Origin of the sequence: Arthrobacter pascens (assembly GCF_017052465.1) — a bacterium.
Lineage (GTDB): Bacteria > Actinomycetota > Actinomycetes > Actinomycetales > Micrococcaceae > Arthrobacter > Arthrobacter pascens.
Map to the genome: position 1 here is coordinate 1 of NZ_JAFHKT010000113.1, position 55175 is coordinate 55175.

Sequence of the window (55175 nt, forward strand, 5' to 3'; positions counted from 1 at the left end):
GATCAACTGCCGCCAAGCCGGTCCCGGTGACAACACCCCCCGGATCATGAACGACTGGGGGCAGAAACCATGCCGGGACCGACCTGCCAACACACCCTTATCCTGCAACAGGACTGGGGCTACGAAAAAGGTAACGGGGCATGTTCTGCGCTGCGTGTGTGTGGCGTCCGGGCTGTCGCTACCGGCCACCCTGCCGGCCCACGGTTTCCAACGCGTTCCTGATCTCCAGTTCGCGGGATTCAAGCCTGAGGTCGGCGAGGTCTGATGAAGGGCCCTAACTGGGGCCCCGGCGTTCCAGCCGTACAGCTTCTACGACATCGTCCGCGTACAGGACATGCGCTGTAGCCTGCAGAGCGCTTGAGCGGCCAAAGGCCAGGGGCTGAAATATGTGCTCCCAGGTCTGTTCGATCTCCGTCCGCAGGTCCTGGGGCCAGTCCCGAGCGCTCGCGCCGCCCACACCGGCCGCCTTCTTCCTGTCCTCGAAGGCGTCGAAGATTGCGTCAAACCGGACGTCGTACTCATTCTCGCTTTCCCCGGGCAGGTCAGGAACGTGCGGGTTCTCGTTCAGGACCGCATGCCAGTCGCCAAAATGTGAGAGAAGCACCCGTTCCCGTGGAAGCCTGCAGGTCAGCAGAACCTCCCCGCGGGCCGCCCGGCAGCAGTCCACCAGATCCCGACGGCGGATGCGGGCCCAAAACCAAAGAGCCCCTTCACCCGAGGTGGTCAACCGCGTTGCCATCTGAGCCTGCATCCACTTGTAAGCGTCCGCGAACCGCGGGTCGGTCAGGGAAGCGTTTGGGCGGAGCTGTCCGGTCGACAGAAGTTCCTCGACTGCTTCCTCCGTCTGGATCGTGTGCAGGAGCAGCCGGTCCGCAGACGGGTCGTAACCAATCCGGCCCGCTGGGAGGGCGTCGGCAGGAGCGGCATTCCGGACAGAAAAGAGTGGCGGCACAAAGAACATCATGGCGCACGGCGGAATCAGGTCGCGAGAGTGGTCGGGAAGAGCACCGAGAACACCAGGAACCACACTCCCACCAGCATGAAAGCCGCGCCGAAGATCCGGATAAAGAGCGGCCTGGTGAAGATCGACCGGGAGTAGTCAACGCCCATGGGCTTGTAGTCTTTCAACATCTTGGCGTACGCCTTCGCAGCACCGCGCATGTCGGTCAAGAGGATCAGGCCAACTCCGATACCTACGGCGCCCATTACTCCTGTCATCCAGGGCATCAGACCAATCACCATCCCCCGGGGTGCGAAAGCCATCAGGCCGACGCTGACGAACGCTATAACGAACACCACCAGATACGCCCAAAGCGCCCCTTTCAGCGGCTGCGGCAGTGCCGACATGAACCGGAAGAACTACATGGCCTGCTCCATTCCTGGTGGGCACGCTCAACCTGACCTGCAGGGCTGCCGCACACAGTACAGCCATGAAGGAAGTTACGTACAGGACCTTTCCGGGCTCTTCACAGTTTCTTCGCGTACCCGTCCAGATCGGTCAACGGCGCACCTGATAGCGCAGGTGAAGCACCCGGTTGCCCTGAATCACCACGTCGGGATCCTCCAACAGGTGCTGTGCGTGGACCGACCCGAAGTAGCGCTTGCCGGACCCGAACACGACGGGGACGACGTCCATGCGCACCTCGTCGACCAGGCCCGCGGCAAGCACCTGGCCACCGACGTCGCCAGCGGCGACCTCGACGATGCGGTCACCCGCGAGCTCCTGCGCCTTGGCCACGGCTGCCTCGACGCCGTCGACGAAGTGAAATGGCGCCTCGGGGTCCCAGCCCTCGGGCGTCGGCCGGTGCGTCACGACGACCACGTGGTCGATCCCGCTCGGAGGCTTCCCGTCCCAGCCGTCCGTCATGTCGAAGACGTGGCGGCCGGCGATTGTCGCCCCGATCTGGTCCCAGTACGGCCGGGTGTAGTCGTAGGACGTCTGCGACACCTTCAACTGGCCGCTCTCGTCCAACGGGACGTCACCGCTGGACAGCCAGTCGAACAGGGGTCCGGGCTGGTCGTTCTCATCCGCGATGAAGCCGTCCACCGACACCGAGCTGTACATGACCACCTTGCCCACGGGGTCTCCTTTGCTTTGGGGTGCGCCCATATTAGCAAGTCGTGAGTTGTCGCTCTTGTAAGAACTCAATCGGCCGGCAGCGGCCAGCTGCCCAGCGCGTGGCCGGGATGTTCGCGTAGGAACCTCCGCCGGACTTCGACGTACCGGGTGCCAGATGAGTGCTGCTGACACCGGCTGCCGCAAACGACGGCAGCTGACCCGAGACATGCCGGAATGTTCAGGTTTGTCCGGTGACGGAGAAAGGTGCGCCGGCGAATGAACCAAGAACAACATGCGGCGATCCACCGTCGAGGGTGGCCAGGCGCTAACCTCTGGTCAATCCGGTATGGCTGTATTCAAGGAGTCCGAAAACGCCTCAGTTCCGTACATGCACATCCAGCCCACCCGATCCTTGGGCGATACATTGGTCCCCACCTGAAGGGACTGAACCCCGGAGGCGTCTTCACCAAAAACGAGGAGTAGGAGCAATGACGGAATTTAGATTCAATGTCTTTACGGACTATAACCAGTTCGTAGTCTTCGACTCACACGCCGAATGGGGAAACGACGATTGGACCGATCAGGCCATCGAAGACATGTTCATGCAGGGCGAGGGGTACATTGCCGTAGGCACGAAGCGCAGGTTCCACGCTCCCGTCATAGTGCACGTTGCAGACGGCGACCTGCCGGGCATTAAAGCGGACAGAGCCCAGCACGGAATCCTGTCCATTCCCAGCGGTGTGCTTGAAGTATCAGGGGTAACGGACGGCGGACGGAGCGGCGGGTCGATTAAGGTGACGCCCGGAGACTACCGGGTAACCGTCGACTATCTGAATCTGGACTCCGTAGACCCCGATGAAATCGAGGGCGACGACAGCTACATCGTCACCCTGGAACTGATCGAAAGGTAATGTCCGGCGCCACCGCCCGGTACTGCCAAGCCAAGCACTGCTGTGCACTTACATGCAGGTGGTCAGGATGCCCGCGATCGCAGCGTGCTCGGCCTGCGTCACCCACAGCTTGTACTTGGCCTTCACCGCCGTCTGGCGGGCCACATACTCGCAGCGGAACGCCTTATTCGGCGGAAGCCAGGTGGCGGCGTCTTTATCGCCCTTGGCGCCGTTGGTCGGGCCGTCGGCGGCCATCAGGTTCAGCGGGTCGTTGGCAAGCTGCCTGCGCTTGTCGGCGCTGAGCCGCTGGGCACCCTTCTGCCACGCGTCGCTGAGAGCAATGACATGGTCAATCTGAACCGCGGCGCTCGTCTTGTTGCCGCGGACGAACCTGATCGTCTTGCCGGTGTACTTATCGGCCAGGGTCCCGGTGGCAACGACGCAGTTCTGCGTGCCTGGTTTGAAGGTCTCGCCTTCCAGGTCCCTTGCCAGGATGTCGTTGCGCGTGTCGCAGCCGTTGCGGTCGACGTCGGCCCAGGCGGGGCCAAACTCTTCGCGGGTGTAGCCGGTCTTGGGTGCCCGGCCCTTCACCGGTATGGTCTCCAGCTGTGCGAGGGCGGCAGCAGCTTCGGCGGGATTTGAAGACGGGATCGTGGTTCCGGCTTGGGCTGCAGCATCGCAGCCAGCGAGGGAACCGGCCAGAAGCAGGCTGGTAAGGACGGTCAGGGACTTGGTGGCGGCGGAGCGGTTAATCTTCATGTTCCTTCATGTGCACGGCGTTTCCGCCCACGCTACCCGCGTTAACTGCGGACCGAAGGAGGCACACTTATGGTGCCTAACACTTTCAGAAAATCCGCGGTCCGGAACGACAGGGCTCAGTAGGGTGATCACTGTTGCTAAGGCTGACGGAGCGGAGCGGCGGTCAGGGGACAGCCGTTCCCAAATAACGAGGGAGGCCCTGTGTCTTTGAGATTCCGGTACTGGGCCTGGACCGGCTTCTGGGCGGCCCTGGTCATGGCCTCAATGGCGTTCATGCTCATGGGGCTGTGGCGGAGGATATTCTTTGGATACACGCCCATACCCGAGTTCGTGGAGGACCTGCGGGTCGGCAATCAGTTCCTCCTTGCCGGCTCGGCTTTCTCAGTCGCGGCGGCTGTCCAGGCATGGGTGCAGCGGTACCCCCGGTGGGTTGCCGCCTGTGTCGCGGCTCCCGCCGTCATGATTGGCGGCGTCGCCCTGGTGACGTACCCGAACCTCGCTCCCCATCTGGCCGCTGTCTTCGCGCTGCCGGCGGCGGTCGCAGGGCTCCTGGGAGGCATCCTCCGTTGGCACCAACCGGTAGACGAATAAAAGCTAAGGTCGATCTGAGTGCCTCATTCGCGCCAGTTCAGGAAGCCCTTGCTGCCTGCGGCAGGCGCGAGCACGACGTCACGTCCGTACTTTTTCAGTGACTGCGTGCCAAAGAACGCGTCGGGCGTGATGCGGACCGCCTTCGTCACCTTGCCGTCCTTAAGGAAGATGAACAGCGCAGGTGACGCCGTGTACCGCTTCTCCCTGCTGACGGGGTCGCCGAAGGCTGCCTCGATGTCGGATGCCGGCGTACCCTCGGTGACGAATCCCGCCTGGTCCCAGTCGAAATCGGTGGCATCGGCGAGCCGGAGCTCCGCACCCTTTGTGGCGGCATCCAGGACGCGGCCGTCCAATGTCTCGTTTGCTTCGGGCATGGTGTTTCCTCCAATTGAACATCCTGCCAGGGCACAGGCAAGGACAAGGCAAAGCATGGTCAGCAAGCGCAACCGGAGGGTCGGCCGCTGCAACGTGATCATGATGTGGTCCTGGACTCGTCGTTGAACTCCGAATCCTGCCCGTTGACCGGCGGAGCATTACCGGCGTCCCCCGTCTTCTCCGCGGGAACCTCGTTGGAGGGGTGCGGGAGCAAGTCCTGGCCCACCACCACGGTGTCTCCGTCCTTAACCGCCTTCTCGATCAGGTCAGCCAGTTCCTCAGCGCTCGCATCGGGATTGGCTACCGCGATGTTCCTGCCCACCTCGTTGTTGTACAGGTCCATGGCCTCGCGGGGCCCGGGGTTTCCCGGCAGCTGTTCATGCGCGGTGGCATAGTCCTCTGCCCACTCGGCACCGTACTCCTTGACCATGAGGGCGTTCCAGTATGCGTGCCGGAACGCATCGTTCTGGTCGTCATTCCGGTCGGCGCTTTCGAAGCGGGCGTCGGCTTGCTCGAATGCGTCGTCATGGATGTCCTTGAAGGCATCCATCTCCAGTGGTCCCAGCCCGTTGAGCAGTTCCGCTTCCTTCTCAGTGACCGTCCGTTGATCGACGATCAATCGCAGCGGGTCCCAGTCAGAGGGCCATTCGGTGGTTTCGGCGTCGCTCACCTGGTACTGCTTCAGAATTTCTTCCGGCGTTGGCCCGTCCGGCTGCCCCTGGCCGGTACCCCTGGCGCCGGCGGTCTGTATTCCTACTCCCGCGGCAGCAGTAGGTGCCATCCCGCCGTTCGAGGCTGACGACTGCTCATCAGCGTTCTGGAGGGCCTTCTTGGCGGCCTCTTCAATGTCCCGGGAAGCCTTCATCATCAGCGGGCGGAGTTGGCCTTGCCACTCCGCCGTAAACTTCTTGGCGTCCTGGCCCTGCCAGTACTGGCTTTGGCCGAGGAGCGAGTCCATTTCCCGGGCCTTTCCCGAGAGCCGTGCCGACCCCGAGGCCAGGAGCTTCGAGAGCTCCTTGAGTTGTTGGACGTCAGCGCCATACAAAGCCATTCTTCCCCCCTAGAGATGTTCCCAACCATCGTGCTTTAGAGCCGGGACCCGATGCAATGGGGACAACACCCCATGTGTCCCGGTGAAGGAGGGAACACGGCGTACATCATGCCCCGCAGGCACGGTAACGCCGGGAAGGAGCCCGGCGGCGGCCTAAGCTGGTCCAGTGAATCCGACCCCATCGCCTGGCCCCGTTGACGTCGTCGTCCACTCCGGGCCGGCCGACTGGTGGGTGATCCTTACCGGCCTGGGACCCCTGGCCGTTCTGGTCGCGGCCCTGCTGGCCTTCTACATCAACTGGCGGACCCTGAAGCAGCGGACCGCCGCGGATAAGACCGCATTGGAACAGAGGCGCGATGCGGACGCCAACGCCCTGGCGCAGAAGACCGCTGCGGACAGCCGGGCGGAGTGGTGGCGACGGACTCAATGGGCGCTGGACCGTGCACTGGACGAGGACGAGGGCACCAAGGCTTTGGGACTTGCAACGCTGGAGGTGCTGGCCCACAGTGACTTGGCGCGCAAGGAGGAGCTCGAGCTGTTCGACATCGCATGGAAGTCGGTATCCCCTCCCGACGAAAACGGCGACGACGGCGACAACGGGCATCCTGAGGAGCAGGCCGTCCCAGTTGCGTCACAAAGTGAGCGAGTTGATGCCTACGCGTGGGTGTCGGCCCAGCAATTCGTAAACTCGGCCACGAATCAGGTCGGGCACTTCACGGATTGGCTCATCCGTAGGACGCAGCTGAAGGACCCGCAGGCGGGCCCAGCCGCGCCGGGCATCGTGGACTCCGATGACAACTTCGGCGACAATAAAACGACGGACGAAGACAAAACGAAGGAGGGTGGGCAATGAGCGCGAACACATCGGAGCACAAGAACGTCCATGCCCCCCGGCGCGTCCCGTCCGAGACCGCCAAGAAGACGGCCGCCGAGCACCGCGTACAAGTGGCTGCCGCAAGGCTGCGCGTAACCCTTGACGAGCGCCTCGGACGTGAGACCCCGGCCAAAACCAAGGCCCTGGCCCAGGAACCCATTTAGTTCCTCCTGCGTTGGCGGGTGTACTTTCAGCTCCCAAGCAAGTGCCCATCGACAACCCGGCCGGCCGGGCTTAACCTTTCCTCGCTGGAACCCGACAACGACGACGGAGAGGTCCCCCAAAATGGGAGCACAGGAAGATGCCGCGCTGATACGGCGCGGCTATGAAGCGTTCAGCGCGGCCGATATGGACACCCTCCGGACACTGTTCACGGAGGATGCCGTCTGGAATGTAGGGGGCAGCGGTGGGTTGTCCGGAGTCAAGCAAGGCCGAGACGCCATCTTGGCCTACTTCGGCGAACTGTTCGCGCGATCCAATGGGACGATCAAGGTGACCGTCGACGACGTCGTCGGAGGGGAGAACCATACGTTTGCGGTCCAGCGCAACCACGCGGAGCGCAACGGCACATCGTTGGATCAACGGGCCGCGCTGGTGTTCAAGCTCTCGGAGGGAAAAGTCGCGGAGGTGCACGAGTTCCTGGAGGACACTGCCAAGGCGGCGGATTTCTGGTCCTGAGCCTGGCCGGCGGCTGATCATGGGGAAAGACGGGGACTGGACCGGTCCGGCGCCGCGTGATTCAGGGGAACCCGGCTACGCCCGGCCGCCGCTGCCTGCGACGAAGTATTACTCCTCTGACGGAATAGCCATCCCGTACGGACAGCGATGGGGTGAGGACGGCCCAGCCCCCGATTCCTACAGCGTAGTGAGCCATCCTGAACGCTTCGAGGGCCTGCACGACGTCGCACGCGCCCTGATCGAACTGCAGCGGCCCGGCTGGAACTGCTGGTCCTGGGGGTGGCCGACGGCGGATACAGCGAACGTTACCCGGTGGGCGGGCGACGGCGGTGGCTCGGCTACGCGCTGGTGGCACCCGACGGTTCCGCATCTGAAAGCGGGGAGGGCGACCCCGGACCTGTCCCCGCAGACCGGCTGCGCAGCGGAAGGGCCCGGCTTAAGGAAGTTCCTGACGGCTGGGCTCCTTGGCCTTCCGGGCAGCCTTAACCTGGACGACTTCTTCAACTTACTGATCGGTAAGGGTTATCTTCGCCCCGCAACAGAAGTTAGCCTATCGAATGGCCGGGGAAGCGACCCCCGCACCCGAGGCATTCAGAGGATCATCAGCTCCATGGCAAAGACAGTGACATTTTCGGTGACGACTATGCCCAGGAAGGGCGCGCAGGGCAGTTTCCGCGACACCGTCCTGAATCTTCGGACGGATCAGCTTGAGGACTGCTTCCTGTCGGTGTTCCACATCAGCGACTCCTACGCGCTGCTCACTGGCGAAGCCTTGCCCGGCGCGCACACAGCCACGAACGCCGAGCTGCGGACGTACCTGACGCACCGGCTCGCCGGCCACGACTCACTCCTGGACTTCGATGTGAAGATCGACCGCGCCTCAGAGCCTGCCCGCTCACGCTCCTAGGCCGGAGTGACCCGTCAGGGGTGGCCGCTCCGGTGTGTATCGGCCGGTTCGCCCGGCCCGGCGTTGGTCTTCCTGGTGATCAGCCAGGTGACAAACCACAGGACGACGCCGATCGCCATCAGCCCGCCGGCAACCTGGTACTGGATGGGGTTCCGGCCCACCCACGGGCCGGCGAGAAAAGCACACAGCAGCGCCGCCACCAACGGCAGTTGCCCCGGCGAGGTGAAGAAGACCTTGCGGTTCGGGTCCCTCTTGCGGCGGAGTACGAGGCAGGCCACATTCACTACGGTGAACACGCACAACAACAGGAACGCGGTTGTCCCGGAAAGGTTGGCGACGATATTGCTTTCCGGATCGCTGCTGACATACCAGATCAGCCCCAGTGCAAGAAGCGTGGAGAACGCGATGCCGGCCCAGGGGGTACGGCGTCCCGGCAGCACTTTCCCCAGCGGCCGGGGCAGGACGTCCTGCCGCGCCATGCCGTAGATCAGGCGGCTCGCCATCAGCATGTTGATCAGCGCGGTGTTGGCCACTGCGAAGACCGCGAGGAAGGGGAAGATCCTGTCGATCGGGAAGTCCGGTGAGCCCTTGTGCACCACCTCGAGGAGCGCGGCACCTTCGGCCTCCCTGATGTTCTCAAGCTCGGTGGGCGTGAGCACGCTGACCACGGAGACGGCCACCAGCATGTAAAGGAGCACCGCGATGCCGAGGCCAGTCAGCATGGTGCGCGGGAAGATGTGCTCCGGGTTCTTGGTCTCCTCGACCATGTTTACCGAATCCTCGAAGCCGACCATCGCAAAGAAGGCGATGGAGGTGGCCGCGGTGACCGCCAGGAACAAGCCCTTGTCCTGGTAATCGTTGAAGACGAATACTTCTCCTGCGTTCCCCGTCCCCTGCGCCATCACGAAGAAGCCGACGCCGATCACGATGAACAAGGCGATCATCTCGACCAGGGTGAGGACGACGTTGAACTTCACGCTCTCCCCCACGCCGCGCAGGTTGATCGCCGCGAGCAGCAGCATGAAACCCAGGGCAACGACGGTGACTACCTCCCGTCCGGGCATGCCCATCCAGCCGTTGATCTCCAGGCCCCCGAAGAAGTTCTGAGCCAGTACGTTCGCGGATGTGGAGGCGCTGGTGATGCCGGAGCAGACCACGGCGAATGCGACGAGGAACGTTACGAAGTGGATCCCGAAGGCCTTGTGCGTGTAGAGCGCAGCACCGGCTGCCTGCGGGTACTGGGTGACCAGCTCCAGATAGGAAAAGGCGGTCAGAGTCGCGACGACGAAGGCGAGCAGGAACGGCAGCCAGACGATGCCGCCGACTTGGCCGGCCATGGTTCCGGTGACCGCGTAGACGCCTGCGCCGAGGATGTCGCCCACAATGAACAGGAGCAGGAGCTTGGGTCCCAGAACCCGCTTGAGTGCGTGTTGGTCGCCCTCGGGGGTGACGTCGTACAGTTCGTCAGAAGTCGTGCTCATAGTGACCTCCACAGCAGGTGCAGCTCCTCACGGAGCCCCGGCCGGCCTCCCGGCCTGGATGTGACTTACTTCACTGTGGACCTCCCAGGTCACTTTGGCAACAGCCGCCCCGAAGGCAGCCCACACAGTGCCCGTCGCGGTAACACGCGCCGGCGCAGGTTCCTGAAGACCCGTTCGCCGCATAGACTGCCCGTGTAAGCGACGCTGCTGCCAGCCCAAGGACGGTGCCATGACCGTGATCGATCCGGAATTGCTGACCTTTGAGTACAGGCTCCAGTATCGCGGCGTTCCAGGAATGGAGCACGTTCCCCGGGACTATCCAATGCGCTGGGAGGTCACCGTCAATGCCGCTGGCTTAAACGGCGCGGGTGGTGCGGAGGGAGAGATGGTCCAGGTGGGCCACGCCGTCGTCCGGGTTGTTCCAAAAGCCGGAATGATCAATCTCTTCATTACCACGGATAGCGCGGACGCTGAGATGGCACACATCGCTCAAATGCTGACTACAGAACGCCCGGACCTTGTCACTGAGTATCTTCAGGACAGAGGCGACCTGATGATTGTCTCCGCCCTCGAGATCCTGCCTGAGTACCGCGGCGACCGCATGGGCTACACCATCCTGCACGCCATCCTTGAAACAGTCGGCCGTTCCGTGGACCTCGTCGTCGTCCACGCCGTACCGGCAACCAGTGAAGACTCCCCCGCCGAAGGCACTCCGGAGTACGAACAGGCCACGTCCACGCTGAAGGCGTACTGGCAGGATTTCGGTTTCGATGAGGCAGCCGGGGAGTACATGGCCTTCGCCAAGAAGAGAATCCTCGAATAGCTCCACGCCGAAAGGCCCCGCGATGCGGGGCCTTTCACTTTCAGTGCCTAGACGTTTTCGCTGATCCGGTCAGGCTTTTCAGCTGCGTCCTTCTCCCACTGGGCGAGGTAGGCCCACATCCTGGATTCCTCTGCCTGCACCTGGGGCTCCGGGGCCTCATCGGGCCTCGTCTCCGGGCGGGTTTCATTGGATTCCCGGGCGCGATCTTTCCTGTAGTTCCGCCACCCCTCGCACGATGAATAGCACATCACCGACCTCCTTACTGTGGGTGTGCTTAAATCGTCCTCCCATTCGGCGGCCGCGTCGAGCCTCAGCCGTTGCGCGGCGTTAAGCCAGCCGCGAGCGGACGATGTCGCTGACGGCCTTGCCGTCGAACCGCCCGGCGACCTTGGCCGTTACGGGCTTCATCACGGCGCCCATCTGCCTCATCGACAGCTCCGCACCGCCGGACTTGAGTTCCTCAATCGCCTCATCCACGATGGCCTCCACCTCTGCGGCCGTGAGTGGCCTCGGCAGGTAGGCCTCGATGACATCGGCTTCAGCAATTTCCGCCGCAGCGTGGTCCTTCTCCCCCGCTTCCGTGTAGATCCTGGCGGTGTCGTGGCGCTTCGCCGCCTCCTTTTGCAGCAGTGCCGTGATCTGGGCGTCATCCAGTTCCACAGGCGTCTTGCCGGACTTTTCACGGGTTTCAATCTCGCCCAAAACATTGCGCACAGTGGTGAGCGCCACCTTGTTGCCGTCCTTCATGTGCGCGACAACATCGGCGTGCAGGCGTTCCTTCAACATGGTCATGACTTCCTTTTTCAGCATTGCGGTGATGTAGGGGCACTGTTAACTCCATCGTGCACCCTAAAGGCCCCGGTGAACATTTCCGCCCGGCCTCCGGCGGTAGCCTTGAATCCTATGGTTAATTTTGCTGCAGCAGTTCCGACCCTGCCCGAACAATGGTGGGACCGGGTTGCCGCCGGCTTTGCACGGTCCGAGGTTCCCACGGTGACCGTTACTGAACTGCTCGCCGTAGTCCTCGTCGCCGTCGTGCTCTCCGTCCCTGGCGCCACGTGGCGGTACTTCGGCTTGTTCGCGACGGTGACGCACGAGCTGGGACACGCTTTCGCGGCTCTTACCAGCGGCCAGCGGCTGGGCGGCATCAAACTGCGGCTCAACCATTCCGGCACCACCACCTCCTATACGCGCGGGCGTTTCGCCGCCGTGTGGTCAGGGTTCTGGGGCTACCCCGTCCCGGGCATGACTGGAGCCGGGCTGGTTTGGTCCGGGTTCAACGGCTGGGGCCCCGCCGCCATGTCGGCCGGCCTCCTGGTTCTGCTGGCATCCCTGATCTTCATCCGCAATGCGGCCGGTGTGCTGATCCTGCTCGCGGCAGTGGCAGGCACGGGAGCACTCATCATCGGCGTGCCCGCAGTCTTTACCGGGCACGTGGCCATCATCCTGGGATTGGCTCTGCTCGTAGCCTCGGTCCGGGACCTGGCCAAGCTCGCCAACGTGCACCTCCGCCGCCGGGATCAGTTGAGGACATCGGACGCCTACATCCTGTACCGGGCCACGGCCGTTCCTTCGGCGGTGTGGATAGCTCTCTTCTCCCTCGTCGTGGCCGCATCGTGGCTCGTTGCCTGGCAGCCCATGTCGCGTGTCCTGGCAGCCGGCACATAGTCTGGGTCCATGAACCAGCAGTCCAGCACCGTCAAGGAACACAGCACCAGGGGTTCCTACGTCACCGGCGGAGATTTCAACCGGGACACAAACTACATCGAGGACCGGATCACCAAGAACGGTGAAGCAGGGCTAAACGGTGAGCCGGGCTGGCCCGTGGAACGGGGCCGCTACCGGCTGGTGGCTGCCCGCGCCTGCCCGTGGGCCAACCGGACGGTGATCGTCCGCCGCCTGCTGGGACTGGAGGACGCCATCTCGCTGGGCCAGCCGGGCCCCACCCACGATGCCCGCTCCTGGACTTTCGACCTTGACCCCGGCGGGAAGGACCCGGTCCTCGGCATCAAACGCCTGCAGGAAGCGTACTTCCGGCGGTTCCCGGACTACCCGCGCGGCATTACCGTCCCCGCTCTTGTCGACATCGCCAGCGGGGCCGTAGTGACCAACAACTTCCCCCAGATAACGCTGGACTTCTCCACCGAGTGGACCGCGTTCCACCGCCCCGGCGCGCCGCAGCTGTACCCGGAACACCTTCGCGGCGAGATCGACCGCGTCAACAAGCGCGTGTTCACCGAAGTCAACAACGGCGTGTACCGGTGCGGATTCGCCGGGTCCCAGGAAGCGTACGACGCCGCCTACGCCCGCCTGTGGGCGGCCCTGGACTGGCTGGAGGACCGGCTTGCGGACCAGCGGTATCTGGTGGGCGGCTCCATTACCGAAGCCGACGTCCGCCTCTTCACAACTTTGGTGAGGTTCGACGCTGTGTATCACGGGCACTTCAAGTGCAACCGGAACAAGCTCAGTGAGATGCCTCATCTGTGGGCGTACGCCCGGGACCTGTTCCAGACTCCGGGGTTCGGGGACACCATCGACTTCGTGCAGATCAAGCAGCACTACTACATCGTTCACGAGGACATCAACCCCACGGGCATCGTCCCTGCGGGACCCGAGCTGTCAGGCTGGCTCACGCCGCACGGCCGCGAATCGCTGAACGGAAGCCCTTTCGGCGAAGGCACTCCCCCTGGACCCGTCCGTGCAGGGGAACAAGTGTCCCCCGGGCACGGAGCAGGCTGACCGCTTTTAGTCCGGCTCTTACACACGCGCCCCGGCCGCACCCTGGAGCGGGCAGCGAGGTGCGACGAGGATGCTGCGCCCGTTTATCCATTTGTCGCAGCGGGGCGGCCACCCTAGTGTTGGCCCGGTGAGCACCCTGAAGAACGAGACCTCAGCCAGCGCTCATTGGACGCGACGGCTGGGACGGGCGACAGTGACGGGCGCAAGGCGTGTTCTTGCTGCGCCCCGGCTGCAGTTGGCGGCCAAGGCCGGCCTGGCTGCCGGCCTCGCCTTCCTCATCGCCCCGTACATGCCGGGGGCCGCGGCCCAGTACCCGTACTATGCGCCGCTTGGCGCCTTGGTGGCCATGTATGAGAATGTGGCCGGTTCGATGCGCCAGGGCTTCCAGACACTCGTCGGCCTGGCCGCAGGAATCGGGCTCTCATTCCTCCTGCTCAGTTTCGGCGCCACCCCGCTGTCAGTCGGCATCGTCATGGCCCTTGGCGTGCTGCTGGCCGGACTCCCCCGCCTCGGAGCAGGCCGGGACTGGATTCCCACGGCAGCGCTGCTTGTCCTGCTGGTGGGCGGCAACAATCCGGACGATTTCTCGTTCGGCTACCTGCTCCAGATGGGTGTCGGCGTTGCCATCGGCGTCATCGTGAACCTGCTCGTTTTCCCGCCCCTGCATTTCAATGCGGCGGCGCTCAGCCTGACCGAGCTGCGCCTTGCCCTGGCCCGCCAGCTGACAGACATGGGAGCGGCGGTCCACGAAAAGTGGCCGCCTGAGCATGAGGACTGGTCCCTGCGCTCGGACGAGCTGGCACGGTCGGCCAGGTCCGTTCGCGACGCCGTCCAGAAGGCCGACGCAAGCCGGGAAGCCAACCCCCGCCGCCGCTTCCACCCCCGCGACGTGGACTTGGACTACCGCAACGTCCGCGACCTTGAACGCGTCACGTTCCACATCCAGGACATGACCGAAGTGCTCGCGGAGGTCATCTGGAACAAGGACATGCCGTTCACCATCCCGCTTCCGTACAGTGAGCCGCTCGCCAAGGCGCTCGCCGCCGTCGGAGAGGTGCTCTCCGCCGACGAGGAGGACCCTGACCGGCAGGCCGAGCTGACGGCGGCGGCACGAGGTGCGGTTGACTCCCTGAGGGCCCGGATCGTTTCCTCAGGCGCCGACGCCGATGCCCCCAGCGCCGCCGAATCCATCCTGCTCAGCCTGCACAGGATCCTGCGCGTGGCTGAAACGGACAGCCGCTAGGGTACCTGCGCCTTTGCGGGGGACGGCGGGCCGGCCCTTGCGGCCAGCGCTACAGCGACGCCACCGATCCGCTGAAGTGCTTTCGGCCGGAGCGCGCGTTCCATGCAACATAGTCCGAGCGCACCCAGCCGGCTCCCTCAGCCTGAACCGTCGAAATATCAAGGGCAACCCGCGCCGGAAGGAACACCGGCGCTTCAAAGGCAACGTCCCAACGGAATGAATCGCCTTTGGCCGCACCGACATCTGCCAGTGCCCGCGACGCCAGGTACATACCGTGCGCTATGGACCGCCTCAGGCCCAGTGCCCTGGCGGACAGGACACTGAGGTGGATGGGATTGAAATCCCCCGACACCGCGGCGTAGGCCCGCCCCGCATCGACTCCCAACTGCCAGATGGCTGTGGGGTCCGGAGCCGTGAACTGCTGCGTTGGCGTCCCGCCCGACGCTTTGTCGATGCCCGGAAGATAGGCGCCCTTGGCCAGATACGTGGACACGCCCCGCCAGCGGATACTGTCGTCCCCGGACGTGCGGATCTCGGCAACGATGTCCAGTTGTGTTCCGGCCCGGTGTGCCCGAAGTGCCTCGGCGCGGGCGCTGACATCCAGTGCCTCGGTGAACCGGACCGGGCGGAACTGCTCAACGGCGTTGCGGAGATGAATCATGCCCAGCAGCGGCAGCGGAAAGTCGTCCCGGTTCATGATGCTCATGGCGACGGGGAACGCCATGGCATGGAGGAACCCTGCGGGCAGCACATCGCTGGCAGTTTCGCCGACCAGATGCTGATAGGCGGTCAACTGTCCGACGTCGGCGCGCACGCCCCGCACTTCGTGGCCCGTCGCGGGCAGCGCCGCTGCCGGGTGGGATCCAAGGAGCCGGCGCCGCGCGGCCCCGGCGGCCGCGTTCACGTACAGTTTGGAGAGGGACGGCATCTCGCCCAGGATGATGGGCTGGCCGGGGCTCATGCACCCACCAGTTGCTGTCCGCAGACCCGCAGCACTTCGCCGGAAATGCCCCCGGCAGCGTCGCTGGCGAGGAACGCAATCGCCTCGGCAACATCCTGCGGGCGCCCGCCCTGCTGCAGCGAATTGAGCCGCCTTGCGACCTCCCGCGTGGCAAAAGGCATGCGGGCGGTCATCTCCGTTTCAATGAAGCCGGGAGCCACCGCATTGATCGAGCCGCCATGCCCGGCCAGCAGGGGTGCCGTGGCACGCACCATCCCGATCACCCCGCCCTTGGAGGCCGCGTAGTTCGTCTGGCCCCGGTTGCCGGCGATGCCTGTGGTTGAGGCCACCGACACGATCCGCGGATTGGAACGGAAATGTTCGGACGCAAGCAGGGCTTCATTGATCCGAAGCTGCGCGCTGATGTTCACCGCCAGCACCGAGCTCCAACGCCCACGATCCATGTTCACAAGAAGCTTGTCCCGGGTGATGCCCGCGTTGTGGACCACGATGTCCAGCCGCCCGTGGCGCCTGACGGCGTGGTCTATGATCCGCCCGCCGGCATCGTCCCGGCTGACATCGAGCTGCAGCGCTGTTCCCCGGATTTCGTTCGCAACGGCGGCGAGGTGGTCTCCCGCAGCCGGAATATCGACCGCCACCACCGTCGCGCCGTCCCTGTGCAGCGTCCGCGCAATGGCGGCTCCGATGCCGCGCGCGGCGCCGGTGACGACAGCGACCTTGCCGGCGAGCGGCTTGTCGGCGTCGGCGGGGAGCTCCCCCGATGCCGAACTGATCCGCACGAACTGGCCGTCCACATAGGCGGACCGGCCGGAGAGGAAGAAGCGGAGTGCTCCAAGTGCCGCCGGAGCCGTGGCCGTAACGCCGTCGGCGAGCAGGATGCCGTTGCCCGTGGCGCCGGCCCGAAGTTCCTTTGCCAGTGAGCGGAGCAGCCCATCAACCCCCTGCCGGGCAGCAGCAACCTCCGGAGGGCTGCCGTCAGCAGCTCGCGAAATAGTGACTACGCGCCCGTTCGGGGCCAGGTCACGCAAGGAGGACGCAGCCGTCAGCACCGGCTTTTCGAGGTCGTCCGGTGACTCAACATCGTCCAGGACCAGCACGATCCCGCCGAGCCTCTCCCTGGGAACGGCGTGCCGGCGAACGTCCACATCCCATCTGAGGAGCTCTGCTGCGAGCTCGTCAGCCCCCGGACTCGAACCTTCCAGCAGGACGGGGCCGTTGCTGAGGGGCTGACCGGGTTCATAGCGCCGGAGTGCGGCGGGCTGTGGGAGCCCGAGTTTCTTGGCGACGTCCCGGCCGAGGCCCTTGCTGACCAGCCGCGTGTATGTGTCTGTCATAAGAATCCCCTACTGTGCTTCCAGCAGTGCCACGACGCCCTGGCCGCCGGCGGCGCAGACGGAGATGAGTCCGAGCGCGGGGCGGCCGTTAACGGTGCCCTTCCCGTGCAGCAATTTGGCGAGGGACGCCACGATGCGTCCGCCCGTTGCTGCGAACGGGTGGCCTGCCGCTAGTGAGGAACCGTGGACGTTGAGCCTGGATCGGTCCACTTTGCCGAACGCGCCGTCCAGTCCGAGCCGCGTGCGCCCGAATTCCTCGTCCTCCCAGGCTGCCAGCGTGCTCAGGACGGTTCCGGCAAATGCCTCGTGGATCTCAAAGTAGTCGATGTCATCCAGCGTCAGGCCATTGCGCGCCAGCAGGCGCGGCACGGCAAAGGCAGGAGCCATGAGCAGCCCGTCCTTCCCGTGCACGAAGTCCACGGCGGCGGCTTCGCCGTCCAGGACAGTGGCAAGCTTGGGCAGGTCGTGCTGGTCCGCCCACTCCTCGGAGGCAAGGAGCACCGTGGAGGCGCCGTCGGTAAGCGGCGTGGAGTTGCCCGCCGTCATGGTGGCCTCCGCCCCGAGGCTCCGGCCGAAGACGGGCTTCAGGGAGGCAAGCTTCTCAAGTGTCGTGTCGGGCCGCAGATTCGAATCCCGGCTGAGCCCCCGGTACGGCGTGAGGAGGTCATCGAAGAAGCCGGCGTCATAGGCGGCTGCAAGATTGCGGTGGCTGTTGTAGGCCAGTTCATCCTGCGCCTCCCGCGTGATTTTCCACTGGGCGGTGGTCACAGCCTGGTGCTCGCCCATGGACAGCCCGGTACGTGGCTCGCCCGTGTTCGGCGCGTCGGGAGCAAGGTCCTTGGGCCGCAGGCGGGCCAGGATCTGCAGGCGCTGCGGCAGGGTCTTGGCCCGGCTGAGGTCCAGCAGGACTTCCCGGAGCCCCTCGCTGACCGCGATCGGGGCATCGGAGGCCGAGTCGACGCCACCTGCAATGGCCGATTCGATCTGCCCCAGCCTGATCTTGTTGGCCAGACCCAGCACTGTTTCCAGTCCGGTGGCGCACGCCTGCTGGAGGTCGTAGGCCGGCGTTTCGGCCGAGAGCGCAGACCCCAGCACGGCCTCACGCGTCAGGTTGAAGTCCCGCGAGTGCTTGAGGACCGCGCCCGCGGCAACTTCGCCGATCCGCTCGTCCTGCAGGCCGAAGCGGGCAATCAGTCCGTCCAGGGCGGCCGTGAGCATGTCCTGGTTTGAAGATTTGGTGTAGGCCCCGCCTGTGCGGGCGAACGGAATCCTGTTGCCGCCCACCACCACTGCCCTGTGAAGGGCAGATGCAGGAAGGCTCCGGGCAGATGAAACGGGCCGCGTTTCGGCGGGTTCCTCGTGGCCATTTACTGGCTGTCCGTCGATGGACATGCGGCATCTCCTTAGCTCCGGGACGTTATCGATACCCAGCGTACCTGATACGCTGGGTATCGTGAATATGAGCCAGTCTGACGGAGATAGCCTGTCCGGACCCGCCGCCGTCGACGGCCGCGCCTCCCGATGGCAGTCCCACCGCGAGGAGCGCCGGCGGGAGCTCATCAAGTCTGCCCGGCGGGCCGTTCACGCCCTGGGCAGCGATGCGTCCATGGAGGACATAGCGGCGGCCGCCGGAACCTCGAAGTCTGTCTTCTACCGCTACTTCGGAGATAAGGCCGGGCTTCAGCAGGCCGTGGGCGAGGTGGTTCTGGGCCAGATGCAGCGGCGGATCCAGGAGGCGGCCCAGGCGGCCCAGACTCCGAGGGAAGGCCTGCTGGCCATGGTCTCGGCATACCTCCAGATGGCCGAAACCAGCCCCAACGTCTACACCTTCGTGACCCGTTATTCAGCGGGAGATCCCGACGGCGGCCACACCGCCATTGCCACGGCCGGCGCGCTGGGCCACTTCTTCGATTCCATTGCGGACATGATCGCCCAGCCCATGCGCGCGCACCTCGGTGCAGGCAAGGAAGCGGTCATTGGATACTGGCCGAACGCTGCCATCGGACTTGTCCGCAATGCGGGAGAGCAGTGGCTGGCGAGCCCGGACTCCTCCACGAAACCTGACCAGGAAACCATGGCCCGCCAGATCACCGCCTGGCTGTGCGTGGGCATCGCACCTGAACTCACCGACGTTCCATAACCGCCCCAGAAACCCCTCCAAAAAACTGTCAGACCCAACGAAGGAATCGTTATGACCGAAGTAGCGGACCGCCGCACTGACACCACCTCGTCCCGTCCCGCAACTGCCGGCACGCAGCCCGCCGTCGACGTCGCGGCGCTGGGCGAGCAGCTGCTCGGCAAGTGGGCGGACGTCCGGCGTCAGGCCCGAGAACTGGCTGCCCGGCCAGAGCTGCACAAGGCCGAGGGCCTTACACACACCGAACACCGGCAGCGCACGTTTGGCCAGCTCCGTTACCTGGTGGACAATAACGCCGTCCACCGCGCCTTCCCGGCCGCGCTCGGAGGTTCCGACGACCACGGCGCCAACATTGCGGGCTTTGAGGAGCTGGTCACCGCCGACCCCTCCCTGCAGATCAAGGCCGGCGTGCAGTGGGGCCTTTTCGGCTCGGCCGTGCTGCACCTGGGCACCGAGGAACACCACCGGAGATGGCTTCCCGGGATCATGAACCTGGACATCCCCGGCTGCTTCGCCATGACCGAGACGGGGCACGGCTCGGATGTAGCGAGTATCGCCACCACCGCCACGTACGACGCCGGCACGCAGGAATTCGTGATTCACACGCCTTTCCGTGCGGCCTGGAAGGACTACATCGGCAATGCCGCCCTTGACGGTCTGGGGGCGGTGGTGTTTGCCCAGCTGATCACCCGCGGCATGAACCACGGGGTCCACGCCTTCTATGTGGATCTCCGCGACCCCGATACGAAGGAGTTCCTGGCCGGAATCGGCGGCGAGGACGACGGCCTCAAAGGCGGCCTGAACGGCATCGACAACGGCCGCCTGCACTTCAGCAACGTCCGGATCCCGCGGACCAATCTGCTGAACCGCTACGGAGACGTGGACGCCGAGGGGAACTACAGCTCCAGCATCGCCAGCCCCGGCCGGCGTTTCTTCACCATGCTCGGCACCCTCGTCCAAGGCAGGGTCAGTCTCGACGGCGCTGCTGTGGCCGCTTCGAAGATCGCCCTCAAGACGGCCATCACCTACGCCACCGAACGGCGCCAGTTCACTTCCTCTTCCCTCACCGAAGAAGAGGTGCTCCTTGACTACCAGAGGCACCAGCGCCGGCTCTTCACACGCCTGGCCACCACCTACGCCGCCGCATTCGCGCACGAGCAGCTGCTGCAGAAGTTCGACGACGTGTTCTCCGGCGCGCACGACACCGACGCGGACCGCCAGGACCTCGAGACCCTGGCAGCGGCCCTCAAGCCGCTCAGCACGTGGCACGCCCTGGACACCCTGCAGGAATGCCGCGAGGCGTGCGGAGGCGCCGGCTTCCTGATCGAAAATCGCTTCGCCTCGCTCCGCGCCGACCTCGACGTCTACGTCACCTTCGAAGGCGACAACACCGTGCTGCTGCAGCTCGTCGCCAAGCGGCTGCTTGCGGACTACGCCAATGAATTCCGCAACGTCAATTTCGGGGTTCTGGCCCGCTACGTGGTCAACCAGGCAGCCGGCTCCGCGGTCCACCGCACCGGCCTCCGCGGCGTAGCGCAGTTCGTGGCGGACACAGGGCTGCCACAGAAGGCCGCCATCGCCCTGCGGGACGAGGAGAGCCAGCGCGCCCTGCTCACCGACCGCGTTCAAAGCATGGTCGCAGAGGCCGGCGCCGCCCTCAGGGGAGCCAGCAAGCTACCCCAGAAGGAAGCCGCTGCCGTGTTCAACCGGCACCAGAACGAGCTGATCGATGCAGCACAGGCCCACGCCGAGCTCCTGCAATGGGAGGCCTTCACTGACGCCCTCGGCCAGTGCACGGATCCGGGAACGAAGACTGTGCTTACCTGGCTCCGGGACCTGTTCGGGCTGTCCCTGATCGAGAAGAACCTGTCCTGGTACCTGATGAACGGCCGGCTGTCCATGCAGCGTGCACGGACGGTGGGAGGCTACATCAACCGGCTGCTCGTCAAGATCCGGCCGCACGCCCCCGATCTGGTCGACTCCTTCGGGTACACCCAGGACCACCTGCGCGCGGCCATCGCCACCGGAGCCGAGAAGGTCCGGCAGGACGAAGCGCGGGACTTCTACCGTGCACAGCGGGCCAGCGGCAGTGCGCCGGTGGACGAAAAATCGGTGCTCGCCCGGAAGGCCCGGGACGCCCGGCGTTCCTGACCAGCTCTTAAGTTTGGCGAATAAGCCTGGCGGTTAAAGCCCGACGGCGGCGTTCCCCCTGTGGGGAGCGCCGCCGTCGGGCTCTTACTGCTTGGAACTACTTGAGCACCGAACGGTAGACGTCGAGGGTGGTCTCGGTGATGGACTCCCACGAGAAGTGCTCCTCGGCCCGGCGCCTGCCGGCCTGGCCCATGGCGCGGGCGCGCTCCGGATCAGAGACAACTTCGGTCAGGGCGGCGGCGAACTCACTGACGAACTTTTCCGGATCCAGCGGAGTGCCGGTGCCGTCGGTGACCTGTTCGATGTCCACGAGCAGCCCGGTTTCCCCGTGCTGTACGACTTCGGGGATTCCGCCGGTTGCGCTGGCCACGACGGCGGCGCCGCAGGCCATGGCTTCCAGGTTCACGATGCCGAGGGGCTCGTAGATGGACGGGCAGGCGAAAGCCGTGGCGTGGCTCAGGACCTGGATGAGTTCGTTGCGGGGCAGCATCCGCTCGATGAGGACCACTCCGCTGCGCTGGCTTTGAAGTTCCTCGATCAGCCGGGCCGTTTCGGCGGCGAGCTCGGGGGTGTCCGCAGCACCAAGGCACAGCACGAGCTGCACGTCGGCGGGGAGCTTTGCGGCCGCGCGCAGGAGGTACGGAACACCCTTCTGCCGGGTGTTGCGGCCGACGAACACCACGCTGGGCAGGTCCGGGTCGATGCCGAGGGCACGGACGGAGTCGTGGTTCTCATCCCGGTTCCACAGGCTGACGTCGATGCCGTTGTGGACCACCTTGACCTTGGCGGGATCCACGTTGGGGTAGCTGCGCAGGATGTCCTGCCGCATTCCCTCGGAGACGGCGATGATGGCGGCCGCGGCCTCATAGGCGGTCTTTTCCACCCAGGAGGAGAGGGCGTAGCCGCCGCCGAGCTGCTCGGCCTTCCACGGGCGCAGCGGCTCCAGGCTGTGCGCGCTCAGCACATGGGGGATGCCGTGCAGCAGCGACGCCAGGTGTCCCGCCATGTTGGCGTACCAGGTGTGCGAATGCACGAGGTCGGCGCCCCCGATGTCCGGCACGATGCGCAAATCCACGCCCAGCGTCTGGACAGCAGCGTTTGCGGAGCCGAGATCCTCCGGCACCGAGTAGGAGGTCACGTTCGCCCCGTGGTAGTCGGCGTCGCGGGGCGCGCCGAAGGCACGCACCTTCAGATCGACGTGCTGGGCCAGGACCCGGCTCAGCTCGGCTACATGGACGCCCGCGCCTCCGTAAATCTCCGGCGGGAACTCTTTAGTCACAATGTCTATTCGCACGGTACCCAAGGTAGTCGTTACGGTTGAACTGTTCTAGTGTGAAGGAGTCCGGGCGTGCCGGACTTTTGGGGAAGATACGAAGGCGTACAGGAGCGACCACATGCCGTTGAATAAGAAAGTCCTGGCTATTGTCCTCGCCGGCGGCGAGGGAAACCGTCTCATGCCATTGACGGCTGACAGGGCGAAACCCGGCGTGCCCTTCGCCGGTAGCTACCGGCTGATCGACTTTGCCTTGTCCAACCTGGTCAACTCCCGTTATCTGCAGATCGTGGTCCTGACCCAGTACAAGTCCCACAGCCTGGACCGCCACATCTCCGAAACCTGGCGGATGTCCACGCAGCTCGGCAACTACGTCGCCTCCGTTCCCGCGCAGCAGCGCGTGGGCAAGAGCTGGTTCCTGGGCAGCGCGAATGCCATCTATCAGTCCCTGAACCTGATCCATGACGCCAACCCGGACATCGTCGTCGTCGTTGGCGCGGACCACGTTTACCGCATGGACTTTGCCCAGATGGTGGAGCAGCACGTCAAGAGCGGCGCCAAGGCAACGGTCGCCGCCGTCCGCCAGCCGCTGAACATGGCGAACCAGTTCGGCGTCATCGAGGTGGACCCCGAAGACTCCCAGAAGATCGCGGCGTTCGTTGAAAAGCCGTCGTCAACCCCCGGACTGGCTGCCGACCCCACCCAGTTCCTGGCCTCCATGGGTAACTACGTCTTCGACGCCGACGCCCTGGTGGACGCCCTGCACGTCGACGCCGAACGCCTCGACACGAAGCACGACATGGGCGGCGACATCATCCCCTATTTCGTCAACCAGGGTGAGGCCGGCGTCTACGACTTCACGCTCAACGACATCCCGGGATCCACCGAACGCGACCGCACCTACTGGCGGGACGTCGGCACCATCGACTCCTTCTACGACGCCCACATGGACCTGATCTCCCCGCTCCCGGTGTTCAACCTGTACAACTCGGAATGGCCCATCTACACGCGGCAGAGCATCGCCCCGCCTGCAAAGTTTGTCCGCGGTGACAACAACACCGTCGGGACAGCACTTGACTCGATCGTCGCCAGCGGCGTGGTCATCTCGGGCGGCATCGTGGAAGGCTCGGTCCTGTCCAACGACGTCTACGTCGGTACGGCCAGCCGCGTGGTGGACTCAGTGCTGATGGACAAGGTCCAGATCGGCGAGGGCGCCGTGGTCCGCCGCGCCATCATCGACAAGAACGTCAAGGTTCCTGCCGGCGCCGCGATCGGCCTCGATGCGGAGCTGGACCGCGCCCGCGGCTTCAAGGTCACCGATTCCGGCATCACCGTGCTCTCCAAGGGCCAGGCGGTACCCGAGCCCGACGAGGCCGAGCGGAAGCTTTCGGCGGCCAACCTGCACCTGGTGCCTAACGCGGTGAAGGCCGCGACGGAAAACTACCCCGAGGTCCGCAATTCCGTGAACCACGCAGGTCAGGCCCAGGCAGCCGCCGTCACCTCCGACAGTTCCGCGAGGTAGCCGCTACTCACCCGTCGCCGGGCGTTGGTCCCGGCAACCCCTGAGGCAGGCCCGTGCCTCAACAGGCTGTAAAATCAGATCAATGAGCTCCTCCGATCTGACGCCTGATGAGATTCAGGCCTGCCTCAAGGTTTTAAACTCCATCCACGTCTACGACGAGGAGCACCCTGACTACGTCTCGGTGCGCCGCGCCACCGGCAAGATGTTCAAGGCAGTCAAGCGGCACCGCCGGGTCACCAAGCGTGACCTCATCGCCGAGGCAGACCGCGCCGTCATCTCCCAGACCGCCACGGCTGCGCCGGACCGGATCGACGACGAGACCCGGGGCAACAAGCTGGCGCCGTCGGCCACCGGCAAGGTGGCCGGCCACCTGATCAGGTCCCGCCCCTGCTACATCTGCAAGCAGCACTACACGCAGGTGGACGCTTTCTACCACCAGCTCTGCCCGGAGTGCGCAGCCTTCAGCCACACGAAGCGGGACGCCCGGACCGACCTCACCGGACGCCGCGCGCTGCTGACCGGCGGCCGGGCGAAGATCGGAATGTACATCGCGCTCCGCCTGCTCCGCGACGGCGCCCACACCACCATCACCACGCGTTTCCCGAAGGACGCAGCGCGACGTTTCGCCGCCATGGAGGACAGCGCAGACTGGCTGCACCGGCTCAAGATCGTGGGCATCGACCTGCGCGACCCCTCCCAGGTCATGGCGCTCACGGATTCCCTTAACGCCGCCGGCCCCCTGGACATCATCATCAACAACGCGGCCCAGACCGTGCGCCGCTCCGGCAACGCTTACAAGCCCCTGGTGGACGCCGAGGACGAGCCGCTGCCGGCCGCCCTGGAGGCGGCCAACGGCGGCCCGGAGCTGGTCACCTTCGGCCACGCCCACGACAAGCACCCGCTGGCCCTCGCAAGCAGCGTTACAGAGCACCCGGTCCTTGCCGGCGACGCTATCACCTCGCTTGCCCTGTCCACCGGGTCGGCGTCGCTGGAACGCATCGCCACCGGAACCGCCATCGACGCCGGCGGGCTGGTGCCGGACCTTGCCACGATCAACAGCTGGACCCAGGTGGTTGACGAGGTGGATCCACTCGAGATGCTCGAGGTGCAGCTGTGCAACGTCACCGCCCCGTTCCTGCTCGTGAGCAGGCTGCGGGACGCGATGAAGCGCTCCACCGCACGCCGCAAGTACATCGTCAATGTCTCCGCCATGGAGGGCCAGTTCTCGCGCGCCTACAAGGGCCCGGGGCATCCGCACACCAATATGGCCAAGGCCGCCCTGAACATGATGACGCGGACCAGCGCCCAGGAGATGCTGGACACCGACGGAATCCTCATGACGGCAGTCGACACGGGCTGGATCACGGACGAGCGCCCGCACTACACCAAGGTCCGGCTCATGGAAGAAGGTTTCCATGCGCCGCTTGACCTCGTGGACGGAGCGGCCCGGGTCTATGACCCCATCGTCATGGGCGAGCACGGCGAGGACCAGTACGGCGTCTTCCTCAAGGATTACAAGCCCAGCCACTGGTAGGCGCCGGAACGTACTGGCAGGCATGGTGCAGCGGGCGTAGGCTCTGCTCCATGACGAATGTGCAGCCCGCCGCAGCTTCCCACGAGTCCGTGGAACACCTGGATTCCAGCCAGTGCTGGGACCTGCTCCGACAGGTTTCGGTCGGCAGGCTGGCCGTCTGGGTGGACGACCATCCGGACATCTTCCCGCTCAACTACACGGTGGACCACGGCACCCTGGTGTTTCGAACCGGTGAGGGCACCAAACTTGGCGGTTCCCTCGGGGAATCCCCTGTGGCGCTGGAAGCCGACGGCGTGGACGCAGTGTCCGGCATGGCGTGGAGCGTGGTGGTCAAGGGCAAGGCCGCGGCACTGAAAAGCACAGACGAAATCCTGGATTCAGCGTCCCTCTACCTCTTCCCGTGGCAGGCAGGCCAGAAGGACCACTTCGTCCGCATTACTCCGGATTCCGTCACGGGCAGGCGCTTTAAGGTGACTCCGCCTCTGACGTGGTGGACGCAGCTCAGCGGAGCAGTTAAATCCGCCCCCGAATAGGCGACCCGCACTGCGGGCGCAGGCCGCCGCTCCGGGTTAAGCGAGCCTGGTGATTTCCACGCTGACGCTGAGCGCTGAACCGCCGCCGCCGGACAGGATGCCCTTGAGCGGAGGGACATCCCGGTAGTCGCGGCCGCGGGCCACGGTCACGTGGAAATCCCCGGCCGGTTTGTGGTTCGTGGGGTCCCAGCTGCGCCACTCGCCGTCCCACCATTCCAGCCACGCGTGGGACTGGCCGGCAACAGACTCGCCGATGTCCGCCGTCGAACGCGGGTGAAGGTAACCAGACACGTACCTGGCGGGAATCCCGCGGCTGCGCAGCGCGCCGATGGCCAGGTGGGCCAGGTCCTGGCAGACGCCCTGCCGCTGGTTCCAGGCTTCCTCGGCGTTGGTGGTGACGCCGGTGGTGCCCTTCATGTAGGTCATCTCACCGCGCATCCACTCGAAGATTGCCATGGCGGCCTCGTGCGGGTTCTTTCCCTCGACGACGCCGGGGATGATCCCCAGGACCTCGGCACCCGGACCGGTGAGCTGGGACTGCGGAACCCAGTCACTGAACTGGTTGAGGATCTCCGATGAGCCGAGCACGTCCCAGCCGACGATGTCCGCTTCCGACGGGACGCGGTCCACCCGGTGCACTTCGACCGTGGTGGTGGACAGCACCTCGAGGTATTCATGGGGCATCTGCATGTCGAACGCGGTGACCCGGGTGCCCCAGTAGTCGCGGTAGCTGCTCACGGCCGCCTGGGACGGGGAAACCTTCATCGAGGACTCCAGCACCACCTGCTGCGGGTCCGTGAGCGGCGTCATGCGGGCCTCGTTGTAGGAGAGGGTCACCCGCTTGTTGTACTTGTAGCCGGTCTTGTGGATGATGCTCAGCCGGGTCATGAAACTTCTCCCACCCAGGCCAGTTCGTCCGCCTGATTGAAGTACTTACGGGAAATGGCGTCCGAGGCCTGCGAGACGGCTTTCTGCACGCGCTCCATGTGTTCCGGGAGCTCCGACATGAGATCGTCGGTGCGGTGGAACTCAAGGAAGGTGCGCGCCTGGCCCACGATCCGGCGGGCGTCATTGATGAAGCCGACACGCTGGGCCGAGGGGTCCAGCTTCGCCAGGCATTCGTCGGCGTCACGCAGGGCGTAGACGATGGAGCGCGGGAAGAGCCGGTCCAGCAGCAGGAACTCGGCGGCGTGCTGGTCTCCGAACGCGGCACGGCGTGTGCGCAGGAATGACTCGTAGGCGCCGGCGCAGCGCAGCATGTTCACCCAGGACATGCCTGCGGAGAGGACGTCGCGGGTGGAGAGCATGCGGGCCGTCATGTCGGCCCGCTCCAGGGACCGGCCCAGGGCAAGGAACAGCCAGCTGTCGTCGTGGCTGACGGTGGTGTCCGCCAGGCCGCTGACCATCGCTGTGCGTTCGAGCACCCAGTGGCAGTACCGGTAGGTGCCCACGACGTCCTTGCGGTGCTGGTTCAGGCCGTAGTACGTCGTGTTGAGGCTCTCCCATAAGCCGGAGGAAACGGTCTCGCGGGCACGGCGCGCGTTCTCACGGGCGGCCCCAAGGGACCCGGCGATCGACGTGGCGCTGTGCTTGTCGTAGGCCAGGGCGTGCAGCAGTTCTTCGAGGCCGAAGTCCTCGCTCTGCGGGCGCGCCCCCATGACGGCCAGCAGTTCGCGGGCAACGCTGCGGCGCTCCTCTGTGGGCAGGTGGTTCAGCCGCTCGAGGTGGACGTCCAGGATGCGGGCCGTTCCGTCGGCCCGTTCAACGTAGCGGCCGATCCAGAAAAGCGACTCGGCGATTCGGCTAAGCATGTGCGGTTACCTCCTGCGCGAGTGTGGTGCCGGGTGTGGATGACGTGAATACGGATACGGAAGGCGGAAGTGCGTGCGGCGTCACTGCTGCTGCTCCGACTGGCGGTCCCGCCAGTTGCTCTCGACCGGCCACACAGAGACGCGTTCGCGCACCGTGATGGACTGCCTGGGCACCTGCTCCACTGGAACCTGGGGGGAATCCGCCAGCACCCAGGTGTCCTTGGAGCCGCCGCCCTGGCTGGAATTCACGATCAGTGAGCCTTCCTTCAGTGCAACGCGGGTGAGGCCGCCGGGGAGGACCCAGACGTCGTCGCCGTCGTTGACGGCGAACGGCCGCAGGTCCACGTGGCGGGGACCGAACTTGTCCCCGCTGAGCGTGGGCACCGTTGACAACTGCAGGACAGGTTGGGCGATCCAGCCGCGGGGGTCCGCGATGACGCGCTTCCGGAGGGCCTCGAGTTCCTCCTTGGACGCGTCCGGACCGATCACGAGGCCCTTTCCGCCGGAGCCGTCCACGGGTTTCACCACGAGTTCGTCCAGGCGGTCCAGGACGTGCTCGCGCGCTTCCTTTTCCTCCAAGCGGAAGGTGTCCACGTTGGCGATGACGGGCTCTTCGCCGAGGTAGTAGCGGATGAGGTCGGGAACATAGCTGTAAACCAGCTTGTCGTCGGCCACGCCGTTGCCCACGGCGTTGGCGATGGTCACGCCGCCCGCCCTGGCCGCATTGACGAGGCCCGGGCAGCCGAGCATGGAGTCGGAACGAAACTGCAGCGGGTCAAGGAAGTCGTCGTCGATCCGCTTGTAGATGACGTCCACGCGCTGTTCGCCTGCGGTGGTCCGCATGTAGACGCGGTTGCCGCGGCAGATGAGGTCGCGGCCCTCCACCAGCTCGACGCCCATCAGCCCGGCCAGGAGGGTGTGCTCGAAGTAGGCGCTGTTGAAGACGCCGGGGGTCAGGACCACCACGGTGGGGTCGTCCACGCCGGAGGGCGCGGTCTTGCGCAGGGCGGAGAGCAGACGCCGCGGGTACTCTTCCACGGGACGGATAAGCTGGGAGCCGAACGCCTCGGGAAGGCCCTTGGCCATGGCGCGCCGGTTCTCCAGCACGTAGCTGACGCCGGACGGCACACGCACGTTGTCCTCAAGGACCCGGAAGGTCCCGGCGGCGTCGCGGACGACGTCGATGCCCGAGATGTGCACGCGGACGCCGCCGGCCGGTTCGAAGCCGTGCACGGCCCGGTGGAAGTGGGCACTCGTGGTCACCAGCTGGCGCGGAATCACGCCGTCGGACACGACCGTCATCTTGTCGTAGACGTCGTTGAGGAACGCCTCCAGTGCCCGGACGCGCTGGGCCACGCCGCGTTCCAGGACGCTCCACTCGTCGGCGGGGATCACCCGGGGGACGATGTCCAGCGGGAAGGGGCGCTCCTCCCCCGCAAAGTCAAAGGTCACGCCGCGGTCCAGGAAGGTCCGCGCCATCGAGTCAGCACGGGCACTGACGTCGGCAAGGGACAGCTCACGGAGGGCACCGGCGACCTGCCCGTAGGACTTACGGGCGGTCTGCCCCGGGGCAAACATCTCGTCGTAGGCGCCGGTGCGGCCGGCAGCCTCGGAGTAATCCTGGAATAGGTCAGACATGGTCATTAGCCAACCACCTTTTTGTTGCGAATTCATTTCCGTACCCCGTCCTGGCGTGTTGACGGGTACGTCCGGTTGGTCTTTTGCCGCCGCCGTCCGGTATGGTTAGGACGTGCCAGACTTCCGATTCCCGACGCCGGCCCTGCAGCGGCTGCGCAGGGAGGCGCACCAGCACTTTACCCGGAATCTTCCCGGCCTGCTGACGGCCGTGGTTGCACTGGCCCTTGCCTTCACCGTCCACGCTGCCGTTCCGGCCCTTCCGGCCATGACCCTGGCCGTGGTCCTCGGCCTGCTGGCGGCCAATCTGCCGTTCACGGCGGCGTGGTCGGCAGGCCGCGCCAGGCCCGGCCTCGACTTCGCCGGAAAGCACCTGATGCGCGGCGGCATCGTGCTTCTCGGGCTCAAGGTTGGCATCGCGGACGTGCTGGGGCTGGGCTGGACCTCGCTGCTGCTGATTGCGGCCGTCGTCGCGGTGAGCTTTGCGGGCACCTACGGCATATCGCGCCTGTTCCGGCTGCCGCGGGACGCCTCGCTGCTGATAGCCACCGGTTTTTCCATCTGCGGCGCCTCGGCCATCGGTGCGATGGCCGCCGTGCGGCGGATCAGGCACCCGGACACGGTGCTCCCGGTGGCCCTCGTGACCCTTTGCGGCACGCTGGCCATTGGCGTCCTGCCGTTGCTGGTCCATCCCCTGGGCCTCAGCCCCGAAGTCTTCGGAGCCTGGACCGGCGCGTCGGTGCACGACGTCGGCCAGGTGGTGGCCACGGCGCAGACCGCGGGGACCGCGGCCCTGGGGATCGCCGTCGTCGTTAAGCTGACGCGGGTCATCCTGCTGGCCCCGATGGTGGCGGCGGCAGGGGTGCAGCAGCGCATGGCGTCGCTGCGCCGCAGGCGCCATGACGCGCGCCAGGAAGGTAACCCTCCCGCCGGCGCCGGGCCGGGCCAGGCGCCTCCCCTCCCGGCCATCCCCGAGGCGCTGCCGCCCGTGGTGCCGCTGTTCGTCGTCGGGTTTGTGGTGATGGTGGCGCTGCGGTCCACGGGGTGGCTCACCGACGGCTGGCTGGACGCGGCCGCCGGGCTGCAGGACATCCTGCTGGGGGCCGCCCTGTTCGGGCTGGGATCCGCGGTGCGCATCCACACCCTCCTGCGCACCGGGCTGCGTGCCGTGAGCGCCGCGCTGGCGGCCTGGCTGCTGATCGGCGTCCTCGGGCTGGCCGCCGCCCTCCTCATGATTCAATAGCGGGGTGTCGAATGAGAACCTCCAACGCAAAGAAGCGGCAGCGCGGTCGGCCCTGATCAGGACACACGCGTACGACGTCCTGCTGGACGTCCGCCACGCGCCGGATCAGGACGTGACCGCGTACACCAGCCGGAGCACCGTCACCTTTTCCGCCAGCGAGCCCGGAGCCTCGACCTTCCTGGACTTCATCGGGCAGGTGGAGAGCGTGGTCCTCAACGGCGTGCCGCTGCCGGTGGCGGAGATCGCGGACGGCGCACGGATCCGGCTCGAGAACCTGCAGGCTGAAAACTCCGTGACCGTCACCGCCACAGCGCTCTACAGCCGTTCCGGCGAGGGCATGCACCGGTTCGTCGATCCGGCGGACGGGCAGTGCTACCTCTACACGCAGTACGAGCCGGCCGACGCCCGCCGGGTGTTCGCCAACTTTGAACAGCCGGACCTCAAGGCTTCGTTCACCTTCCACGTCATCGCACCGGCCGGATGGCACGTCGCCTCCAACGGCGCGGAGGCCGGGCGCACGCCCGTGGACGGCGATCCCGCCGCGGGCCGCTGGGACTTCGTTCCCACACTGCCGATGTCCACCTACATCACGACCATCCTGGCGGGTCCCTACTTCAAGGCGCAGGATCTGTGGGAAAGGACGTTCGACGACGGCACCCGGCTTGAGGTGCCGCTGGCACTGTACTGCCGGGCGTCCATGGCGGAATCCTTCGACACGTCAGCGCTGTTCCAACTCACCAAGCAGGGACTGGAGTTCTTCAACGGGCTCTTTGACTACCCGTACCCCTGGGGAAAATACGATCAGGCCTTCGTTCCGGAATACAACCTGGGGGCCATGGAGAACCCCGGCCTGGTCACTTTCACGGAGAACTACGTCTTCACTTCCCGGGCCACCGATTCGCAGTACCAGGGCCGCGCGAACACGCTGATGCACGAAATGGCCCACATGTGGTTCGGCGACCTGGTCACGATGCGGTGGTGGGATGATCTGTGGCTGAAGGAGTCCTTCGCGGACTACATGGGTACCCTCGGGGTGGACCGGGCCACCGGCTGGGACACTGCATGGACCAACTTCGCCAACAACCGGAAGGCCTGGGCCTATGTCCAGGACCAGCTGCCCACCACCCACCCGATCGTGGCGGACATCCCGGACCTCGAGGCAGCGAAGCAGAACTTCGACGGCATCACCTACGCCAAAGGCGCCTCGGTCCTGAAGCAGCTCGTGGCCTACGTCGGCTTTGACGCCTTCGTCGCGGGATCGCGGCAGTATTTCCGGGCGCACGAATACGGCAACACCACACTGGCCGACCTTCTCGCAGCACTCAGCCGGGCCTCCGGCAGGGATCTGGCGGTGTGGGCACGGCAGTGGCTCCAGACGTCCGGCATCTCCACGCTCAGCATCGAAGTGGAAACCGCCGAAGAAACTTCAGGACAGCCGACGCTCGCCGGCGTCACGCTGCTTCAGGACGCCCCCGACCCTGCGACCGGCCGCGTGGAGCTGCGGCCGCACCGCCTGCGGATCGGCCTGTACAACTTCGATGCGGCGGGCATGCTGGTCCGTACCGATTCCGTGGAGACGGACCTGTCCGGGGCTGGGAAACCGGTCCCCGAGCTGGCGGGCAGGGCCCGGCCGGCCCTGCTGCTGGTGAATGATGAAGACCTGAGCTACGCCAAGGTCCGGCTCGATCCCGCCTCCGAGGCCACGGTGCGCGCCTCGCTGGACCGGATCGCGGATCCCATGGCGCGGGCCCTGTGCTGGACCGCACTGTGGAACTCCGCCCGGGACGGGGTCACTCCCGCGGCCCGCTATGTGGACGCCGTGCAGCGGTTCGCCCCTGCCGAGGCCGGGATCGGTGTGCTGCTGAACATCCTGGGCAACGCCTCGACAGCGCTGGAACACTACGTCCCCGCGGACACGCGCGATGCACTCCGGGAGGCGTTCGCCGCCGCTGCGGCGCGTGAGCTGCGCGGGGCGGTGCCCGGTACGGACCGGCAGCTTGCCTGGGCGCGGACGCTGGCAACGCTCTGCCGTACAGACGGCAGCCAGGTGCCGCTGCTGAGGGGCCTGCTGGACGGCACGGCCGTGGTCCCCGGGCTGGCGGTGGACGCTGAGCTGCGATGGAGCCTCTGGCACGCCCTGGCCGCGCACGGACTGGCCGGCGAGGCCGAGCTGGACGCCGAACTGGCCCGGGACAACACGGCGTCCGGACGGGCCGGGCACGCCACGGCGCTCGCCGCCCGGCCTGAAGCCGCCGTCAAGGCGGCTGCCTGGGATGCCGCAGTGCGCGGCACGGAACTGTCCAACCAGTTGCTCAGTGCCACGATCACGGGATTCAACACTGGCCCTGCGGAGTTGCTGGACCCCTTTGTGGAACCGTACTTTGAGTGCCTGGAAACGGTCTGGGCTGAGCGGAGCATCGAGATCGCGAGCAGGATTGTGCGCGGCCTTTATCCCGGAGCCCGGGATCTGCTCCCCGGCGCCGTCTCCCCTGACGGCCATCCGGTCATCGTGCGGAGTGACGCGTGGCTGGCCGCCCGCCAGGACGCGCCGCGGGCGCTGCGCCGCATCATCATCGAGCAGCGCAGCCACCTGCACCGGGCGCTCACGGCCCAGGCAGCCTCGCTGGCCAGGAAAGCACCATCGGTTGCTCCGTAACTGCCCTTTTGAGCGCCCAGGACGGCACTTGGGCCCACGCCTGGGCCCACGCTACCGAGGGGCCCCAATCGAGCTTGCGAGATCGGGGAGGTAGCGGGGAGGGTTTTCTGGCCGAGCTTGCGAGGCGAGGGGGCCGGTGGGGAGCGCTCGATGGATTTGTTAAGGCACCCGGTGCAGCCACTCCTCAGTGCCGAATTTGACGGCCACCCGCTCACGGGCCGTCTCCAGCTCCGTCGGGCTGATCTCCGACGGCGTGGCACCGTACCTCCCTGAGAAGACGTCCATCATGGCGGCGACGATGTCGGTGCGGGCCAGCCCGGTCTGGCGGCGCAGCGGGTCCACCCGCTTCTTGGCGCTGGTGGTCCCCTTGTCCGAAAGCTTCTCCTTGCCGATGCGCAGCACTTCCACCATCTTGTCGGCGTCGATGTCGTAGCTCATGGTCACGTGGTGCAGCATGCCTCCGTTGGCCAGCCGTTTCTGCGCAGCCCCGCCGATCTTGCCCTGGTCCGTGGCGATGTCGTTGAGCGGGACATAAAAGGCGTTAATCCCGAGCTGCTTCAGGGCAGCCATCACCCAGGCGTCCAGGAAGGCGTACGAGTCGGCGAAGCTGATGCCGTCCACGAGGGTCTGCGGCACGTACAGGGAGTAGGTGATGCAGTTGCCCGACTCCATGAACATCGCTCCCCCGCCGCTGATCCGGCGCACCACGGTGATCCCGTGTTTGGCCACACCCGCAGGGTCAACCTCGTTGCGGTATGACTGGAAACTGCCGATGATCGCGGACGGCTCCTGCCAGTCCCAGAAGCGTAGGGTCGGATTGCGGCGGCCTGCCCCGACTTCCTCCGTGAGGACTTCGTCCAGTGCCACGTTCAGGTGCGTGGGCAACACGGTGGGGGCAATGATGTTCCAGTGGTGGTCGGACCAGGCCGTGGCCTTGGACAGTGCCCTGCGCGTGGCGACGGCTACTGCGTCCGCGGAGAATCCGAACATCACCGCGTGCGGGGGCAGTGAGGCCTCCACGGCTGCGGCGATCTCCTCCGCCGTCGAGCTTTCCGGGAGTCCCTCCAGCGCCGCGTTGATGTCCAGCAGCGCCTCATCAGGTTCGAGGAAGAAATCGCCGCTGACGGAGACACCGGCGAAGGTGCCGTCGGCGACGTCGAGGTCCACCACCACGAGCTTGCCCCCCGGCACCTTGTACTCCCCGTGAAGCCGGGGGGCGCCGTCGTCGTCTGCAGAAATTGGCGTGCCAGTCATGCTTTCCATCCTGCACCAGAAACGCAAAAAGCCCGCACCGTTGCCGGTGCGGGCTTTCCAAAGAACCTTGGGGAGAAGTGAATTACTTCTTGCCGCCGAAGCCCTTGAAGCGAGCGTTGAAGCGCTCGACGCGGCCTGCGGAGTCCATGATGCGCTGCTTGCCCGTGTAGAACGGGTGGGACTCGGAGGAGATTTCGACGTCGATGACCGGGTAGGTGTTGCCGTCTTCCCACTCGATGGTCTTCTTGGAAGACACGGTGGACTTGGTCAGGAACTTGACGCCGGAAGCCAGGTCGTTGAATACAACAGCTTCGTACTTCGGGTGGGTATTGGACTTCATAATGGGACCTTTGTTCGCAGCGCTGGATTTTGCCAGCTGCCAGGTATGAATGGGATGGCCGTGTCTGCGTCGCAAGCAAGCTGGAAACGCAGGGCAGCCAGCTATCAATCATAGTGCATCAGCCGCGGCCTGACGAACGGCGGCCTAAGAATTCCGATAGAACGCTTCATCCAGGCCGTCTGGGTCCTCCGCCGGATCCCTAAGGTACCTGTCCAGGACGCCAATCCGCGCATCCAGGGCCAGCGGTTGTCCGTCCGGACGCCCCAAAAGATACCCCTGCCCGGCAACGACGGGCTGCAGCATGGCGGCGGAAAAGCGCGGCTGCAGGAGGGCGCTGAGCATGCCGGGTGTTTCGATGCCCTCTGCGACGATCCACCCTCCCGCTTCCTGGATGAAGGTGATTGCGGCGGACACAGTGGCCATTGACGACGGATCGACGCCCAGTCGGGCCACGACCTCCCCGTCAATTTTGATGATGTCGAACCTCACCAGCCTGAGCGCGTGCAGGCCGGCGTTGCTTCGCCCCATGTCATCCAGGGCAAGGCGGAAGCCCAGGTCCTGGGCATGCCTGAGCGTGCGGACCGGTTCGGCGTGGTGCAGAGCAGCCTGCTCTGTCACCTCCAGGACGACGTCCTCGGGTTCCAGGCCCGCCACGGCAAGGTCGGACACGAGGCCGCCGAGGTCGAAACTGTGGAGCGCGTCCGGGTGCACGTTGAGGAACAGCAGCCCCTCCCACTGCCGGCTGCCCACCGAGGCCAGCACCGCCGACCGGGCACGGGCGTCCAGCGCGGCAGCGATGCCGAGGCGTTCAGCGAGATCGAAAGCCTCCTGCGGCCCATTGATCCGGGACCCCTCCGGCAGCCTCATCAGCGCCTCATGGGCCAGTACGACGCCCCGGTGGAGGTCCCAGATCGGCTGAAAGGCGATCCTGAGTGGCGTATCTCCAGATACCAGGTGCGTCAGCTCGTCGATTTTCTCGGCACTCACGATGTGGCCCTCCGCCATGGACGCGAAGGTGACTGTCCGCCGCCGCCCCAGCCGCTTTGCTTCGTAGAGGGCAGCGTCGCTGCGTTCCCAGAGCTCCTGCAGACCGACGGGCTCCGCGGCGTGGCTGACGGCGATGCCGGCACTGAACGTCGCCCCCGGGAAACGGGGTGCCAATGCGGCGCGGACCCGTTCGAGGGCCTCCGTTGCCTGATCCTCGTCGCTCCCGGGCAGTATGACGGCGAACTCGTCCCCGCCGAGTCGGAACGGCACGTCGTCGGCAGCGAGCTCATCGAAGGCGTCCGCGAGACCCATGAGGACACGGTCCCCGTGGCTGTGCCCGAGCCGGTCGTTCTGCTGCTTGAATCCGTCCAGATCCAGCAGGGCGAGGGCCACCACACTGTACTTCCTGTCCGCCAGCCGGGCCTCCAGTGACGGCTGGAAAGGCCGCCGGCCCGAGAGCCCGGTCAGCGGATCCGCGTCTGCCTCCTGTTGGGCCCTCAGGTGGCGGCGCTGCAGGGAACGTCCGCCGAGCACGTAGGACAACGGCGTGGCGACGAGGACCGCGGTCAACAGCCCAAAGAGCTTGTTCGGGCCAATGTCCCGCAAGAGCCCGGCGATAACTCCGGCCTCCTGGTCGACTTCCAGGACCAGGAGACCATCCGGGCTGGAGACGGGCACGAGGAATTCGTACCTTGTCACGCCTGTGCCGCCGATTTCGGATTCAGTTTTGACCGTGGTCCTGCCAGTGAGGAGCACCTCGCTGAGGCGTCCTGCATCCTCCTCCTCCGAGGCGCCGCCGTCGGCCCCGCTGTCGCTGCTGGCCAGCAGCTTGCCGTCGCCGTCAAACAACCCCACGTAGACCGTGCCGTTGCTGCGCTTCACATGGGCCAGCTGGTGTGCCATGGCTTCCGAACGTTCTGCGCGTCCGGTCTTTTCCGCCAAAGCGTCCTCGAGTCCTGCGGCGAGCAGTTCGTAGTCGCGGCGGGATTCCTCCAGCGCCTGATCAATGACCTGCTGCCGGGCGAGTCCGAATTCAATCAGGCCCGCGACGAGCATGGCGGCGGATACTGCGAAAGCCCAGCGGACCAGAAAGGACAGGCCCGGCCAACGGGAACCCGCCTGGCTGCAGCGGTTCGGCCGCCGGCCCGGTTGCCTGACTGCCCGGTCCGCGCCCGTCCGCCAGTGATGACCATGATTTTCCACAACGCCCCCCGCCGCAAGGAATAACGGACACCCTACCTGCGAAACGGAGAACCGGCTAGGAACCTGCCGGCGGGCGCGTTGAGTCCAAGGCCTCGGCGCCCCCTTGACACACGTGACGGCGGCCTACGGAGCTTCAGGCCCGGGGGCGGAGCTCCCAGAATGCCACCGCGGAGGCCGCGGCCACATTCAGCGAATCCACGCCGGCGCGCATCGGGATCTTGACGGCGAGGTCGACGGCGTCCAGAGTCTCGGCGCTCATGCCCGCACCTTCGGTGCCCAGCACCAGCGCGAGCCGGCCCAGGTTCTGGGCGGCAAGAACATCGAGGTCCACCGCATCCGGGGTCAGTTCCATGGCCGCCACTGTGAAACCCTCCTCTTTAAGTGCTTGAAGGTCCTGCGGCCAGCTGTGAAGCCGGGCCCACGGCACCTGGAACACGGTGCCCATGCTGACACGGACGCTGCGCCGGTACAGCGGGTCGCCGCAGCGGGGAGACACGAGAACGGCGTCCACGTCCAGCGCGGCCGCGGAACGGAAGATCGCCCCGACGTTGGTATGGTCCACGATGTCTTCCAGCACGGCCACGCGGCGGGCGCCCGTAAGCAGGTCGTGCAGTGGCACGGGAGCCGGGCGGTGCATGGCGGCCATGGCTCCCCGGTGGAGGTGGAATCCGGTGATTTCCTCGAGCAGCGCGGAACTGCCGACATATGCGGGAACGTCCGGGTACTGCTCGAAGATGTCTGCGAGGTCCGCGAGCCATTTCTCGGCGAGGAAGAACGAGCGGGGCCGGTGGCCCGCGGCGAGTGCCCGCCGGAGCACCCGGGACGATTCTGCAATGTACATGCCCTCGGCGGGCTCCCGGACCTTGCGCAGGTGCACGTCCGTAAGTTGCGTATAGTCCGAGACGCGCGGGTCCTGGGCGTTTTCGAGGTAGTGGAAAGTCACCGGGCAGCCATTTCAGTAATCATCGGAGCAAATTTGCGACCATGAAGCCCAGCGCAACCAGCCCGAGAGCGAAGATGACGCCCCGCAGGACCGGCGGCGAGAGCCTGCGGCCCACCTTGGACCCGACGACGCCGCCGATCAGTGAACTGACGGCGATGATGGCCACGACGACCCAGTCGATACGGTCGGCGGCAAAGAGCACGTAGGACGTCGCCGCGATCAGGTTGACCCCGAGCACGAGGATGTTCTTCATCGCGTTCGCGTTCTGGATGGTGCCGGTCATGAAGACGCCAAGGATGCCGACCAGCAGGATCCCCTGGGCGGCAACGAAGTAACCGCCATAGACGCCCGCCAGATACACCAGCACCACGAGGAGGATGCCGTGGTGCTTGTCCCGGAGCGCGTGTTCGGGGTTCTCTTCCCTGTTGCGCACCCAGCTTTGCAGGCGGGGCTGGAACGCCACCATCAGCAGGGCCAGCACGATCAGGGCCGGGGCCGCATAGTGAAAGACTTCTTCAGGCAGGTGCAGCAGCAGCCACGCGCCGGAGATGCCGCCCAGAAGTGACGCCGGGAGCAGCCTCAGCAGCTGGCGGCCCCGGCCGGCGAGCTCGCGGCGGTAGCCCCAGGCCCCGGCCGCGCCGCCTGCCACGAGGCCCATGGCATTGCTCATGGACGCCGTCACCGGCGCCAGGCCCAGGGCTATCAGCACCGGGAAGGTGACCAGGGTGCCCGACCCGACAACGCTGTTAATGGTGCCGGCCCAGAGGCCGGCGAAAAACACCAGGGTGCCGCTAAGTAACTCCACTCTGCGCCGGCTGCCCCGTTAGCGGCGGGCAGTGGCGGTGTAGCGCCCGGCATTGAGTGTGACGTCCAGCGGCAGGCCGAAGGTCTCGCTCAGGTTCTCCGAGGTGAGGACCTCCCCGACGGGCCCGGCGGCCACGACGCCGCCGTCCCGCATGAGCATGGCGTGGGTGAAGCCCGGGGGAACTTCCTCGAGGTGGTGCGTGACGAGGACGATGGCGGGAGCGGCATCATCGCGGGCCAGTTCGCTGAGGCGGTGCACCAGGTCCTCGCGTCCGCCCAGGTCAAGCCCGGCGGCAGGCTCATCGAGCAGCAGCAGTTCAGGGTCGGTCATGAGCGCACGGGCGATCTGGACGCGCTTGCGCTCTCCCTCGGACAACGAAGCGAAGGTCCGGTTCAGCAGCGGCCCCATTCCCCAGTCGTTCAGCAGGCCGAAAGCACGGCGTTCGTCGTCCTTCTCGTAGCCTTCACGCCAGCGGCCCGTGACTCCGTAGGCGGCAGTGACGACAACATTGAGCACTTTCTCGTGCTCGGGGATCTGGGTCGCCAGGGCGGCGGAGGACAGGCCAATCCGGGGGCGCAGTTCAAAGACGTCCACTGCGCCGAGAATTTCCTCCAGGATCCCGGCCTCGCCGCTCGTCGGGTGGAGCCTGGCGGCCGCAATCTGGAGCAGAGTGGTCTTGCCAGCGCCGTTGGGTCCGAGGATCACCCAGCGCTCGCCTTCCCTGACCTGCCAGTCGACCTTGCTCAGGAGCGTTTTGGCTCCGCGGACAACGCTGACGGCGGCCATTTCAAGAACATCACTCATAGGAGTAGACACTAGGACAAAACAGGGTACGACTGATAACTGAAAACGTCGAACGCTGTCCCGGGTGCCTGGGCCGCGAAATGAATTCGGGCGCCACTCCCGTGCTGGCTAAGATTGCAGCCATGACTTCGAACGTGACTGCGGTCAGCTACGGCGTGAATTTGTCCCCCTCGGAAGCGGAAAACCTCCGCTCCCTGCTGGTCGGCTCCGGGACGACGTTCGAAGCGGAGTCCCGCGGCGGAAACGACCGCTATGACGTCTGCACCGTTGACTTCGCCGTGCCGTCAGGTTCGGGCGCCGACATCGCGGCTTTGCGCCGCCGCGTCGCCGCCGCGAAGGAAAGCCCGGAACGCGGCGGCGTGGATACGGCCATCGTGCCCGCGGACCTGCGCCAGGCAGATCGCAAGCTCCTCATCATGGACGTCGATTCGACGCTCATCCAGCAGGAAGTCATCGAACTCCTCGCCGCGTACGCCGGCAAGCGCGACGAGGTCGCCGCGGTGACCGAGGCCGCCATGCGCGGGGAGCTGGACTTCGCCCAGAGCCTCCACGCGCGGGTGGCGGTCCTCGCCGGACTGCCGGCCGCCGTCGTCGATTCCGTCCGTGCTGAAGTGAAGCTCAGCGAGGGCGCTGCGGAACTCGTGGCGGCGTTCAAGGCCGCAGGCCACGTGGTGGCCGTGGTGTCCGGCGGCTTCAACCAGATCCTCCGCCCCATCGCCGAGGACCTTGGCCTGGACTATTGGATCGCGAATGAACTGGAAATTGTGGATGGCGCCCTCACGGGCAAGGTGCTCGGCGACGTCATTGACCGTGCAGCCAAGGAGAAGTACCTGCGCGAATGGTCAGCCGCCGAAGGCATTGCGATGGAGCACACCATTGCCGTGGGCGACGGCGCCAACGACCTGGACATGCTCGGGGCGGCAGGCATCGGTGTGGCCTTCAACGCCAAGCCCGCCGTGCGCGCCGTGGCGGATGCCGCAATCAACATGCCCCACCTGGACGCCGTGCGGCACATCGCCGGAGTCTGAGCCGGCACCCCCCGAGAACCCAGCTGGCCGGCCGTTCAGCCGGACGGCGGCGTGTACTGGCTTGCGGTGAATACCGCTCCCCCGGGATCCCGGATCAGGACGGTGCGGGTCCATTCCGTGTCCTCCTGCCCCAGGACGCGGCCGCCGAGGCGTTCTGCGTCCAGGGCAGCCCTGTCCCGGTCCGCGACGGTGAACGTCACGTGCCACCGCGGCCGCTCCCCGGCGCCCGCGGGCGCAAACCATGCCACGGCGTCCTCAAAACCACGCGGAACTGCGTCACCGGACTGGCGGACCCTGATGTTGGGGTCGACCGTGGCCTCGAGATGGTCGCCATAACCGGGGCGGCGGATCATCGTGCCGAAACCGCGGTCATCGAATTCCCACTGGAATGCTTTTCCATAGAACGCGACCGCTGTCTCCACGTCTGTTGTGTGGAGGTCGCTGAAGTTCCATCCCCCGGGCAGGTTGACTGCCTGGGCCCCAGGCCGTGCGCCGGCCTGCCAGATGCGGAACTCGGCGCCCTGGGGGTCGGCCAGCACCGCCTGCACGCCTCCTGAACCATCGGCAGGAGCGGATTTCAGCGTGGCGCCGACCGACAGCAGGTGTCGGACGGCAGTGTCCGCATTCTCAACGGAGATGTAGGTGTGCCATGCGGGGAAGCCGATGCCCGGGCCGGCGATCGCGCCGGCCTCCTGGCCGTCCAGTGTGGCGATGACGTACCGGCCGGCGGCGCCGGGCGGGGCAGCGTCCTCAAACTCCCAACCAAAAAGCCCGCCGTAGAACGCCATGGCGGCTTCCACGTCGGGCTGCTGGGTGTCCACCCAGCAGGGGACGCCTTCAGGATAGGTCCGTGCGGTCCCCTGTCGCTGCTGTTCCATGCATACGACGTTAGGCGGCCCGGCGCTGCCGGGCAACGGCTTCGGTGAAGGGCCCCGGGCAGGAGTGCTGCCCGGGGTGACCGGAGCCCTTCAGATCGCTATCCGGCGTTCTTGCCGAAGTAGTCGGCGCCACCGGCGTATTCCGTGTGGCCGGATTCGACGTCGGCCGTTGCCATTGCGGCGACCACTTCAGCGAACTCCTCGACGGAGTACAGCTTGCCGGCCTCCGCACGGCGGGCTTCGATGGCCCCCGGGTTGGAGCGGTCCAGCAGCGTCGCCGTCACGGTGCCTTCGATCATGTCACCGGAGACCACGACCAGGGAGATGCCCTTCTCCGTGAGGCTCGGAAGCAGTTCACGCAGCGCGTCCTCGCCGGCGCGCTTGCTGCGCGCAACCGGCTCGTACTCCGGCATCGTGGGAACGGTGTTGATGAAGTGCGCCTGGTGGCTGGTCACGAAAACCACGCGTGACCCCTCCTGCATGAGAGGCACAGCCGCGTTGAGCATGTTGATCTGCGCGTCGCGGTTGAGCTTCAGGGCGTAGCCCTCCTCCATGCCCGACTCCATGCCGCCGGACGCGTTGAGCACCAGGACATCAAGCGATCCGAAGTTCTCCATGGCTGCACTCGCCAGCGCGTGGACGCCCTCGTTGGTGGTGAGGTCGGCGCCGACGGCAACGGCGCGGCCGCCCGCGGCCTCAATGCCGGCCACCACTTTGTTGGCGCGCGGCGCCTTCTGGCGGTAGTTGACGACGACGGCGGCGCCCTCGCCGGCCAGGATCTTTGCCACTTCGGCGCCGATTCCCCGCGAGGATCCGGTCACGATGGCGGTCTTGTTGTCCAGCAGTCCCATACGAGCTCCCTTTGTTCGAAACGTCTAAATCGCTGTAGGCCTGCAGACCATCATGCCAGCGCAGGCTCCCGATCCGCTTGTTTGACCTCCACAAAGAAGCCCGGGCCGGATAGTTTCGCGGCGTACGCGGCCGCCGCGCAAGTGGCTGGCTGCTAGTGGCCCATTCCCAGGCCGCCGTCGACAGGAATGACGGCACCCGAGATGTACGAGGCTTCGTCGCTGGAGACCCAGCGGACGACGTTGGCCACCTCGGAGGCGTCGGCGAACCGGCCCGCCGGCACTTTGGAGAGGTAGTCCTTCTGGGTTGCCTCCGGCAGTTCGGCGGTCATGTCGGTGTTGATGAATCCCGGGGCCACGACGTTCGCTGTAATGCCGCGCGAGCCGAGTTCCCTGGTCAGGGACCGGGCGATGCCGACCAGGCCTGCCTTGGAGGCCGAGTAGTTGATCTGGCCCGGCGCGCCGTACAGGCCGGAGACAGAGGAGATGAGCACAACCCGGCCCTTGCGCAGCCGGATCATGCCCTTGGAAGCGCGCTTGATCACACGGAATGCGCCGGTGAGGTTCGTGTCGATCACGGAGGTGAAGTCGTCCTCGCTCATGCGCAGCAAAAGCATGTCCTTGGTGATGCCGGCGTTGGCGACCAGCACTTCGACGGGACCGTGGGCGGCCTCGACCTCGGTGAATGCGGCGTCCACTGACGCTTCGTCCGTCACGTCCGCCTTGACACCCAGGATGCCGGCAGGCAGTTCGGACTCGCTCCGGTAGGTCACAGCCACCTTGTCCCCGTTGGCGAGAAAGGCCTCGGCGATGGCGAGGCCGATGCCGCGGTTTCCGCCGGTGATGAGGACGCTGCGGGCCTGGGTGGCTGCTTCAGACATGTGTGCTCCGGATTCTGCGGAGCATGGCTCCGCTGTGGTGGCAGGATTTTGGACTGCCTCCGATCTTAGCGCCCGTTTGGGCGGCTCCCCCGGATGGTGAGAGAATTAGGTGAGCCATTGGAGCGTGATTAGACAGCAGTGACACCCCACCACCAGCCCGGACAGCCGATGCCCGAGAAGCCTGGCACCGCATCCGGTCATCCGGAGGTGCACAGCATCACGGACGCAGCCGCAGCGCATTCCGAGGACATGCGGGAGCGCATGATCAAGTACGCGCTGGCTATGGGTATCCGTATGGTGTGCCTGATCCTGATCTTCGTGGTGGACGGCTGGTTCAAGCTCGTCGCTGTTGCAGGGGCGGTCTTCCTGCCGTGGATTGCAGTGGTGATCGCTAACGGCTCGGACACAGCCGAAATCCACAGCGACTCGCTGTTGGACTACGCGCCGTATGCCGAACTGGAGGCGTCCGAGGCTGTGGAGTCCGCTGAAAACGGTGAGGACGAGCCGACGGTGCTGCAAGGCGAGCTGATCAGCGATGAAGACGACGACGGCCGGGAACAGAAAGCTTCATGAACATAATCAACCTGGGCGGCGGTGCGGGCGGTACGACCGGCCCGGACTCCGCGGCCATGTGCTCACGTAAGGCCTGCCGGGCCGATGCTGCCTGGCAGCTGCTGTGGAACAATCCGAAGATCCACACGCCAGAGCGCCGCAAGGTGTGGCTGGCGTGCGGCGAGCACAGGGACTGGCTGGAAGACTACCTGCAGACGCGCGGGCTGTGGAAGGAAACCATCCCGCTCGACGCGGCGCCGACTCCGGGCGGGAACAGCTGAATGTACCGTTTCCTTTTCTCCAGCAAATGGCTGGGATATCTTCTGCTGGCCGCGATCTTCGCCACCGGCTGCGTCTTCCTGGGCCGCTGGCAGATGGACCGCCGTGCAGAAACCCTGGCGGAGATCCAGCGCGTCACTTCGAACTATTCGGCCACTCCGATCAGTTTCCCGGAAGCAAGGGATCAGTTCCGCCAGCTGGATCCGGCCCGGGAATGGACCCAGGTGGAGCTGCGCGGAAGCTATGACGCAGCCGGGCAGCGGATCGTCCGCAACCGGCCTCTCAACGGCCAGCCCGGATACGAGGTGGTGGTGCCGTTCAGGCTCGCCTCCGGCGAAACCGTGGTGATTGACCGCGGTTGGCTGCCGATCGGCAACAACAATCCCGGCCGCCCGGACTCCATTCCGGCGCCGCCGTCCGGGCAGGTCACGGCCGTGGTGCGGCTCAAGCACGGTGAGCCGTCCCTCCAGCGCGGGGCTCCCGAGGGCCAGCTTGCGTCCATTGACCTCCCGGCGTATTCGGCCGAATTGGGCTATCCGCTGCTGACCGGTGCGTACGGGCAGCTGGCCTCTGAAACACCGCCCGCTGCCGAGATGCCGCAGCCGTTCCCCATGCCGTCGGTGGAAGAGGGCACGCACCTGTCCTACTCGCTCCAGTGGTTCGCCTTCGGCATCCTGATGTTCGTCGGCTTCGGCTATGCCGCCCGCCAGCAGGCCCGTAACGCCGCGCTCGACGCTGAAGCAACAGGCGCCGCCGGTGACCACGGACACGCCGCCGCGGCAGCCCGCCGTCGTCCGGCAGCAGCGCGCAAGCGCAAGCGGGCCACGGCGGAAGAAGAGGAAGACGCGATCCTGGATGCCCAAGGTTACTGAGCACGGCAGGCCGGACCCGCTCCCCGATCCGGTGGCCAATGTACGGCGTGCTCTCAGCGCGGCCGGCGTCGCGGACACGGTCAGGGTTTTTCCGGGCAAAGTGCCGACGGCGGCCGCGGCGGCTGCCGCGCTCGGCTGCGACGTCGCGGCGATCACCAACAGCCTGGTGTTCGAGCTCGACGGCGCTCCCCTGCTCATTCTGGCCAGCGGCGCGGCAAGGGTGGATACCGCTTACGTCTCAGCCCAGCTGGGCGCCGGACGCATCCGACGCGCAACCCCGGATTTCGTATTGGAACACACCGGGCAGGAAGTTGGCGGCGTGGCACCCGTGGGCCATCCGGCGAAGATCCACACGCTCCTGGATACCTCCCTCGAAGAGCACGGGACGCTGTGGGCCGGGGCGGGCGACCACCACTCGATGTTCGCGATCAGCTATGAAGAGCTGCGGAGAATCACCGGCGCACACCCGCTACGGGTCCGGTAGCCTGCGGGCGGTGCATTAGCGGACGCCGAAGCCTATGACAACGGGCTCGGAGCCTCTATTCTCTTGCCATGAGCGTTCGGGTCACAGTCCGGCGGCACCGCCTGCGGGTGACCCATGAACACTAATAACATTCCGCCACATGACAGCTACGCCGCGTTCCTCGCGAGGCTGGACGCCGCCACCGCGAATCTGAGCGCCCGGGCCGCCTCCCTGGACAAGGCGCTGAAGGCTGTCTCCCTGCTCGTGGATCCCTACCAATCGGCCGTGCGGAAATGGGAACGGCGGCGCGTCCACGTTGCCGAGCGGCTGGCCGGGCACACCGGGACGCCACAGACACACACCGCGCTGAGCGAGCTCCACGACATGGCAGTGAAGATGGAGTCGATGCTGCGTGTCCGTGCCCTGCGCGTCACGGAAAAGTTGGCGGCCATGCAAGGACGCCGGGACGCCATCGATAAATCGCTCCTGGAGCTTGAGGTCAGCAGGGTCAAACTGAATTCGTCCCGCATGCTGTCCCAGGACCGCCAAAACCTCAGCAGGATTTTCTCTGAACTTGCCGGCGCAACCGGTGCCGCCGCGGCGATTCCCGACCTGGGTCTGCGTCGCGATCTCAAGGAAGCGCGCGAGGCTGTCATCCTGGCTGAAGCGCTCATGGAAGTGAAGGGGCACTAAAACATGGGGAATTCAGGGCAGTATCAGCTGCGCAGCAACACCGTCACACTCGTGCGCTGGTCGAAGAGGCCTGGAGAGGATCCCTTTATTCGGTTCGTCATGCTGAGTGTCTTCGGTTTGGTCCTCTGCCTGATCTCGATGATCTTCTTGCCCTTCCTTAGAAATTTCGCCGCTTTCGCGTTGTTCATGGTCATCTTCCCGGCCATTCTCACTGTTCCCACGATCTCAGGCCGAAGGACCTTTATGCGGGAGCTCACCAAGACGGTAAATGACACAGTCATCGAAGTCACCGGCGCCCGCAGCGACCAGCTCTCGGTCAGGCAGTTTCGGCAGCTGGTCAGGAGCGGCGAGCAGCTTTCGCTCCGCGTTAACGGGGTTCCCGGGTTGAATCTGCACGTGGAACGCACCTCAACGCTGGCGAAAAATGCCCCCGAGAAATGGCTTGTGGTCTTTACCGTCATCCCACCGGACAACGGGACCGCCAGCTTTGACCGGCTGCTGGCCGCGGCAAGTGACGCCCGCCCCGAGTCCGCCGGCGCCAGTTAAGTGACGGGCTCATCCGACTCACAGGCCCCGCATGAACACGCCGTGGCAAGCGGCGGCTGGGTGGAAGTGGCGAACGCGAGGATCTACTGGGAGGCCACGGGTGATCCTGCGTGCGTGCCCGTGCTGTACCTTCATGGCGGCCCAGGCGGCTCCCTGGGCAAGGGCGGTTACCGCAAGCGACACGATCCGGCCCGGTTTTGGACTGTCGGCTTCGACCAGAGGGGATGCGGCAAAAGCATCCCAGCCGTCCAGGATGACTTGGACCATCTCGGTGAGAACACGACACAGACTTTGATCTGTGACATCGAAGCGGTTCGCCGCCACCTTGGGATTGAGAAGTGGATCGTCACCGGCGTCTCGTGGGGCAGCACACTCGCCCTCGCTTATGCCCTCGAGTACCCGGAACGGGTGATCGGCATTGCTCTCGTCGCAGTGACAACGACAAGCCGCGACGAAGTTCAGTGGATCACCGAAGGCGTCGGGTGCATCTTCCCCGAGGCCTGGGATGCCTTTGCGGCTGCCGCTAACGCGAAACCCGGCGAACGCCTCGTGGAGGCCTACGCTCGTCGGCTGGCCGGCGCGGACCGCGACGACGCTCAAAAAGCAGCGCTGGCATGGGACCGATGGGAAGCAACACATGTCTCCCTGGATCCACACTGGCAGCCGGGCACGCTCATTGAGGACGAGAGGGAACGCATGACGTTCGCTCTCCTCGTCACGCATTATTGGTCGAACGACGCATTCCTGGCCGAAGGCCGCGACATCATGGCGCGTATTCGCGAGCTCGAAGGGGTTCCCGGTTACCTTATCCACGGTCGAAGGGACGTGAGCGGGCCAGTCATAACCCCGTGGAAGCTTCACCAGCGTTGGGCCACCAGCCGCCTCATCGTCATCGAGAATGAGGGCCACGGCGGTCCAGAATCCATGATGGCACTGACAAAAGCAGTTGAAGCCATAGCTGGATCTGCTTGAAGCTGACCCCCGCCCGTTGGATTCACGGTTTGAATTCAACGGACGGGATGACGGGTTGCCACTACGGGGCGGCCGGCGTCTGGTTCTTGTGGACCACGTAGATGGCGCCGGTGGTGACATCCTCCTCGAGCGCTTCGAGGGTGCGGCCGCGTGTCTCGGGCACCTGGGTGTAGATGAACACCAGTGCCAGGATCCCGAGGACGCCGAACAGGAAGAACGTGCCGGTGATCCCCACGGCCGCGACCAGGGTTGGGAAGAACAGGCCGAGGAAAGCGTTGGCGATCCACAAGCAGAAGATCGAGATGCCGATGGCGAAACCGCGGATGTACAGCGGGAAGATCTCCGAGAGCATCACCCAGACGGCGATGTTGAGGAACGTTTGCATCGAGCCGACGAAGGCCACCACCAGGAACAGGATGACGAACGGGCGCATCGGATTGCCGACCGGCAGTGCCAGGGAGGCGATGCCGATGAGGAAGTGGCAGATGGTGGTCAGCGTGAATCCGATGAGCAGGGTGGTGCGCCTGTTGACGCGCTGCATCATGGAAAGTGCGATGATGCCGCCGACCACGGCAATGACACCCGGCGCGATGTTGGCGATGAGGGCGGCATTGGAGTCAAACCCGGCCTCGACGAGCACAGACTGGCCGTAGTACATGATCGAGTTGATGCCGGTCAGCTGCTGAGCCACGCCCAGACCGATGCCGACAAGAAGAATGCGCAGGATCCACTTGTTCCGCAGCGCTCCCCAGGTGGTCGGCATCGTCTCCTTCTCTTCGTCCGTGAGATGCTTCACGTCGGCCATCTCTGCCTCTGCGCGCTCCGGCGAGCGAATCGTCATAAGAACGGCCAGGGCTTCCTGCACGCGGCCCTTGGAGACGAGCCACCGCGGGGATTCCGGCATCCGCAGCATGCCGAAGAACAGCGCAATTGCGGGCAGCGCGGCGACCGCGAGCATGACGCGCCAGACTCCACCGAATTCGCCCCACAGGTTGCCGATGATCGCGTTGACCACGAACGCGGCCAGCTGGCCGATGACGATCATGAGCTCGTTGCGCCCAGCCAGCGAACCGCGGATCTCGTAGGGAGCAAGCTCGGCCAGGAACACGGGAACAACCGTTGACGCCCCGCCCACTGCCAGGCCGAGGATGATGCGGCCCAGGACCATGACCTCGAAGTTGGGCGCGAACACGCACGCCAGTGCGCCGGTGAGGAACAGGACGGCCAACAGGAGGATCGTCTTGCGGCGGCCCCAGTTATCGGAGAGCTTGCCGCTTCCCACGGCGCCCGCGGCGGCCCCGAAGAGGAGCGAGCTCGTCACCACCCCTTCGGTGAAGGGTGTGAGGCCGAGATCAGCGGTCATCGGCCTGAGCGCACCATTGATGACACCGGTGTCATAGCCAAAGAGCAGGCCGCCGAAGGTGGCGATCAGGGCGACCTGGCCGAGGCGTTTACGGTGCGGCCCTTCGGTCAGCGGAGGAAGCGGGCCTGTATGGACGCCGTCGCGCTGCGATTGGATTGCAGACATAAGGACTCCTTTGTCTTGAAAGAACACGGGACACGTGCCCGCGTTTGAACAAGACTAACGCGCGAAAGAATTAAATGTAAGGTCAAACTAACAAATCGTTCACCGGGTGTTTCCCTCATGGGAGGATGAACACATGAGTACCCACCGGCAGCGCCGGCCCGTCACACAGACCGATGTTGCGCGCGAAGTCGGCGTCTCCCGCACGCTGGTGTCCTTTGCCTTCCGCGGCGCCCCCGGGGTCAGCTACGAGACCAAACAGGCCATCCTCGACGCTGCCAACCGTCTGGGATACCGGCACAACGCGGTTGCCGCTGATCTGGCGAGCAAGCACCGTTCCGCCGTCGGCTTTTACCTGCTGGACCTCCGAAACGAGGTCTATGCGGACATCCTCAGCGGAGTGCGGAAGGCGCTCCCCCAGACGCCCAACCGACTCATCCTCAGCGTCTCCCGTTCAACCGGCGGCGTTGACCCGGGCGCAGTGGACTCGCTCCTGGAGGCACGGGTGGGGATCATCATCGCCGCAACGCTGCTGGACTCCGATGAGCGGGTCCGGGAACTGGCCCAGATCGTCCCCGTGGTAAGCGTCACCCGCCATGTGGAGGGTGTCGACAGCGTGTACTCGGACGACCGCGCGGGTGCCCGAGCCGCCGTCGAGCACCTCCTCGCCCTCGGGCACACAAGGATCGCCTATATTGCGGGGCCGGACTTTGATCCCAATACGATCCGCCGGCAAGCCTACGAGCAGACCATGCGGGACGCCGGCTTGATCCCACAGGTTCTGAGGGCCGACGACTACACGCAGGAGGCCGCCGAGCATGCAGCAGCGGAGCTGCTTGACGGGCCGGACCGCCCGACGGCAGTGTTCGCACACAATGACCTGTTTGCCTTGGGCGTCCGTGAAGCCGCATACGCCAGGGGGCTCACCGTTCCCGGTGACTTGTCACTTGTGGGGTATGACAATTCAAAGACGGCCCGGCTCCACGGCATCGACCTGACTTCCGTGGATCCTCACGCGGCGGATCTCGGCGAAACCGCCGGAAGGGTGGCCTTGGAACGCCTCAACGATCCCGACGCGCCCATTGCGGACAATCGCAGCACACCTCACCTGATCGTCCGCAACTCAACAGCCCCTGTGAGGCGGCAAGGCTAAGCCTCGTCTCAGTGAATACGGCATTCCCGCCGTGCTCGGTGTAGCCAACGCCCTGACCCGGATCAAGTCTGGAACGACGGTGGTGGTGGACGGCACCCGTGGAATCGTCCGTGAGAATGCGGTCAATCCGGGAGCGACTTCCTGATGAGCCCCGAGAGGCAATCGATGCTGCTCACCCTCCATGCGGTGCGGCTGCTCGGCTTTGGTGACACCGAGTCAGTTGCTGAACGGTTTGGACAGGACGCGCAGGACGTCGAACGTTTCCTTATCAACGCGGGCCTCCGACGGTGGGCGATGCGCTCCTCGTTCGGCGGAACCGGCGGCTGGTCGCTGACCGTCGCCGGCAGGACTGAAAACGAACGGCTCTTGGCTGACGAGCTGAACAGGTCGGGCGGGCGCACGGCGGTCACAGCCGCGCACGCAGACTTTGCACCCCTGAACGCTGACGTCGTAGCCGCCTGCAGCCAACTTCAACTCCAACGGCTCTCCGACGGGCAGCGGCCACTCGATGGGATTGACGAGCATACCCGTCAAACTTTCACCCTGGCCCTGGCAGCCCTTAGGGATCTTGAAATCCGGCTGACCGCGGTGCTTCCGAGGTTCAGCGGCTACGCGAAACGCCTCGAGCAGGCAATGACTCACGCGGCCGCGGATCCGGCCTGGCTTGCCGCCACAGACCGCGACTCCTTCCACCGCATATGGTTCGAGTTGCACGAAGATCTCATCGCCACCCTCGGCATCAGGAGATGAACACTCTGCCGGCTCGCAGCCTAGGCGACGTGCCCTGGTACCGAAAGGCACTGCGGAACCTAAGGGCTAAAGGCGGCGGGGGGCCGCGAGAGACCGGCCAAAGCACCCAAGGCGTACGATCCTGATATGAATCCGACCAAGGCGGTGGTAGCAGTGACCCTTGCCCTCCTCCTCTCGGGGTGTGCCCAGGCGGCCTCTTCGGGGCCCGTGCCGCCCCTGGACACAGCCCCGATATCCCAGTCGCACGTGCCGGCCCCAACCACGCCGGCCGGGACAGCGACCGCCACCCCGAAAGCCCTCACCCCCGAAGCCCTTCCGCCGGCAGTCATCGTGGAGGAGTACCGCCACAGGCTCCAGGAGGAGATCCAGAACTGGACGGACGGCATGTGCGTGGACGCCCCGGGTAGTCTGGACTGCACCGCAGCCACCCTTGGGCTGGACCGGCATTCGGGAGCCGCGGCGCTCGCGCTGGAAAATGCCCGCCCATGGCCTTCTGACCAGGCCGAGCTGGCGGACCGCACCCTCGCCCGCCTGAAGGCGGTTTCCAGGCTAACTAAAGACGAGACGGCGTCGATGTCGATGCTCGACCCGGAGCTCTTATCCCTCGACCGGACCCTCCAGTCCTGGTCAGCCTTCTCCGGCTGAAAACCCGATGATGCGCGTGCCTGTGTCGGGTGCAGAGCTTTCGACAGGTCGGCGCCTTCCAGCCGCGCGTCCCTGAGGTCCGCGCCGAGGAGATCCACATCTGACAGATCACTGTCCCGCAGGTCCGCGGCAATGAGGTAGGCCCCTCTGAGGTCTGCCCAGCACAGCCAGCGCGACCTGAGATTCCTGCCCATCAGATCCGCACGTGAGGCATTGGGATCGAAAGCCCGTGTCCGGGCCTCGGCCAGATACCAGAGCATTCATGACGCTGCCGAGCCCTCAGGATACCTGCCCTGAACCGCTTGCCGATCTACCGATTTTCGATAGAATTTCATTGTTGCTCGATGTAAAAGGAGTTCTGATGGGAAAGCTGACGATCCTCGCGCTGCGGATCGTGCTCGCGATGGTGCTTGCCGGCTCGCTGTTCGTGCAGGTGTGGATGGTGCCGTTGCTGTCCACGGATCTGGAGGAAGCCGGCGCCCCCACCGGCCCACGCATCGCCCTCCTCACCATTGTGGTTCTGGGCATCGTGACCGTGCAGGTCTCGCTGGTGTGCGTGTGGCGCCTGCTGACGATGGTGCGCCGGGAAACGGTGTTCTCCCACGCCGCTTTCCGCTACGTGGACGTCATTTTTGGTGCGGTCGCGGCGGCGTCGCTGCTGATGTTCGGACTTGCCGTCATCCTCGCGCCCGGCGGAACCGCTCCCGGCATCGTCCTGCTGATCTGCGGGGCGTCGCTGCTGATCGCCGGGGTGGCCCTGATCGTCCTCGTGCTTCGGATGCTGCTCGCCCAGGCCGTCGCCCGCGACGCCGAGGCGAACCACCTGCGGACAGAGCTGGACGAGGTGATCTGATGCCGATCGTCGTCGACATCGACGTAATGCTGGCCAAACGCAAGATGCCCGTGGGCACGCTCGCTGAACGCGTCGGGATCACGCCCGCCAATCTGGCGGTGCTCAAGAATGGCCGCGCGAAGGCGGTGCGTTTCACGACGCTCGCCGCACTGTGCGAGGTGCTGCGCTGCCAGCCCGGCGACCTGCTGCGCTGGGAGCCCCAGGACTCGGCGGACCTGCAGTCACCTGACGACGGTGACCTGCAGGACCTTACGCGAGCGTGATCAGGTCCAGGTAGTCCTCGTTCCAGAGGTCCTCGACGCCGTCGGGCAGCAACACAACCCGCTCGGGGTTCAGGGCCTCCACGGCACCTTCGTCGTGGCTGACGAGAACGACGGCGCCGCTGTAGTTGCGCAGCGCGCCGAGGATTTCGGCGCGGCTGGCAGGGTCCAGGTTGTTGGTGGGCTCATCGAGCAGGAGCACATTGGCGCTGGACGCCACAATGGTGGCAAGCGCCAGGCGCGTCTTCTCACCGCCGGAGAGAACACCAGCCGGCTTGTCGACGTCGTCCCCTGAGAACAGGAACGAGCCGAGGATTCCGCGGACCTCCGCGTCCTTCATGTCCGGCGCCGACGAGCGCATGTTCTCCAGCACGGTCCGGTCAACGTCCAGCGTCTCGTGCTCCTGGGCGTAGTACCCGACCTTGAGGCCGTGACCGGCGATAACGTCCCCGGTATCGGGCCTGTCGACGCCGGCCAGCATCCGCAGGAGCGTGGTCTTGCCGGCACCGTTGAGGCCCAGGATGACCACCTTGGAGCCGCGGTCGATGGCGAGATCCACGTCCGTGAAGATTTCCAGTGAACCGTAGGACTTGCTGAGACCCTCGGCCGTGAGCGGGGTCTTGCCGCACGGCGACGGATCCGGGAAGCGCAGGGCCGCCACGCGGTCGTTTTCGCGGACTGCCTCGAGCCCGCTCAGCAGCCGCTCGGCTCGCTTGGCCATGTTCTGTGCGGCGACGGCCTTGGTGGCCTTGGCGCGCATCTTGTTGGCCTGGTCGAACAGGACCTGCGCCTTCTTCTCGGCGTTGGCACGCTCGCGCTTGCGGGCGCGTTCGTCCGTCTCACGCTGCGTCAGGTAGCGCTTCCAGTCCATGTTGTAGAAATCGATCTGGGCGCGGTTGGCGTCGAGGAGGAACACCTTGTTGACGGTGGCTTCGAGCAGTTCGGTGTCGTGGCTGATCACGATCAGTCCGCCCTGGTGGTTCTTGAGGAAGTCACGCAGCCACGCGATCGAGTCCGCGTCGAGGTGGTTGGTGGGCTCATCCAGGAGCATGGTCTCCGCGCCCGAGTAGAGGATCCGGGCGAGCTCCACGCGGCGGCGCTGGCCGCCGGACAGGGTTTTCAGCGGCTGGTTCAGGATGCGGTCCGGCAAGGCCAGATTGGATGAAATGGCGGCAGCTTCTGCCTCCGCGGCATAGCCGCCACCTGCCAGGAATTCCGATTCAAGACGGTCGTAGCGGTTCATGGCCTTCCGTTGGACGGAGGCATCCTCGCTGGCCATCTCCTCGTGGGCCACGCGCAGTTTGCCGACCACGACATCCAGGCCCCGCGCGGAAAGGATCCGATCGCGCGCCAGCTGCTCCATGTCGGGGGTGCGCGGATCCTGCGGCAGGTACCCGATCTCGCCGCTCCGGGTCACCTTGCCGGCTGCCGGCAGGCCCTCCCCTGCCAACACGCGCGTCAGAGTGGTCTTTCCTGCACCGTTCCGGCCCACAAGGCCGATCTTGTCTCCCTTGTCGATCCGGAAGCTCACCTGATCCATGAGCAGCCGGGCGCCGGCGCGCAGTTCAAGATCCTGGACGGTAATCAAAGCAGGTAAGGCCTTTCACAACAGGGAACGCAGCGGCACAGGGGATAGCAAGCGGTGGAGGCTCGTGGGTGCCGGGGCGGTGCGGCCGAGAGAACGGCCCCTACAAGTCTACCGGCCAAAGGCCGGCTCCCTGACCGAAGCCCGGATGCACGGTTGCGGCGCCGGTGTGCCGCGTTTGTGCCGCCTTTGTTCCCCGCAGTCAGCCCCGCCGCCTCCTTCTTGTAGAACAGCTACAAAATTCAATTATTCCCCGGCAAGTAACGTCAACTCCAGCCGATAATTGTTTGTATCTCTCCGACAGGACCTCCCATGCCCCAGACCCATGCAGAGACCACGCCCCCCGCCAAGCGCGCCCGCTGGAACGCCACCGACCTTGGCCTCATCGCCGTTTTCGCCGCGCTGGTGGCCGGATCCGCCCTCGTCGCCGCCATTCCCGTCGGCGGCCTCGGCGTCCCCATCACGCTGCAGACCCTTGCCGTGATGCTGACCGGACTGGCCCTCGGCCCGGGACGGGCTTTCGCCGCGGTGGGTCTCCACACCCTGCTGGGGCTCGCCGGGCTCCCCGTTTTCAGCGGCGGACGCAGCGGGCTGGGCATCCTGGCCGGCCCGTCGGCCGGCTACATCATCGCCTTCCCCCTCGCCGCCGCAGCTGTCGGCTGGCTGGCAAGCATCGTCATCCGGCGCACCCTGAAGTACCGCGGCCTCTTCCTCTTCGCCGCCGCCATGGCCACCAGCGTCGTCGTCATCCATGGCCTCGGTGTGCTCGGCATGATGGTCAATGCCAAGCTCGATC

At 65.7% G+C, this 55175-nt stretch carries 59 protein-coding genes and 3 pseudogenes (1 of these 62 running past the window's edge); 34 read left to right on the plus strand and 28 right to left on the minus strand.

Annotated features, from left to right (window positions below; all coding sequences use genetic code 11):
* Positions 1-274: 274 nt before the first annotated feature.
* The 3 genes from JYA52_RS04520 to JYA52_RS04530 form a co-directional block, all read right to left on the minus strand.
* Complete coding sequence (locus tag JYA52_RS04520) at positions 275-952, minus strand: DUF3841 domain-containing protein (protein WP_205652012.1); 678 nt, start codon at positions 950-952, stop codon at positions 275-277.
* 26 nt (positions 953-978) lie between these two features.
* On the minus strand, positions 979-1347 hold the full coding sequence (locus JYA52_RS04525; RefSeq protein WP_205652013.1) for a hypothetical protein: 369 nt from the start codon (positions 1345-1347) through the stop codon (positions 979-981).
* Between the two features lie 151 nt (positions 1348-1498).
* A complete protein-coding gene (locus JYA52_RS04530; RefSeq protein WP_205652079.1) occupies positions 1499-2080 on the minus strand; it encodes a dihydrofolate reductase family protein in 582 nt (193 codons plus the stop codon).
* Positions 2081-2547: 467 nt separating this feature from the next.
* On the opposite strand from JYA52_RS04530, the gene comJ reads away from it, so the two are divergent.
* A complete protein-coding gene (gene comJ / locus JYA52_RS04535) occupies positions 2548-2970 on the plus strand; it encodes a competence protein ComJ (RefSeq protein ID WP_205652014.1) in 423 nt (140 codons plus the stop codon).
* A gap of 48 nt (positions 2971-3018) precedes the next feature.
* On the opposite strand, the gene JYA52_RS04540 is transcribed toward comJ, so the two are convergent.
* Positions 3019-3708 carry an HNH endonuclease family protein gene (locus JYA52_RS04540; RefSeq protein WP_205652015.1) on the minus strand — a complete coding sequence of 230 codons (690 nt, stop codon included), beginning with the start codon at positions 3706-3708 and terminating at the stop codon, positions 3019-3021.
* A gap of 201 nt (positions 3709-3909) precedes the next feature.
* Here JYA52_RS04540 and JYA52_RS04545 point away from each other — a divergent pair, with 201 nt between their 5' ends.
* Complete coding sequence (locus tag JYA52_RS04545) at positions 3910-4299, plus strand: hypothetical protein (protein WP_307869313.1); 390 nt, start codon at positions 3910-3912, stop codon at positions 4297-4299.
* 23 nt (positions 4300-4322) lie between these two features.
* Here the strand turns inward: JYA52_RS04545 and JYA52_RS04550 are convergent, their stop codons facing one another.
* Together JYA52_RS04550 and JYA52_RS04555 are read right to left on the minus strand one after the other, a co-directional pair.
* Positions 4323-4673 carry a hypothetical protein gene (locus tag JYA52_RS04550; RefSeq protein ID WP_205652016.1) on the minus strand — a complete coding sequence of 117 codons (351 nt, stop codon included), beginning with the start codon at positions 4671-4673 and terminating at the stop codon, positions 4323-4325.
* A 98-nt stretch (positions 4674-4771) separates the two neighbouring features.
* The gene (locus tag JYA52_RS04555; protein WP_205652017.1) at positions 4772-5725 is read right to left on the minus strand and encodes a DUF6973 domain-containing protein; all 954 of its coding nucleotides are present in this window, start codon (positions 5723-5725) and stop codon (positions 4772-4774) included.
* Positions 5726-5891: 166 nt separating this feature from the next.
* On the opposite strand from JYA52_RS04555, the gene JYA52_RS22385 reads away from it, so the two are divergent.
* The 6 genes and pseudogenes from JYA52_RS22385 to JYA52_RS04575 all read left to right on the plus strand — a co-directional run bounded on the left by JYA52_RS22385 (position 5892) and on the right by JYA52_RS04575 (position 8184).
* Positions 5892-6578, plus strand: a complete 687-nt coding sequence (locus JYA52_RS22385; RefSeq protein ID WP_240459955.1) for a hypothetical protein — start codon at positions 5892-5894, stop codon at positions 6576-6578.
* On the plus strand, positions 6575-6763 hold the full coding sequence (locus JYA52_RS04565; protein WP_205652018.1) for a hypothetical protein: 189 nt from the start codon (positions 6575-6577) through the stop codon (positions 6761-6763). Before JYA52_RS22385 ends, JYA52_RS04565 begins: the two co-directional genes overlap by 4 nt.
* A 121-nt stretch (positions 6764-6884) precedes the next feature.
* Complete coding sequence (locus tag JYA52_RS04570; RefSeq protein WP_205652019.1) at positions 6885-7277, plus strand: nuclear transport factor 2 family protein; 393 nt, start codon at positions 6885-6887, stop codon at positions 7275-7277.
* Between the two features lie 19 nt (positions 7278-7296).
* A pseudogene (locus tag JYA52_RS23060) lies at positions 7297-7508 on the plus strand (DUF6226 family protein); the annotation flags it as partial.
* Between the two features lie 24 nt (positions 7509-7532).
* Positions 7533-7763 (plus strand): annotated as a pseudogene (locus JYA52_RS23065) (DUF6226 family protein); the annotation flags it as partial.
* A gap of 124 nt (positions 7764-7887) precedes the next feature.
* On the plus strand, positions 7888-8184 hold the full coding sequence (locus JYA52_RS04575; protein WP_205652020.1) for a hypothetical protein: 297 nt from the start codon (positions 7888-7890) through the stop codon (positions 8182-8184).
* A 14-nt stretch (positions 8185-8198) separates the two neighbouring features.
* Here the strand turns inward: JYA52_RS04575 and JYA52_RS04580 are convergent, their stop codons facing one another.
* Positions 8199-9665, minus strand: coding sequence for an APC family permease (locus JYA52_RS04580; RefSeq protein WP_205652021.1), 1467 nt, complete (start codon positions 9663-9665; stop codon positions 8199-8201).
* Between the two features lie 229 nt (positions 9666-9894).
* Here JYA52_RS04580 and JYA52_RS04585 point away from each other — a divergent pair, with 229 nt between their 5' ends.
* The gene (locus tag JYA52_RS04585) at positions 9895-10488 is read left to right on the plus strand and encodes a hypothetical protein (RefSeq protein WP_205652022.1); all 594 of its coding nucleotides are present in this window, start codon (positions 9895-9897) and stop codon (positions 10486-10488) included.
* Positions 10489-10535: 47 nt separating this feature from the next.
* Here the strand turns inward: JYA52_RS04585 and JYA52_RS04590 are convergent, their stop codons facing one another.
* Both JYA52_RS04590 and JYA52_RS04595 read right to left on the minus strand, forming a co-directional pair.
* Positions 10536-10736, minus strand: coding sequence for a hypothetical protein (locus JYA52_RS04590; protein ID WP_205652023.1), 201 nt, complete (start codon positions 10734-10736; stop codon positions 10536-10538).
* 79 nt (positions 10737-10815) lie between these two features.
* Positions 10816-11280: a GatB/YqeY domain-containing protein gene (locus tag JYA52_RS04595; protein WP_205652024.1), complete on the minus strand. Its 465-nt coding sequence runs from the start codon at positions 11278-11280 to the stop codon at positions 10816-10818.
* 111 nt (positions 11281-11391) lie between these two features.
* On the opposite strand from JYA52_RS04595, the gene JYA52_RS04600 reads away from it, so the two are divergent.
* The 3 genes from JYA52_RS04600 (at position 11392) to JYA52_RS04610 (ending at position 14470) form a co-directional block, all read left to right on the plus strand.
* Positions 11392-12156 (plus strand): M50 family metallopeptidase, encoded by a 765-nt coding sequence (locus JYA52_RS04600; protein WP_205652025.1) that lies wholly within the window; start codon positions 11392-11394, stop codon positions 12154-12156.
* Positions 12157-12165: 9 nt separating this feature from the next.
* Entirely contained in the window at positions 12166-13227 is a 1062-nt protein-coding gene (locus tag JYA52_RS04605; protein ID WP_205652026.1) for a glutathione S-transferase family protein, read from the plus strand.
* 193 nt (positions 13228-13420) lie between these two features.
* Positions 13421-14470 (plus strand): FUSC family protein, encoded by a 1050-nt coding sequence (locus tag JYA52_RS04610; RefSeq protein ID WP_372433737.1) that lies wholly within the window; start codon positions 13421-13423, stop codon positions 14468-14470.
* A gap of 49 nt (positions 14471-14519) precedes the next feature.
* Here the strand turns inward: JYA52_RS04610 and JYA52_RS04615 are convergent, their stop codons facing one another.
* From JYA52_RS04615 to JYA52_RS04625, 3 genes are read right to left on the minus strand one after another with little or no spacing between them, the layout of a single operon-like run.
* The gene (locus JYA52_RS04615; RefSeq protein WP_205652028.1) at positions 14520-15431 is read right to left on the minus strand and encodes a MaoC family dehydratase; all 912 of its coding nucleotides are present in this window, start codon (positions 15429-15431) and stop codon (positions 14520-14522) included.
* On the minus strand, positions 15428-16765 hold the full coding sequence (locus JYA52_RS04620) for a 3-oxoacyl-ACP reductase (protein WP_205652029.1): 1338 nt from the start codon (positions 16763-16765) through the stop codon (positions 15428-15430). The genes JYA52_RS04615 and JYA52_RS04620 overlap by 4 nt, the downstream gene beginning before the upstream one ends.
* Positions 16766-16774: 9 nt before the next feature.
* Positions 16775-18157, minus strand: a complete 1383-nt coding sequence (locus JYA52_RS04625) for an acetyl-CoA C-acetyltransferase (RefSeq protein ID WP_205652030.1) — start codon at positions 18155-18157, stop codon at positions 16775-16777.
* A gap of 67 nt (positions 18158-18224) precedes the next feature.
* On the opposite strand from JYA52_RS04625, the gene JYA52_RS04630 reads away from it, so the two are divergent.
* On the plus strand, positions 18225-18905 hold the full coding sequence (locus JYA52_RS04630) for a TetR/AcrR family transcriptional regulator (protein WP_205652031.1): 681 nt from the start codon (positions 18225-18227) through the stop codon (positions 18903-18905).
* A gap of 51 nt (positions 18906-18956) precedes the next feature.
* On the plus strand, positions 18957-21053 hold the full coding sequence (locus JYA52_RS04635) for an acyl-CoA dehydrogenase family protein (protein ID WP_205652032.1): 2097 nt from the start codon (positions 18957-18959) through the stop codon (positions 21051-21053).
* A 97-nt stretch (positions 21054-21150) separates the two neighbouring features.
* Here JYA52_RS04635 and glgA read toward each other — a convergent pair whose 3' ends face one another.
* Positions 21151-22347, minus strand: a complete 1197-nt coding sequence (gene glgA, locus JYA52_RS04640) for a glycogen synthase (RefSeq protein ID WP_205652033.1) — start codon at positions 22345-22347, stop codon at positions 21151-21153.
* 100 nt (positions 22348-22447) lie between these two features.
* On the opposite strand from glgA, the gene glgC reads away from it, so the two are divergent.
* The 3 genes from glgC to JYA52_RS04655 all read left to right on the plus strand — a co-directional run bounded on the left by glgC (position 22448) and on the right by JYA52_RS04655 (position 25915).
* Complete coding sequence (gene glgC, locus JYA52_RS04645) at positions 22448-23848, plus strand: glucose-1-phosphate adenylyltransferase (RefSeq protein WP_205652034.1); 1401 nt, start codon at positions 22448-22450, stop codon at positions 23846-23848.
* 82 nt (positions 23849-23930) lie between these two features.
* Entirely contained in the window at positions 23931-25382 is a 1452-nt protein-coding gene (locus JYA52_RS04650) for an SDR family NAD(P)-dependent oxidoreductase (protein ID WP_205652035.1), read from the plus strand.
* Positions 25383-25432: 50 nt separating this feature from the next.
* Complete coding sequence (locus tag JYA52_RS04655; protein WP_205652036.1) at positions 25433-25915, plus strand: pyridoxamine 5'-phosphate oxidase family protein; 483 nt, start codon at positions 25433-25435, stop codon at positions 25913-25915.
* A 36-nt stretch (positions 25916-25951) separates the two neighbouring features.
* Here the strand turns inward: JYA52_RS04655 and JYA52_RS04660 are convergent, their stop codons facing one another.
* The 3 genes from JYA52_RS04660 to JYA52_RS04670 all read right to left on the minus strand — a co-directional run bounded on the left by JYA52_RS04660 (position 25952) and on the right by JYA52_RS04670 (position 29364).
* The gene (locus JYA52_RS04660; RefSeq protein WP_205652037.1) at positions 25952-26803 is read right to left on the minus strand and encodes a transglutaminase family protein; all 852 of its coding nucleotides are present in this window, start codon (positions 26801-26803) and stop codon (positions 25952-25954) included.
* The gene (locus JYA52_RS04665) at positions 26800-27726 is read right to left on the minus strand and encodes an alpha-E domain-containing protein (RefSeq protein WP_205652038.1); all 927 of its coding nucleotides are present in this window, start codon (positions 27724-27726) and stop codon (positions 26800-26802) included. Before JYA52_RS04665 ends, JYA52_RS04660 begins: the two co-directional genes overlap by 4 nt.
* 81 nt (positions 27727-27807) lie before the next feature.
* Complete coding sequence (locus JYA52_RS04670) at positions 27808-29364, minus strand: circularly permuted type 2 ATP-grasp protein (protein ID WP_205652039.1); 1557 nt, start codon at positions 29362-29364, stop codon at positions 27808-27810.
* A gap of 151 nt (positions 29365-29515) precedes the next feature.
* Here JYA52_RS04670 and JYA52_RS04675 point away from each other — a divergent pair, with 151 nt between their 5' ends.
* Positions 29516-30604 carry a YeiH family protein gene (locus JYA52_RS04675; protein WP_205652081.1) on the plus strand — a complete coding sequence of 363 codons (1089 nt, stop codon included), beginning with the start codon at positions 29516-29518 and terminating at the stop codon, positions 30602-30604.
* Positions 30605-30608: 4 nt separating this feature from the next.
* Complete coding sequence (gene pepN / locus JYA52_RS04680) at positions 30609-33260, plus strand: aminopeptidase N (RefSeq protein WP_205652040.1); 2652 nt, start codon at positions 30609-30611, stop codon at positions 33258-33260.
* Between the two features lie 159 nt (positions 33261-33419).
* On the opposite strand, the gene lplAB is transcribed toward pepN, so the two are convergent.
* The 6 genes from lplAB to JYA52_RS04710 form a co-directional block, all read right to left on the minus strand.
* A complete protein-coding gene (gene lplAB / locus JYA52_RS04685) occupies positions 33420-34514 on the minus strand; it encodes a lipoate-protein ligase LplAB (RefSeq protein ID WP_205652041.1) in 1095 nt (364 codons plus the stop codon).
* Between the two features lie 82 nt (positions 34515-34596).
* A complete protein-coding gene (locus JYA52_RS04690; protein ID WP_011691973.1) occupies positions 34597-34854 on the minus strand; it encodes a type B 50S ribosomal protein L31 in 258 nt (85 codons plus the stop codon).
* 144 nt (positions 34855-34998) lie between these two features.
* Positions 34999-36897 carry an EAL domain-containing protein gene (locus tag JYA52_RS04695; RefSeq protein WP_205652042.1) on the minus strand — a complete coding sequence of 633 codons (1899 nt, stop codon included), beginning with the start codon at positions 36895-36897 and terminating at the stop codon, positions 34999-35001.
* Between the two features lie 280 nt (positions 36898-37177).
* Positions 37178-37987, minus strand: a complete 810-nt coding sequence (locus JYA52_RS04700) for a TrmH family RNA methyltransferase (RefSeq protein ID WP_205652043.1) — start codon at positions 37985-37987, stop codon at positions 37178-37180.
* A 19-nt stretch (positions 37988-38006) separates the two neighbouring features.
* The gene (locus tag JYA52_RS04705) at positions 38007-38792 is read right to left on the minus strand and encodes a sulfite exporter TauE/SafE family protein (RefSeq protein ID WP_205652044.1); all 786 of its coding nucleotides are present in this window, start codon (positions 38790-38792) and stop codon (positions 38007-38009) included.
* An 18-nt stretch (positions 38793-38810) separates the two neighbouring features.
* A complete protein-coding gene (locus tag JYA52_RS04710) occupies positions 38811-39596 on the minus strand; it encodes an ABC transporter ATP-binding protein (protein ID WP_205652045.1) in 786 nt (261 codons plus the stop codon).
* Between the two features lie 122 nt (positions 39597-39718).
* On the opposite strand from JYA52_RS04710, the gene serB reads away from it, so the two are divergent.
* Positions 39719-40624, plus strand: a complete 906-nt coding sequence (gene serB, locus JYA52_RS04715; RefSeq protein ID WP_205652046.1) for a phosphoserine phosphatase SerB — start codon at positions 39719-39721, stop codon at positions 40622-40624.
* A gap of 35 nt (positions 40625-40659) precedes the next feature.
* On the opposite strand, the gene JYA52_RS04720 is transcribed toward serB, so the two are convergent.
* The 3 genes from JYA52_RS04720 to JYA52_RS04730 form a co-directional block, all read right to left on the minus strand.
* Complete coding sequence (locus tag JYA52_RS04720) at positions 40660-41502, minus strand: VOC family protein (protein ID WP_205652047.1); 843 nt, start codon at positions 41500-41502, stop codon at positions 40660-40662.
* A 98-nt stretch (positions 41503-41600) separates the two neighbouring features.
* A complete protein-coding gene (locus JYA52_RS04725; RefSeq protein WP_205652048.1) occupies positions 41601-42353 on the minus strand; it encodes an SDR family oxidoreductase in 753 nt (250 codons plus the stop codon).
* A gap of 152 nt (positions 42354-42505) precedes the next feature.
* A complete protein-coding gene (locus tag JYA52_RS04730; protein WP_205652049.1) occupies positions 42506-43231 on the minus strand; it encodes a beta-ketoacyl-ACP reductase in 726 nt (241 codons plus the stop codon).
* A gap of 168 nt (positions 43232-43399) precedes the next feature.
* Between JYA52_RS04730 and JYA52_RS04735 the strand changes: the two genes are divergently transcribed.
* From JYA52_RS04735 to JYA52_RS04765, 7 genes are all read left to right on the plus strand, one after another.
* Positions 43400-43804 (plus strand): DUF3099 domain-containing protein, encoded by a 405-nt coding sequence (locus tag JYA52_RS04735; protein ID WP_205652050.1) that lies wholly within the window; start codon positions 43400-43402, stop codon positions 43802-43804.
* On the plus strand, positions 43801-44064 hold the full coding sequence (locus JYA52_RS04740; protein ID WP_205652051.1) for a hypothetical protein: 264 nt from the start codon (positions 43801-43803) through the stop codon (positions 44062-44064). Before JYA52_RS04735 ends, JYA52_RS04740 begins: the two co-directional genes overlap by 4 nt.
* Positions 44065-44934 (plus strand): SURF1 family cytochrome oxidase biogenesis protein, encoded by an 870-nt coding sequence (locus JYA52_RS04745; protein ID WP_205652052.1) that lies wholly within the window; start codon positions 44065-44067, stop codon positions 44932-44934. It begins immediately after the preceding gene.
* Entirely contained in the window at positions 44918-45418 is a 501-nt protein-coding gene (locus tag JYA52_RS04750) for a YbaK/EbsC family protein (protein ID WP_205652053.1), read from the plus strand. The genes JYA52_RS04745 and JYA52_RS04750 overlap by 17 nt, the downstream gene beginning before the upstream one ends.
* A 114-nt stretch (positions 45419-45532) precedes the next feature.
* Positions 45533-46090 (plus strand): hypothetical protein, encoded by a 558-nt coding sequence (locus tag JYA52_RS04755; protein WP_205652054.1) that lies wholly within the window; start codon positions 45533-45535, stop codon positions 46088-46090.
* Between the two features lie 3 nt (positions 46091-46093).
* Positions 46094-46636: a hypothetical protein gene (locus JYA52_RS04760; protein ID WP_205652055.1), complete on the plus strand. Its 543-nt coding sequence runs from the start codon at positions 46094-46096 to the stop codon at positions 46634-46636.
* On the plus strand, positions 46637-47608 hold the full coding sequence (locus tag JYA52_RS04765; RefSeq protein WP_307869314.1) for an alpha/beta fold hydrolase: 972 nt from the start codon (positions 46637-46639) through the stop codon (positions 47606-47608).
* Between the two features lie 61 nt (positions 47609-47669).
* On the opposite strand, the gene JYA52_RS04770 is transcribed toward JYA52_RS04765, so the two are convergent.
* Positions 47670-49136 (minus strand): sugar porter family MFS transporter, encoded by a 1467-nt coding sequence (locus JYA52_RS04770; RefSeq protein WP_205652056.1) that lies wholly within the window; start codon positions 49134-49136, stop codon positions 47670-47672.
* 133 nt (positions 49137-49269) lie between these two features.
* On the opposite strand from JYA52_RS04770, the gene JYA52_RS04775 reads away from it, so the two are divergent.
* The 4 genes from JYA52_RS04775 (at position 49270) to JYA52_RS22390 (ending at position 51681) form a co-directional block, all read left to right on the plus strand.
* Positions 49270-50286, plus strand: coding sequence for a LacI family DNA-binding transcriptional regulator (locus JYA52_RS04775; protein WP_205652057.1), 1017 nt, complete (start codon positions 49270-49272; stop codon positions 50284-50286).
* A gap of 22 nt (positions 50287-50308) precedes the next feature.
* On the plus strand, positions 50309-50431 hold the full coding sequence (locus JYA52_RS04780) for a PEP-utilizing enzyme (RefSeq protein WP_205652083.1): 123 nt from the start codon (positions 50309-50311) through the stop codon (positions 50429-50431).
* Positions 50431-51036: a hypothetical protein gene (locus tag JYA52_RS04785; RefSeq protein ID WP_205652058.1), complete on the plus strand. Its 606-nt coding sequence runs from the start codon at positions 50431-50433 to the stop codon at positions 51034-51036. Before JYA52_RS04780 ends, JYA52_RS04785 begins: the two co-directional genes overlap by 1 nt.
* A 126-nt stretch (positions 51037-51162) precedes the next feature.
* Positions 51163-51681 (plus strand): hypothetical protein, encoded by a 519-nt coding sequence (locus JYA52_RS22390; protein WP_240459968.1) that lies wholly within the window; start codon positions 51163-51165, stop codon positions 51679-51681.
* Between the two features lie 53 nt (positions 51682-51734).
* Here the strand turns inward: JYA52_RS22390 and JYA52_RS22395 are convergent.
* Positions 51735-51941, minus strand: a pseudogene (locus JYA52_RS22395) (pentapeptide repeat-containing protein); the annotation flags it as partial.
* A gap of 101 nt (positions 51942-52042) precedes the next feature.
* Here JYA52_RS22395 and JYA52_RS04795 point away from each other — a divergent pair.
* A complete protein-coding gene (locus JYA52_RS04795) occupies positions 52043-52534 on the plus strand; it encodes a DUF2975 domain-containing protein (protein WP_205652060.1) in 492 nt (163 codons plus the stop codon).
* The gene (locus tag JYA52_RS04800; RefSeq protein WP_205652061.1) at positions 52534-52797 is read left to right on the plus strand and encodes a helix-turn-helix domain-containing protein; all 264 of its coding nucleotides are present in this window, start codon (positions 52534-52536) and stop codon (positions 52795-52797) included. The genes JYA52_RS04795 and JYA52_RS04800 overlap by 1 nt, the downstream gene beginning before the upstream one ends.
* Here the strand turns inward: JYA52_RS04800 and JYA52_RS04805 are convergent.
* Positions 52784-54382: an ABC-F family ATP-binding cassette domain-containing protein gene (locus JYA52_RS04805; RefSeq protein WP_205652062.1), complete on the minus strand. Its 1599-nt coding sequence runs from the start codon at positions 54380-54382 to the stop codon at positions 52784-52786. The genes JYA52_RS04800 and JYA52_RS04805 overlap by 14 nt on opposite strands.
* Before the next feature lie 309 nt (positions 54383-54691).
* On the opposite strand from JYA52_RS04805, the gene JYA52_RS04810 reads away from it, so the two are divergent.
* Positions 54692-55175, plus strand: partial view of a biotin transporter BioY gene (locus JYA52_RS04810; protein WP_205652063.1) — the 5' portion only. It continues 224 nt past the right edge of the window; 484 of the gene's 708 nt are visible here — the first part of the coding sequence; it begins with the start codon at positions 54692-54694; its stop codon lies beyond the right edge, outside the window.

Coding starts and splice junctions, on each gene's coding strand:
- JYA52_RS04525 (WP_205652013.1), bottom strand. CDS start 1,347: ATGTCGGCACTGCCGCAGCCGCTGAAAGGGGCGCTTTGGGCGTATCTG.
- comJ (WP_205652014.1), top strand. CDS start 2,548: ATGACGGAATTTAGATTCAATGTCTTTACGGACTATAACCAGTTCGTA.
- JYA52_RS04540 (WP_205652015.1), bottom strand. CDS start 3,708: ATGAAGATTAACCGCTCCGCCGCCACCAAGTCCCTGACCGTCCTTACC.
- JYA52_RS04550 (WP_205652016.1), bottom strand. CDS start 4,673: ATGCCCGAAGCAAACGAGACATTGGACGGCCGCGTCCTGGATGCCGCC.
- JYA52_RS04555 (WP_205652017.1), bottom strand. CDS start 5,725: ATGGCTTTGTATGGCGCTGACGTCCAACAACTCAAGGAGCTCTCGAAG.
- JYA52_RS04565 (WP_205652018.1), top strand. CDS start 6,575: ATGAGCGCGAACACATCGGAGCACAAGAACGTCCATGCCCCCCGGCGC.
- JYA52_RS04570 (WP_205652019.1), top strand. CDS start 6,885: ATGGGAGCACAGGAAGATGCCGCGCTGATACGGCGCGGCTATGAAGCG.
- JYA52_RS04575 (WP_205652020.1), top strand. CDS start 7,888: ATGGCAAAGACAGTGACATTTTCGGTGACGACTATGCCCAGGAAGGGC.
- JYA52_RS04580 (WP_205652021.1), bottom strand. CDS start 9,665: ATGAGCACGACTTCTGACGAACTGTACGACGTCACCCCCGAGGGCGAC.
- JYA52_RS04585 (WP_205652022.1), top strand. CDS start 9,895: ATGACCGTGATCGATCCGGAATTGCTGACCTTTGAGTACAGGCTCCAG.
- JYA52_RS04590 (WP_205652023.1), bottom strand. CDS start 10,736: ATGTGCTATTCATCGTGCGAGGGGTGGCGGAACTACAGGAAAGATCGC.
- JYA52_RS04595 (WP_205652024.1), bottom strand. CDS start 11,280: ATGACCATGTTGAAGGAACGCCTGCACGCCGATGTTGTCGCGCACATG.
- JYA52_RS04600 (WP_205652025.1), top strand. CDS start 11,392: ATGGTTAATTTTGCTGCAGCAGTTCCGACCCTGCCCGAACAATGGTGG.
- JYA52_RS04605 (WP_205652026.1), top strand. CDS start 12,166: ATGAACCAGCAGTCCAGCACCGTCAAGGAACACAGCACCAGGGGTTCC.
- JYA52_RS04615 (WP_205652028.1), bottom strand. CDS start 15,431: ATGAGCCCCGGCCAGCCCATCATCCTGGGCGAGATGCCGTCCCTCTCC.
- JYA52_RS04620 (WP_205652029.1), bottom strand. CDS start 16,765: ATGACAGACACATACACGCGGCTGGTCAGCAAGGGCCTCGGCCGGGAC.
- JYA52_RS04625 (WP_205652030.1), bottom strand. CDS start 18,157: ATGTCCATCGACGGACAGCCAGTAAATGGCCACGAGGAACCCGCCGAA.
- JYA52_RS04630 (WP_205652031.1), top strand. CDS start 18,225: ATGAGCCAGTCTGACGGAGATAGCCTGTCCGGACCCGCCGCCGTCGAC.
- JYA52_RS04635 (WP_205652032.1), top strand. CDS start 18,957: ATGACCGAAGTAGCGGACCGCCGCACTGACACCACCTCGTCCCGTCCC.
- glgC (WP_205652034.1), top strand. CDS start 22,448: ATGCCGTTGAATAAGAAAGTCCTGGCTATTGTCCTCGCCGGCGGCGAG.
- JYA52_RS04650 (WP_205652035.1), top strand. CDS start 23,931: ATGAGCTCCTCCGATCTGACGCCTGATGAGATTCAGGCCTGCCTCAAG.
- JYA52_RS04655 (WP_205652036.1), top strand. CDS start 25,433: ATGACGAATGTGCAGCCCGCCGCAGCTTCCCACGAGTCCGTGGAACAC.
- JYA52_RS04660 (WP_205652037.1), bottom strand. CDS start 26,803: ATGACCCGGCTGAGCATCATCCACAAGACCGGCTACAAGTACAACAAG.
- JYA52_RS04665 (WP_205652038.1), bottom strand. CDS start 27,726: ATGCTTAGCCGAATCGCCGAGTCGCTTTTCTGGATCGGCCGCTACGTT.
- JYA52_RS04670 (WP_205652039.1), bottom strand. CDS start 29,364: ATGTCTGACCTATTCCAGGATTACTCCGAGGCTGCCGGCCGCACCGGC.
- lplAB (WP_205652041.1), bottom strand. CDS start 34,514: ATGACTGGCACGCCAATTTCTGCAGACGACGACGGCGCCCCCCGGCTT.
- JYA52_RS04690 (WP_011691973.1), bottom strand. CDS start 34,854: ATGAAGTCCAATACCCACCCGAAGTACGAAGCTGTTGTATTCAACGAC.
- JYA52_RS04695 (WP_205652042.1), bottom strand. CDS start 36,897: ATGCTCGTCGCGGGCCTGATTGAATTCGGACTCGCCCGGCAGCAGGTC.
- JYA52_RS04710 (WP_205652045.1), bottom strand. CDS start 39,596: ATGAGTGATGTTCTTGAAATGGCCGCCGTCAGCGTTGTCCGCGGAGCC.
- serB (WP_205652046.1), top strand. CDS start 39,719: ATGACTTCGAACGTGACTGCGGTCAGCTACGGCGTGAATTTGTCCCCC.
- JYA52_RS04720 (WP_205652047.1), bottom strand. CDS start 41,502: ATGGAACAGCAGCGACAGGGGACCGCACGGACCTATCCTGAAGGCGTC.
- JYA52_RS04725 (WP_205652048.1), bottom strand. CDS start 42,353: ATGGGACTGCTGGACAACAAGACCGCCATCGTGACCGGATCCTCGCGG.
- JYA52_RS04730 (WP_205652049.1), bottom strand. CDS start 43,231: ATGTCTGAAGCAGCCACCCAGGCCCGCAGCGTCCTCATCACCGGCGGA.
- JYA52_RS04735 (WP_205652050.1), top strand. CDS start 43,400: ATGCCCGAGAAGCCTGGCACCGCATCCGGTCATCCGGAGGTGCACAGC.
- JYA52_RS04740 (WP_205652051.1), top strand. CDS start 43,801: ATGAACATAATCAACCTGGGCGGCGGTGCGGGCGGTACGACCGGCCCG.
- JYA52_RS04745 (WP_205652052.1), top strand. CDS start 44,065: ATGTACCGTTTCCTTTTCTCCAGCAAATGGCTGGGATATCTTCTGCTG.
- JYA52_RS04750 (WP_205652053.1), top strand. CDS start 44,918: ATGCCCAAGGTTACTGAGCACGGCAGGCCGGACCCGCTCCCCGATCCG.
- JYA52_RS04755 (WP_205652054.1), top strand. CDS start 45,533: ATGAACACTAATAACATTCCGCCACATGACAGCTACGCCGCGTTCCTC.
- JYA52_RS04760 (WP_205652055.1), top strand. CDS start 46,094: ATGGGGAATTCAGGGCAGTATCAGCTGCGCAGCAACACCGTCACACTC.
- JYA52_RS04770 (WP_205652056.1), bottom strand. CDS start 49,136: ATGTCTGCAATCCAATCGCAGCGCGACGGCGTCCATACAGGCCCGCTT.
- JYA52_RS04775 (WP_205652057.1), top strand. CDS start 49,270: ATGAGTACCCACCGGCAGCGCCGGCCCGTCACACAGACCGATGTTGCG.
- JYA52_RS04785 (WP_205652058.1), top strand. CDS start 50,431: ATGAGCCCCGAGAGGCAATCGATGCTGCTCACCCTCCATGCGGTGCGG.
- JYA52_RS22390 (WP_240459968.1), top strand. CDS start 51,163: ATGAATCCGACCAAGGCGGTGGTAGCAGTGACCCTTGCCCTCCTCCTC.
- JYA52_RS04795 (WP_205652060.1), top strand. CDS start 52,043: ATGGGAAAGCTGACGATCCTCGCGCTGCGGATCGTGCTCGCGATGGTG.
- JYA52_RS04800 (WP_205652061.1), top strand. CDS start 52,534: ATGCCGATCGTCGTCGACATCGACGTAATGCTGGCCAAACGCAAGATG.